45 protein-coding genes and 1 tRNA gene (2 of these 46 cut by a window edge) are annotated in these 57,671 nt (G+C 37.5%); 28 read left to right on the forward strand and 18 right to left on the reverse strand.

What is annotated here, in order from left to right; translation table 11 throughout:
- The 3 genes from MWU78_RS07415 to MWU78_RS07425 form a co-directional block, all read right to left on the reverse strand.
- Positions 1–590 carry the 5' portion of a metal-dependent hydrolase gene (locus MWU78_RS07415; protein WP_246996506.1) on the reverse strand. The gene continues 91 nt to the left of window position 1, outside the view, so 590 of the gene's 681 nt are visible here — the first part of the coding sequence; it begins with the start codon at positions 588–590; its stop codon lies beyond the left edge, outside the window.
- Positions 591–614: 24 nt separating this feature from the next.
- Positions 615–2,579, reverse strand: coding sequence for a histidine kinase dimerization/phosphoacceptor domain -containing protein (locus MWU78_RS07420; protein WP_246996508.1), 1,965 nt, complete (start codon positions 2,577–2,579; stop codon positions 615–617).
- Positions 2,580–3,140: 561 nt separating this feature from the next.
- On the reverse strand, positions 3,141–3,908 hold the full coding sequence (locus MWU78_RS07425; protein ID WP_246996510.1) for a LexA family transcriptional regulator: 768 nt from the start codon (positions 3,906–3,908) through the stop codon (positions 3,141–3,143).
- A 173-nt stretch (positions 3,909–4,081) separates the two neighbouring features.
- Between MWU78_RS07425 and MWU78_RS07430 the strand changes: the two genes are divergently transcribed.
- Both MWU78_RS07430 and MWU78_RS07435 read left to right on the forward strand, forming a co-directional pair.
- Positions 4,082–4,261: a hypothetical protein gene (locus tag MWU78_RS07430; protein ID WP_246996512.1), complete on the forward strand. Its 180-nt coding sequence runs from the start codon at positions 4,082–4,084 to the stop codon at positions 4,259–4,261.
- Between the two features lie 2 nt (positions 4,262–4,263).
- Entirely contained in the window at positions 4,264–4,977 is a 714-nt protein-coding gene (locus MWU78_RS07435; RefSeq protein WP_246996514.1) for a TIGR03915 family putative DNA repair protein, read from the forward strand.
- A gap of 122 nt (positions 4,978–5,099) precedes the next feature.
- On the opposite strand, the gene MWU78_RS07440 is transcribed toward MWU78_RS07435, so the two are convergent.
- Entirely contained in the window at positions 5,100–5,627 is a 528-nt protein-coding gene (locus MWU78_RS07440) for a hypothetical protein (protein WP_246996516.1), read from the reverse strand.
- A gap of 122 nt (positions 5,628–5,749) precedes the next feature.
- On the opposite strand from MWU78_RS07440, the gene uvrA reads away from it, so the two are divergent.
- The 5 genes from uvrA (at position 5,750) to MWU78_RS07465 (ending at position 15,295) form a co-directional block, all read left to right on the forward strand.
- On the forward strand, positions 5,750–8,584 hold the full coding sequence (gene uvrA, locus MWU78_RS07445) for an excinuclease ABC subunit UvrA (RefSeq protein WP_246996518.1): 2,835 nt from the start codon (positions 5,750–5,752) through the stop codon (positions 8,582–8,584).
- Positions 8,585–8,679: 95 nt separating this feature from the next.
- The gene (locus MWU78_RS07450; protein ID WP_246996519.1) at positions 8,680–9,366 is read left to right on the forward strand and encodes a TIGR00730 family Rossman fold protein; all 687 of its coding nucleotides are present in this window, start codon (positions 8,680–8,682) and stop codon (positions 9,364–9,366) included.
- Between the two features lie 33 nt (positions 9,367–9,399).
- Positions 9,400–12,225, forward strand: a complete 2,826-nt coding sequence (locus tag MWU78_RS07455) for a metalloprotease (RefSeq protein ID WP_246996521.1) — start codon at positions 9,400–9,402, stop codon at positions 12,223–12,225.
- A gap of 162 nt (positions 12,226–12,387) precedes the next feature.
- Complete coding sequence (locus MWU78_RS07460) at positions 12,388–14,799, forward strand: alpha-ketoacid dehydrogenase subunit alpha/beta (RefSeq protein ID WP_246996662.1); 2,412 nt, start codon at positions 12,388–12,390, stop codon at positions 14,797–14,799.
- A gap of 133 nt (positions 14,800–14,932) precedes the next feature.
- A complete protein-coding gene (locus tag MWU78_RS07465; RefSeq protein WP_246996523.1) occupies positions 14,933–15,295 on the forward strand; it encodes a DoxX family protein in 363 nt (120 codons plus the stop codon).
- A 169-nt stretch (positions 15,296–15,464) separates the two neighbouring features.
- Here the strand turns inward: MWU78_RS07465 and holA are convergent, their stop codons facing one another.
- Positions 15,465–16,463, reverse strand: coding sequence for a DNA polymerase III subunit delta (gene holA / locus MWU78_RS07470; RefSeq protein WP_246996525.1), 999 nt, complete (start codon positions 16,461–16,463; stop codon positions 15,465–15,467).
- Positions 16,464–16,489: 26 nt separating this feature from the next.
- On the opposite strand from holA, the gene MWU78_RS07475 reads away from it, so the two are divergent.
- The 3 genes from MWU78_RS07475 to MWU78_RS07485 all read left to right on the forward strand — a co-directional run bounded on the left by MWU78_RS07475 (position 16,490) and on the right by MWU78_RS07485 (position 19,047).
- A complete protein-coding gene (locus MWU78_RS07475; protein WP_246996527.1) occupies positions 16,490–16,936 on the forward strand; it encodes a type I restriction enzyme HsdR N-terminal domain-containing protein in 447 nt (148 codons plus the stop codon).
- Positions 16,937–17,100: 164 nt separating this feature from the next.
- Positions 17,101–18,105, forward strand: coding sequence for a glycosyltransferase (locus MWU78_RS07480; protein WP_246996529.1), 1,005 nt, complete (start codon positions 17,101–17,103; stop codon positions 18,103–18,105).
- A gap of 93 nt (positions 18,106–18,198) precedes the next feature.
- Complete coding sequence (locus MWU78_RS07485; protein ID WP_246996531.1) at positions 18,199–19,047, forward strand: OmpA family protein; 849 nt, start codon at positions 18,199–18,201, stop codon at positions 19,045–19,047.
- 84 nt (positions 19,048–19,131) lie between these two features.
- Here the strand turns inward: MWU78_RS07485 and MWU78_RS07490 are convergent, their stop codons facing one another.
- The gene (locus MWU78_RS07490) at positions 19,132–19,752 is read right to left on the reverse strand and encodes an L-threonylcarbamoyladenylate synthase (RefSeq protein ID WP_246996533.1); all 621 of its coding nucleotides are present in this window, start codon (positions 19,750–19,752) and stop codon (positions 19,132–19,134) included.
- Between the two features lie 46 nt (positions 19,753–19,798).
- On the opposite strand from MWU78_RS07490, the gene MWU78_RS07495 reads away from it, so the two are divergent.
- A complete protein-coding gene (locus MWU78_RS07495; protein ID WP_246996535.1) occupies positions 19,799–20,644 on the forward strand; it encodes an alpha/beta hydrolase in 846 nt (281 codons plus the stop codon).
- Between the two features lie 39 nt (positions 20,645–20,683).
- Here the strand turns inward: MWU78_RS07495 and MWU78_RS07500 are convergent, their stop codons facing one another.
- On the reverse strand, positions 20,684–23,005 hold the full coding sequence (locus tag MWU78_RS07500) for a UvrD-helicase domain-containing protein (protein ID WP_246996537.1): 2,322 nt from the start codon (positions 23,003–23,005) through the stop codon (positions 20,684–20,686).
- A 268-nt stretch (positions 23,006–23,273) separates the two neighbouring features.
- Here MWU78_RS07500 and MWU78_RS07505 point away from each other — a divergent pair, with 268 nt between their 5' ends.
- From MWU78_RS07505 to MWU78_RS07515, 3 genes are all read left to right on the forward strand, one after another.
- The gene (locus tag MWU78_RS07505; RefSeq protein ID WP_246996538.1) at positions 23,274–24,548 is read left to right on the forward strand and encodes an amidohydrolase; all 1,275 of its coding nucleotides are present in this window, start codon (positions 23,274–23,276) and stop codon (positions 24,546–24,548) included.
- A gap of 349 nt (positions 24,549–24,897) precedes the next feature.
- Positions 24,898–25,704, forward strand: a complete 807-nt coding sequence (locus tag MWU78_RS07510) for a hypothetical protein (protein WP_246996540.1) — start codon at positions 24,898–24,900, stop codon at positions 25,702–25,704.
- 154 nt (positions 25,705–25,858) lie between these two features.
- Positions 25,859–26,377, forward strand: coding sequence for a hypothetical protein (locus tag MWU78_RS07515; protein ID WP_246996542.1), 519 nt, complete (start codon positions 25,859–25,861; stop codon positions 26,375–26,377).
- Positions 26,378–26,388: 11 nt separating this feature from the next.
- Here the strand turns inward: MWU78_RS07515 and MWU78_RS07520 are convergent, their stop codons facing one another.
- The 5 genes from MWU78_RS07520 to MWU78_RS07540 are packed head-to-tail and all read right to left on the reverse strand — an operon-like array spanning position 26,389 to position 31,639.
- Positions 26,389–27,279: a patatin-like phospholipase family protein gene (locus MWU78_RS07520; protein ID WP_246996544.1), complete on the reverse strand. Its 891-nt coding sequence runs from the start codon at positions 27,277–27,279 to the stop codon at positions 26,389–26,391.
- Positions 27,276–28,187: a patatin-like phospholipase family protein gene (locus tag MWU78_RS07525; RefSeq protein ID WP_246996546.1), complete on the reverse strand. Its 912-nt coding sequence runs from the start codon at positions 28,185–28,187 to the stop codon at positions 27,276–27,278. The genes MWU78_RS07520 and MWU78_RS07525 overlap by 4 nt, the downstream gene beginning before the upstream one ends.
- Positions 28,184–30,271, reverse strand: coding sequence for a M1 family metallopeptidase (locus MWU78_RS07530; protein ID WP_246996548.1), 2,088 nt, complete (start codon positions 30,269–30,271; stop codon positions 28,184–28,186). Before MWU78_RS07530 ends, MWU78_RS07525 begins: the two co-directional genes overlap by 4 nt.
- 56 nt (positions 30,272–30,327) lie before the next feature.
- The gene (locus tag MWU78_RS07535) at positions 30,328–31,053 is read right to left on the reverse strand and encodes a hypothetical protein (RefSeq protein WP_246996550.1); all 726 of its coding nucleotides are present in this window, start codon (positions 31,051–31,053) and stop codon (positions 30,328–30,330) included.
- Positions 31,054–31,057: 4 nt separating this feature from the next.
- A complete protein-coding gene (locus tag MWU78_RS07540; protein ID WP_246996551.1) occupies positions 31,058–31,639 on the reverse strand; it encodes a sigma-70 family RNA polymerase sigma factor in 582 nt (193 codons plus the stop codon).
- Between the two features lie 335 nt (positions 31,640–31,974).
- Between MWU78_RS07540 and MWU78_RS07545 the strand changes: the two genes are divergently transcribed.
- From MWU78_RS07545 to recG, 7 genes are all read left to right on the forward strand, one after another.
- Positions 31,975–32,994: a hypothetical protein gene (locus MWU78_RS07545; RefSeq protein WP_246996553.1), complete on the forward strand. Its 1,020-nt coding sequence runs from the start codon at positions 31,975–31,977 to the stop codon at positions 32,992–32,994.
- A 166-nt stretch (positions 32,995–33,160) separates the two neighbouring features.
- Positions 33,161–33,727 carry a hypothetical protein gene (locus MWU78_RS07550; protein WP_246996555.1) on the forward strand — a complete coding sequence of 189 codons (567 nt, stop codon included), beginning with the start codon at positions 33,161–33,163 and terminating at the stop codon, positions 33,725–33,727.
- 114 nt (positions 33,728–33,841) lie between these two features.
- Positions 33,842–34,507 (forward strand): hypothetical protein, encoded by a 666-nt coding sequence (locus MWU78_RS07555; protein ID WP_246996557.1) that lies wholly within the window; start codon positions 33,842–33,844, stop codon positions 34,505–34,507.
- Positions 34,508–34,564: 57 nt separating this feature from the next.
- Positions 34,565–34,864, forward strand: coding sequence for a hypothetical protein (locus MWU78_RS07560; RefSeq protein ID WP_246996559.1), 300 nt, complete (start codon positions 34,565–34,567; stop codon positions 34,862–34,864).
- Between the two features lie 170 nt (positions 34,865–35,034).
- Complete coding sequence (locus tag MWU78_RS07565; RefSeq protein ID WP_246996561.1) at positions 35,035–36,987, forward strand: PKD domain-containing protein; 1,953 nt, start codon at positions 35,035–35,037, stop codon at positions 36,985–36,987.
- Positions 36,988–39,552: a CHAT domain-containing tetratricopeptide repeat protein gene (locus MWU78_RS07570; RefSeq protein ID WP_246996563.1), complete on the forward strand. Its 2,565-nt coding sequence runs from the start codon at positions 36,988–36,990 to the stop codon at positions 39,550–39,552.
- Between the two features lie 214 nt (positions 39,553–39,766).
- On the forward strand, positions 39,767–41,866 hold the full coding sequence (gene recG, locus MWU78_RS07575; protein WP_246996565.1) for an ATP-dependent DNA helicase RecG: 2,100 nt from the start codon (positions 39,767–39,769) through the stop codon (positions 41,864–41,866).
- A gap of 19 nt (positions 41,867–41,885) precedes the next feature.
- On the opposite strand, the gene MWU78_RS07580 is transcribed toward recG, so the two are convergent.
- Together MWU78_RS07580 and MWU78_RS07585 are read right to left on the reverse strand one after the other, a co-directional pair.
- Complete coding sequence (locus tag MWU78_RS07580) at positions 41,886–42,482, reverse strand: hypothetical protein (RefSeq protein WP_246996567.1); 597 nt, start codon at positions 42,480–42,482, stop codon at positions 41,886–41,888.
- A gap of 225 nt (positions 42,483–42,707) precedes the next feature.
- Positions 42,708–42,783, reverse strand: a tRNA-His gene (locus MWU78_RS07585).
- Between the two features lie 237 nt (positions 42,784–43,020).
- Here MWU78_RS07585 and MWU78_RS07590 point away from each other — a divergent pair.
- A complete protein-coding gene (locus tag MWU78_RS07590) occupies positions 43,021–45,105 on the forward strand; it encodes a tetratricopeptide repeat-containing sensor histidine kinase (protein ID WP_246996569.1) in 2,085 nt (694 codons plus the stop codon).
- Here MWU78_RS07590 and bshB1 read toward each other — a convergent pair.
- From bshB1 to ccsA, 4 genes are all read right to left on the reverse strand, one after another.
- Entirely contained in the window at positions 45,102–45,824 is a 723-nt protein-coding gene (gene bshB1, locus MWU78_RS07595) for a bacillithiol biosynthesis deacetylase BshB1 (RefSeq protein WP_246996571.1), read from the reverse strand. The genes MWU78_RS07590 and bshB1 overlap by 4 nt on opposite strands.
- A gap of 104 nt (positions 45,825–45,928) precedes the next feature.
- Complete coding sequence (locus tag MWU78_RS07600; protein WP_246996573.1) at positions 45,929–47,101, reverse strand: PLP-dependent aspartate aminotransferase family protein; 1,173 nt, start codon at positions 47,099–47,101, stop codon at positions 45,929–45,931.
- 53 nt (positions 47,102–47,154) lie between these two features.
- Positions 47,155–48,564, reverse strand: coding sequence for an MATE family efflux transporter (locus MWU78_RS07605; protein WP_246996664.1), 1,410 nt, complete (start codon positions 48,562–48,564; stop codon positions 47,155–47,157).
- 160 nt (positions 48,565–48,724) lie between these two features.
- Positions 48,725–51,901, reverse strand: coding sequence for a cytochrome c biogenesis protein CcsA (gene ccsA, locus MWU78_RS07610; RefSeq protein ID WP_246996575.1), 3,177 nt, complete (start codon positions 51,899–51,901; stop codon positions 48,725–48,727).
- Between the two features lie 501 nt (positions 51,902–52,402).
- Between ccsA and MWU78_RS07615 the strand changes: the two genes are divergently transcribed.
- From MWU78_RS07615 to MWU78_RS07640, 6 genes are all read left to right on the forward strand, one after another.
- A complete protein-coding gene (locus tag MWU78_RS07615; protein ID WP_246996577.1) occupies positions 52,403–53,167 on the forward strand; it encodes a DUF2520 domain-containing protein in 765 nt (254 codons plus the stop codon).
- Entirely contained in the window at positions 53,151–53,678 is a 528-nt protein-coding gene (locus MWU78_RS07620; protein ID WP_246996579.1) for an HAD-IIIA family hydrolase, read from the forward strand. The genes MWU78_RS07615 and MWU78_RS07620 overlap by 17 nt, the downstream gene beginning before the upstream one ends.
- A gap of 4 nt (positions 53,679–53,682) precedes the next feature.
- Positions 53,683–54,270, forward strand: a complete 588-nt coding sequence (locus MWU78_RS07625; RefSeq protein ID WP_246996581.1) for a Maf-like protein — start codon at positions 53,683–53,685, stop codon at positions 54,268–54,270.
- A gap of 35 nt (positions 54,271–54,305) precedes the next feature.
- On the forward strand, positions 54,306–55,256 hold the full coding sequence (locus MWU78_RS07630) for a septum formation inhibitor Maf (RefSeq protein WP_246996583.1): 951 nt from the start codon (positions 54,306–54,308) through the stop codon (positions 55,254–55,256).
- Between the two features lie 5 nt (positions 55,257–55,261).
- Positions 55,262–55,810 carry a mechanosensitive ion channel domain-containing protein gene (locus MWU78_RS07635; protein WP_246996585.1) on the forward strand — a complete coding sequence of 183 codons (549 nt, stop codon included), beginning with the start codon at positions 55,262–55,264 and terminating at the stop codon, positions 55,808–55,810.
- Positions 55,811–55,887: 77 nt separating this feature from the next.
- Positions 55,888–57,671: the 5' portion of a PIG-L family deacetylase gene (locus tag MWU78_RS07640; RefSeq protein WP_246996587.1), read on the forward strand. It continues 727 nt past the right edge of the window; only the first 1,784 of its 2,511 coding nucleotides appear in the window; it begins with the start codon at positions 55,888–55,890; its stop codon lies beyond the right edge, outside the window.

The following is a 57,671-nucleotide window of genomic DNA, read 5'->3' on the forward strand; positions in this document are numbered from 1 at the left end:
ATATACCCAAAGGTATCATAATGGTAGCCCAATATCTTAGGGCATTCAACAAAATCAGACGCTTTAATGGCGTCCTCAACCCCCATTGTAAAGTTGTCCCCAACGGGTAATACGGCAAGATCCAATTTAAAAGACATTGGAATAAGCTTCATGTCCATAGTCAATGCAGTATCTCCGGCGATATATATATGTTTATCTTCAGAAGATAAAACAAATCCTCCTGGTTGCCCCCCGTAAGATCCATCAGGAAAGGAAGAGGTATGAATGGCATTAACATATTTAAGGGTCCCAAAATCGAAATCCCAGCTCCCGCCATGATTCATAGGGTGAGCGGTAAGGCCCTTGCTCTCATAGTAAGTGGCAATCTCATAATTGCTTACCACTGTGGCATTGTTCATTTTTCCAATTTCCTCAACATCCAAGGTATGATCTTGATGGGCGTGGGTAACCAGGATGTAATCGGGTTTTAAATCTTTTATGTCAATTTTTCCAGAAGTTTTTTCATTCCCGGAAATAAATGGATCCACCAATATCCTTTTGCCTGCTGTTGTAATTAGCAAGGAAGCATGACCTAGAAAAGTAATTTGCATAAGTTGAACTGTTTTAATTCAAATTTATTTAAAATTGAACCAAAAACGAACTCCTTCTGATGTTTTATCAATATTTAATTTAGATTGTAGCTGATTTACCAATCGATTCATTAACCTTATTCCCATTGAGGAATTGGCCCTATCGTCTGTATCTTCGGGTAATCCTATGCCATTATCGGTATACTCAAAATACCCTTCTTGACTCCCTGTTTTCCTTAAATGGATATAAATTTTTCCATTTTCATCATCATCGGGGAAGGCATACTTAAATGAATTGGAAACCAATTCGTTTAAAATAAGTCCAAAGGGAATGGCCCTGTCAATATCCAACTCCACGCCTTCGGCATCTATGGCAATGTTTATATTATGGCCACCTTTTTTGTAAACCGATTGCACACTATTGATAAGACTTTCTATATACCCTTGCATTTCTATGACCGAGAGATCATCATTCTGATACAATTTTTGATGGATCAACGCCATGGCCTTAACCCTACTCTTCCCTTCTTCCAGGGCCTCTATGGCAGCCTTACTTCGGGTATTTTTTGTTTGAAGACTAAGTAAGCTGGAAACCATCTGCAGGTTATTTTTTACCCTATGGTGTATTTCTTTTAAAAGTGAATCCTTTTCCACCAAAGATGCCTCGATAATCCGCTTTTGCTCGGCTATCAATCTCTGGTTCTTAATACTTTTTAAATAAGCAAATACAAGGCCTGCAAATCCCAGAAGAGTAAAAATCAAGGAAATAAAAACAATGTTGATTCTTTCCTCTTTGGCCTGTAAATCGCTTCGGGATTGCTCCAAGTCCTTCTTCTGCTGCTCCATCATCTTTTTGGAGTACTCTATTTCCTGTCCTGCTACAGCCGCCAACTGTTGCTTTTTCATAGAGGATTCATTCCTATTTAACGAATCCCTTATCCGTACATTTCTCTTTAAATATTCAACTGAATTTTTAAAATCCCCTATTCGGTCATAGTATGATGCCAATAATCTATTCTTCCTAAGAATATTTTCAATTTTTATGGGATCTAATCCATTTAAAAGATACTCCTTAGCTTTTTCGTAATCTTCCTTCTGTAGATAGCAATCTGCTAATTCCAAGGTGTTCTCTACCATTTCGGAAGAGAATTTGCCCTTGTTGAACTCGTTTATAAGGGTAACGGAATTTTCCAAATATGGAATTGCAATATCATATTCCTTTAATAGGGCATGGCATTTACCTATATTGCCCTCAATGATTCCCTTTAATAAATTGCCATTACTTATTTCCTGTTCGGTTTTCTCCCTACTTATATCATTTAGATATACATCAATAAAGCCTTTGGCCTTCTTATAATACGTTAAGGCTGTAGGTATGGACATATCCAAAAGAAGATAGTTTCCAACGTTGCTCTGATATTGGGCCTGGCCATAATAGTCATCCTCACGAATGGTTTTTAACTTATCCTTAATATAGTCATCCATGGCCTTTCTGTGAAGTCCAAGGTTGGAATAGATATCATAAAAAATAACCTTGTCCGTAAGACCTAAATTCTTTTTCTCATTTCTAATTTCAAATTGGCGATCATAGAGTCCCAATTTAGCATAGTTGTTATCTATTAAATCCAATAGGATCTTTTTGGATTCCATATCCAAATTTTCAATTTTCTTATATAATTGATTTGCAATGGCAACACTTTTGCTAAAATCCCCAATATCATAATAGAGTTGGGATTGCATAAGCTCATATTTCTTAGTGCTTAATGTATCTTGAACTTTTTGTGCATTGTTGTGATATACATTTACAGTTGCCTGCCAGTCGTAGGCCGAATTTTCTGAATAGCGATTTGTAGTACCAAAGAAATAATCGAATCTTTCCTGCGCACCCTGTTTATTTTGAAACTCTTGAAAATGATCCGGCTTGGTAACTGAATCTTGGGCTGGTAGATACCAAAAACTCACTGAACAAATCAATAATGAAACAAATATTTTTTTAAAAGACTTCGCCATTGTTCAATTGTTGTCTAAAATTCTCTAATTAGTCTTTGGTATTTTTATTATTATTTATGGTCTTTGGTATAATGGTACACAATACTACAAACGTCAAATAGAGGTTAATGTTGTTCCCCGAATAGTCTCATAAAACATTAAATTTAGGGTCCTATCACCAACTCTAACCAATTTTAGGTTTATGTGGGCAAGTTAACCATTATTTCAGATTTCCTGTTTTTCCCCGGCAATATGTGGGATTCAAAAATAAAAAAGGCGATACAATATAATTGCACAGCCTTTTTATATATGTAATGATAAGATTTGGGACTCTTGATCAGATCAAAAATATGTTGAAGCAATGGAATTTTTAGAATTTTGTTGTGTAATACCTATATGTTGTTGTGAAAGTAATAAATTCTTGAAAATTGTGTATTTCATCGAAGATATTGTGCATTTCGTCGGATAAAATTAAGATAGGTAAAGCCCTACAATATATAGATCTAAATCCTATGAAACACTACAAAGAATATTAGATATAATTCTAGACAATTCCATTCCTGAGCCCTTCTTGAATAAAAATTAATCGTTGACCTTTTTTAATTGATTTTTCAACTCCTCCATAGATTCTTGAAGTTGTCTTAATAATCCTTTCTCGGAGGTGGCATCGACACCAAAAGTTATTTTACTACTAACCTGCCAAAGCTCTTGTATGTCCTCCGTACCTACAGAATAAGGAGGGTAATTTTCATTTAAAGAAATTAATGAAATAACCGATGGATTTGGAGATTTTTCTATTTTTTTCACCAACACTGCGTCCTGTAAGACCACAACGTAAATCTTATTGGGACTAATTTCCTGAAGTCCTTCCACCGCCTTGGCCAATACCCACTCCCCTGGTTTTAAATTGGGCAACATACTGTCCCCTTCAATCTGAAAACCGCGATAAGTTGCATTTCTAAACTCTGGCAAAGGAATATCAAATGCGGGAAGTTGTCTGTACCAACTGGTATCCTGAATATTTTGTGGATAACCGGCTGCCGCTTTTGCATTCACCAATACCATATTTTCGTTATCGGAGGAGTTTACGGTAACCACCTTTGGTATAACGCTGATATTTGTAACCGATAAATGCTTTTGGTTACTTTCTCCGAATAACCAAAGTGGATTGATCTTAAATTGCTTAAGAAGTTCCGCCACTACTTTTCCAGACAACTTTGTACGCCCCCTTTCAATATCCGCAGTGGTATTTGAAATACCAAGTAGTTTGGCAAAATCGGATTGGGTATATCCCAACTCCCTGCGTAGATCGGTAAAACGCTTTGTTACAATTTCCATATCCTCGTTCATTCTCCAGATTTTAAATTGATGAAGTTACCATAGGCATATTCAAATATGCTGAACAATTAACTTCCTATAGGCTCAAATATACGCAATTTGGAATATATCCAAAATATTTTTTGGACTATCTCCATAATTAGGAAATAATCCATATATTTGGAATAATTACAAATACAACAAAAATGACTCTGGAAGCTATACACCAAAAATTAAACAGACTAGCCCATTCCGGGATGGAGGATAACCACTATTCCAACAATCCGTCCAGTAAGGTTCATAACACCATCAGAAGTCATTCCGTAAAAAAGGAAAGAAGACGCTTAACAAAAGAATTTAGTGTGCAACTCAGTTTATTTGATTAATTATGGAAAATCCTAAAATTTTAATTTACGATGGCAGCTTCAACGGGTTTTTAACCACAGTTTTTAAAGTGTTTGAGGAGAAAATTGAAGTAACCAACATTCAAAGGAACACAGAGAACCAAAAAGGACTGTTTTCCGAGGCCATAACCGTTTTTACCCAGATGGATAAGGCAAGACGTGTTTGGAACAGTATACAAAACAAAAGCAATGCCGCTATAAAGGCAATATACTTCGCTTTTTTAAGTGAATCCAAAGGTGTTGAACTTCTTCTATACCAATACATCCGATCCATGTATGCCAATCCCAATGAAGACCCCTTAGACGACATAGCGGAAATTGTATTAAAAATTCAGCAACAATCAAGAATGGTGGCGAGGGAAAAACATAGAATTGAGGCCATGGCTAATTTTACAATATCAAAAGACCATATCCAATTTTCCGAAGTGGCTCCCAGTTTTGACGTACTGCCACTAATTTCAAAGCACTTTCGCACGAAATTCAAGGGTCAAGAATTTATGATTTATGACCGAAAAAGAAAGTATGCCATATACTATAACCTGTACACTGTTGAAATTATCTCCTTGGAGCTATCGGCATATCATAACAAGGAAGTTATATCGCAGACCACTTTAAAATATCTAATAAACCATAAATTACATTCACAATATACCAATAAACCACAGATGGCATATTTAAATGAAAGGGCTGCAGTATAACCAGTTATTTACCAAAATTTTCTACCTAATGAAATTCTAAATCTGCTTTCCGTGTTATAAAGTTTGATCCTTTGTAAAGGAAATCGGCTTAATTAAATTTTAGAACCCATTCCTAAGTTAGATCACTTGGTTTTTTCACCAACAAAATTATCACTCGGACTTTTAAAAAGCACATTGAATGTGGTTAAGCTTCCATATATACGGGTAATGTATTGTTGTAAATCTACCTTTTCCTGGTCGTCCAAATTATTACTGCTGTTTATTTTCTGTTCCATTACTCTAATTCGATCTCTAACCATAACAATTTTATGAAAAAAAGTATCCATTGGAATTTCTTTGTCCGACAAATTGGTATCCCCAGGTTTTAGAACCAGACTCCCACCCTTCCACTTATCTGCAATTGGGGTTATGGCACTGGCATCACTCCATCTTTTTAATATTGAGATCAGCGATTGTTCCACTTCGGAAAAACTTATGGTATCCACTTCATCCTCAACTGCCTCTATGACCTCAAAATCAGCATTCAAATCAATGGTTTCCAATCCATTATCCATAAAAGTGACCCAATAATGTTTGGAGGTAACATTGGTAACCACTCCTTTTCCATATTCGCCGTGGTTGATTCGTGAACCTATTCCTAAAAGTTGCATTTAAAAATATTTTAAAGTTAAGAACGCTAATTTATAGCTAAGGTTTTAATCTACAAAAAACTAAATAGCACCAACTTCATTTTTAGGCTTCAAAGTCGTAACTTCGCACATTGCTAATGAAAATGATTAAGTACGAAGAGAATATAGAGGTTAGAGGCGCTCGTGTGCACAACCTAAAAAATATAGATGTTACCATACCACGCGAAAAGCTGGTTGTTATTACCGGATTGTCTGGAAGCGGAAAATCATCCCTGGCCTTTGATACGATTTACGCAGAAGGCCAAAGGAGATATATTGAAACCTTCTCGGCATATGCCCGACAGTTTTTGGGTGGACTGGAACGACCCGATGTTGACAAAATCGACGGACTGTCGCCCGTAATTGCCATTGAGCAAAAAACCACTTCAAAATCGCCCAGATCAACAGTTGGAACTATTACCGAAATTTACGATTTCCTTAGACTTTTATTTGCTAGGGCAAGTGATGCCTACAGTTACAATACTGGGGAAAAGATGGTTAGTTATGATGATGGGCAAATAAAGGAATTGATCATATCCTCTTACGAAGGTAAAAAGATTAATGTACTGGCGCCTATCATAAAATCAAGGAAAGGGCACTATAGGGAACTTTTTGAACAGATTGCCAAACAAGGATTTGTTAAGGTAAGGATAGATGGGGAAATAAAGGATATTGTAAAAGGTATGAAAGTCGACCGTTACAAGACCCATGATATCGAGATTGTAATAGACCGACTGAAAATTGAGGAGAGTTCCGAGCTGGACAAACGGATATCTGAAACTATTAATACGGCCATGTACAGTGGCGAAAATGTATTGATGATTTTGGAGGAAGGAACCGAAGTGCCCCGCTATTTTAGTAGGGATTTAATGTGTCCCACAACCGGAATTTCATATCCTTCCCCTGAGCCCAATACTTTTTCCTTTAATTCACCAAAGGGCATGTGCCCGGATTGTAACGGGCTCGGGCATGTCTATGAAGTTAATGAAAATAAGATTTTTCCGAACAAAAAAATATCGATCAAAGCAGGCGGCATTGCCCCTTTGGGAGAGTATAAAAATTCTTGGGCCTTTAAACAGATTGAAACTATAGCCCAACGGTATAATTTTGAAATTACGGCCCCTATTTCCCAAATTCCGGATGAAGCCGTGCAAATATTGCTCTTTGGGGGCAAAGAAAGTTTTGAGGTAGATTCCAAAACCTTAGGGGTAAAACGACTGTACAAAATAGATTACGAAGGGATATCGAACTTTATTAAGAGTCAATTCCACGAGGCCAATTCTACTTCTATCAAACGATGGGCAAAAGAATATATGGACAAAATTGAATGTCCAAGCTGCGATGGAACCAGATTAAAAAAGGAGTCCTTATATTTTAGGATTGCCAACAAAAATATTGCCGACCTCTCTGGTCTGGATATTACGGATTTGGCCGATTTCTTTAACGGTCTGGAAAGAAAATTGGAAGGAAACCAATTAAAAATTGCCGAAGAAATTATTAAGGAAATAAAAACAAGGATTCAATTTTTATTGGATGTAGGCCTGGATTATCTTTCCTTAAATAGAAATAGTAAATCACTTTCTGGAGGGGAGGCACAGCGTATAAGGTTGGCCACACAAATTGGATCTCAACTTGTAGGTGTCCTATATATATTGGACGAACCTAGTATAGGTTTGCACCAACGGGATAACGAACGTTTAATAAAATCATTGGAATCACTTAGGGACCTTGGAAATTCGGTAATTGTTGTGGAACATGACCGCGACATGATAGAACGTGCAGACCATGTTATAGACATGGGGCCTAAAGCGGGGAAACACGGAGGGGAAATTATATCTGAAGGAATACCGGAGGCGCTAAAGAACCATCATACCCTGACTGCTGATTATATTACCGGAAAATTAAAAATTGAGGTTCCCAAAAAACGTAGGGAAGGGAATGGGAAAAGCCTTGTTTTGACTGGTTGTACCGGTAATAATTTAAAGAATGTCTCCGTAAGTTTTCCTTTGGGGAAAATGATTGGGGTCACTGGGGTTTCCGGAAGCGGAAAGTCTACCTTGATCAATGAGACCCTATATCCAATATTGAACGCCTTTTATTTTAATGGGGTTAAAAAACCAATGCCCTACAAAAAAATTAAGGGACTGGAGAATATAGACAAGGTAATAGACATTAATCAATCTCCCATAGGAAGAACACCAAGGTCCAATCCGGCCACCTATACTGGTGTTTTTAGCGAAATTAGATCGCTTTTTGCCAAGACACAGGAAGCTGCAATTAGGGGGTATAAACCTGGTCGTTTTAGCTTTAATGTAACTGGGGGACGTTGTGAAACCTGCCAAGGGGGAGGTCTAAGGGTTATTGAGATGAATTTTTTGCCCGATGTATATGTCGATTGTGAGACCTGCAACGGGAAACGTTTTAACAGGGAAACCTTAGAGATAAGATATAAGGGCAAATCCATTGCAGATGTACTGGAAATGACCATAAACGAATCTGTGGCGTTCTTTGAGAATATCCCCAAAATATATCGCAAATTAAAGACTATTCAAGACGTCGGCCTTGGATATATATCCTTGGGCCAACAGTCCACCACCCTTTCGGGAGGAGAAGCACAACGAATAAAATTAGCTACCGAATTATCTAAAAGAGACACAGGAAATACCTTTTATATATTGGACGAACCAACTACCGGCCTGCACTTTGAGGATATAAGGGTATTGATGATCGTTCTTAACAAACTTGTAAATAAAGGCAATACCGTTGTCGTAATCGAACACAATATCGATGTTATTAAAATGATGGACTACATTATAGACATTGGTTACGAAGGTGGGCGAAATGGTGGTATGGTAGTTGCAAAAGGTACTCCTGAAGAAGTGGCCCTGGATAAAAAGAGTTATACATCAATATTTCTGAGAAAAGAATTAGGTTTGTGAAATTAATGGTCAATTTAACATACTATTTTCTTAATAATAGCATTTTATATGCAACGCAAGTAATAGTCTAAAATGATTATGGGTAAAATTACAATATGAGAAAAGAACAACATCATAAAGGATGGAATGAGATAAAAACCAACGATTCTTGGGCCCTATTCAAAATTATGGGCGAATTTGTGAATGGATTTGAAAAAATGAGCGCTATTGGCCCATGTGTTTCCATCTTTGGGTCGGCACGTACTAAACCAGGAGACAAATATTACGAATTGGCGGTAAGTGTGGCCAAGAGCATTTCTGAGGCCGGTTATGGAATTATTACAGGTGGTGGCCCGGGAATTATGGAAGCCGGTAATCGAGGGGCACATTTGGCAGGAGGTACCTCTGTAGGATTGAATATTGATCTTCCCTTTGAGCAACATGACAATCCTTACATAGACGGTGATAAAAGTTTGGATTTTGATTATTTCTTTGTGCGCAAAGTTATGTTCGTAAAATATTCCCAAGGCTTTGTGGTATTGCCGGGCGGTTTTGGAACGTTGGATGAACTTTTTGAGGCCATAACCTTGATACAGACAAACAAAATAGAACAGTTCCCTATCATTTTGGTAGGTACCGAGTTTTGGAGTGGATTGATGGATTGGGTGAAAGATTCTATGCTCACCATGGGAAACATTAGTCCAAAAGATTTGGATTTGATCCAGATTGTTGACTCGGAAAAAGAAGTTGTAGACATAATTGACGCCTTTTACAAAGGCAATATTTTAAGTCCAAACTTTTAACTTTAAAGATTTTTGAAGCAGTTGGTATATATTATGAAACCTATTTTTTTCTTGATGATTTTGTTTGTCAGTGGTCTTTGTATAGCCCAACATACCAACAAAGTTATAGCAACATTAAATAAGGAAATTAATGAATTCACAATTCAACAGGAAATTGAGTATGTAAATAAATCCAAGGACACTTTAAAGCTTGTTTACCTTAATGATTGGGCTAATGCCTATGCCAATAAAAACACGGCATTGGCCAAAAGATTTGCTGAAGAATTTAAAAAAGGCCTACATCTTGCAAAAGATGAAGAGAGAGGCAATACTAAAATCGTAAGTACCGTTGATGACGACTATCGAGGATTGGATTGGGGGTATGCCCGTGGTAAGGATATTATTAAAATTGACCTTAATAGTCCCCTACTACCTGGGGCATCTACTAAAATATTTATTACTTATAAAGTAAAATTACCTTCCGACAAATTTACTACCTACGGGTATAATAATAAAGGAGGTTATTATCTTAAGGACTGGTATCTTACACCTGCAGTGTATGATGGGAGTTGGCATTTGTACTCCAATAAGAATTTGGAAGATCTTTATACGGATATGGCCAACACTTCCATAGAACTCATAATTCCCGAAAATTTAAATGCGGTCTCAAATTTTCATGAATTAAGTAAAAATATAGTAGGCAATCTTCAACATATTTATTTTCAGGGAACTCAACAAAAAAGTGGTGAAATAATAATAAGTCCATCCAAAAATTTTGTAAAACATGTAACTCCCGAACTTACAATTTTGACCGATCTGAGGTCTCCCAGGTACGACGAAATTTCTTCAGGAATTTCCATTAACAGGGTATCTAAATATATCTACGAAAACTTGGGCGACTTTCCACATAAACATTTACTGGTAAGTGAATTGGACTATAACAAGGATCCCCTATATGGTATAAATCAACTTCCTAGGTTTATACAGCCTTATGAAGAGCAGTTTCAATTTGAAATGAAATTTCTAAAAACCGCGCTCAATAGTTTTATTAAGGAAACCATGTTTCTTGATACAAGAAATGAAAAATGGGTTACCGATGCCATTTTGAACTATCTAATGATCGGTTTTGTTGAAGAATATTATCCAGATCAAAAATTGTTGGGCAAATTATCCAGCATTTGGGGTATTCGTAGTTTTCGTTTGGCGAAAATGAATTTTAACGAACAATATCCTTTGCTTCATATGCTATCGGCCAGAAGAAATGTTGATCAATCCTTGACCACACCTAACGATTCGCTTATAAAGTTCAACCAAAAAATTGCAAACAGGTACAAGGCAGGATTGGGTCTGGCCTATTTGGCGGATTATACAGGTAAGGAACATGTAGATCGCAGCGTGAAGGAGTTCTACATAAACTATAGGTTAAAACCATCTACTGCGGCAGATTTTAAGTTTATAGTCGTGGAAAACTCCGATAAGGATATCAATTGGTTTTTTGATGAATATGTGTCTACTACGAGTAAAATTGATTTCAAAATAAAAAAAGTCCAAAAACTGGAGGACTCCTTAGTTGTAACTTTAAAAAATAAAGAAGGCACCAATGTCCCTATTTCCCTTTTCGGAATAAAAAATGACACGGTTGTTTCCAGTTATTGGTTCAGGGATATAGCAGAACAACAGACTTTTACCATTCCAAGGAATGGTGAGGACCGTTTGGTTTTGAATTATGATCAGACCATACCAGAATTCAACCAGCGGGATAATTGGAAATCATTGAACGGTTTCTTTTCCAGTAACAAAAAATTAAAATTTCAATTTTTTAAGGATGCCGAGGATCCGTATTACAACCAGGTTTTTTATGTTCCTGTTTTGGGGTTCAATAAATACGATGGACTCTCCCCAGGTATGAGGTTGCACAACAAAACTTTATTGGAAAGGCCTTTTGTTTTTGATATAGCTCCTGCATATGCACCTAATGAAAAGACATTCGTGGGATACGGTAAATTTAATTTTCGTCAGTACCACGGAACCAGTGGGTTATACGTCACCAATTATTCCCTTAGGGGGTCTACATCCCATTTTCAGGAAAATTCGCGTTATAGCACATTAAGCCCATCTATAGGTTTTGGTTGGAAACCCAGTAATCTTTTACTGAATAAAAGAGAAGCACTAATTTTTAGATATATAAGTGTTTTTAGGGACATTGACCCTAGTCTACAAACTTTGGGTCTTGAAACGGACCCAGACTATAATGTTCTTAACGCTAAATATTACAACACCACGAACAATATAATTAACTACCTGTCCTGGTCCGTGGATGCGCAGTATTCCGATAAATTTACCAAGCTTGCCTACGAATTGGAATACCGTAAACTTTTTGAAAACAATAGGCAATTTAACTTACGTTTTTTCGCAGGTAAGTTTATAAGAAATGAAACCGCGGGGAGTACGGATTTTTTTAGTTTTGCCCTGGACCGACCTACGGATTACCTGTTTGATTATGAATACTTAGGTAGATCGGAAGGATCTGGAATCTACAGTCAACAAATTATAGTTGCGGAAGGTGGCTTTAAATCCAAATTGGAAAACCCTTTTGCCAATGATTGGATGGCAACCGTTAATACCAGTGTAAATATTTGGCGTTGGATTGAGCTATACGGAGATTTGGGTTTGGTTAAAAATAAAGGAACAAAAGAAAGGGTAGTTTACGATTCTGGCATACGATTAAATCTGTTAACGGATTATTTTGAACTTTATTTTCCCTTGTACTCCAACAATGGCTGGGAAATATCACAATCTCAATATGATCAAAAAATTAGATTTGTCATAACCTTTAGTCCTAGGACCTTAACCGGACTATTTACCAGAAAATGGTTTTAAATAATTAATAAATTCTTATAATAGAGTTAATTTTTTGTGATATTCTCAATATTTAAAAACACACTACAATTTTCTTTAAAGAATTATTAATTATTATCCTCTTCTATTGGTTGCAAAAACCATAATGATTTGATATTTTTGCGAGAAACCATTAATTCCGAAATGAATATAGATTCCGAAGCAAGCAACGATATTTCATTTGACGATTTTCAATTACAGATATTGAAAGACTATGAAATTGCCGTCACAAGCAGGGAATGTAGCTTGCTGGGAAGAAGGGAAGTTCTTACGGGAAAGGCAAAATTCGGAATTTTTGGCGATGGTAAGGAACTCCCTCAATTGGCTATGGCCAGATCTTTCAGGGATGGGGATTTCAGAAGTGGTTATTATAGGGATCAAACTTTTATGATGGCCCTGGATTTGCTTTCACCTAAGGAATTTTTTCATGGTTTATACGCTACTACCGATATAACAAAAGATCCCATGAGTGCGGGTCGGCAAATGGGAGGACATTTTACTACCTTCAGTTTAAATGAAGACGGAAGCTGGCGAGACCTTACTAAACAAAAAAACAGTAGTGCAGATATTTCTTGTACGGCCGGACAAATGCCAAGATTATTAGGCTTGGCACAAGCCTCCAAAATCTACAGGAACGTTAAAGTTCAAAATAGTTCAAAATTTTCGGATAATGGTAATGAAGTGGCATGGGGAACCATAGGTAATGCCAGTACCAGTGAAGGTGTCTTTTTTGAAACCATAAATGCTGCCGGTGTATTACAAGTACCTATGGTAATCAGCATTTGGGATGATAACTACGGTATTTCCGTTCATGCCAAACATCAGACTACCAAAGAAGATATATCCAAAATTTTAGTTGGTTTTCAACGGGACCAAAAGAATGCCGGCTATGAGATTTTGAAAGTAAAGGGCTGGGATTATACCGCCCTGATCCACGCTTATGAAAATGCCTCGGACATTGCCCGGGATGAACATGTTCCTGTGATTATCCATATTACCGAACTCACACAGCCTCAGGGTCATTCTACCTCAGGTTCGCATGAACGTTACAAAAGTGAGGAACGTTTGCAATGGGAAAAGGAAAATGATTGCAATAAGCGCTATAGGGAATGGATACTGGAGAATAAGATTGCTACCGAAGAGGATTTAAAAACTCTTGAAAAGAATATAAAAAGACTGGTACGCAGTGCACGTAAGGAGGCTTGGGAAGAGTTTTTGGCTCCCCATAAACAGCAGAAAAAAATATTGGTTAACTTATTGGATAATGCCGCCAACTCCAGCATTAATAAAAATTTTATAACCAAAATCAAGAACGATTTAATTGCGATTGAAGAACCCATAAAAAAGGATATGGCTTCCAAGGCTAGAAAGGCCCTGCGATATTTATTGGGGGAAAGCAGCAAAGAGAAAGATATTTTGGCCGCTTGGACCAATAATTTTTTAGAGGAATCCCAAGCCAAGTTCAGTACCTATCTTTACAACGAACAAAGCAACAATGCTTTGAGTGTTCCAGAAGTGAGACCTTCATATAATACAGAACCCGAAGAAGTAGATGGTAGAGTAATTCTTAGGGATAATTTTGATAAGCTTTTTGAAAAATATTCTCAAGCACTAATTTTTGGTGAGGACAGCGGGGCTATTGGAGACGTAAATCAGGGATTGGAAGGATTGCAAAAGAAATATGGGGAACTTCGGGTAGCCGATGTGGGAATTAGGGAGGCCAGTATAATTGGGCAAGGAATAGGAATGGCAATGAGAGGTTTGCGTCCCATTGCTGAAATTCAATATTTGGATTATATTTTTTATGCCCTATTTACCTTGACCGATGATTTGGCTACACTTTTATACAGGACCGTTGGCAAACAGAGAGCCCCATTGATCGTAAGGACCCGTGGTCACAGATTGGAAGGAATTTGGCATTCAGGGTCGCAAATGGGTGGATTAATTCACCTATTACGCGGCATGTATATTCTGGTTCCCAGAAATATGACCAAGGCGGCTGGGTTTTACAATACACTTATGAAAGGAAACGAACCTGCCCTATTGATCGAAAGTCTAAACGGATACCGACTAAAGGAACCTATGCCCAATAATTTAGGGGAATTATGTACGCCCATAGGTGTGGTTGAAGTGGTTAGGCCAGGAGAGGATATTACTTTATTATCCTATGGCTCTACACTTAGAATTGTAATGCAAGCGGCAAAAGAACTCAAAGAAGTAGGTATAGATGCAGAGGTAGTGGATGCCCAAAGTTTATTGCCTTTCGACCTACGCCAAGATTTATGTAAGAGTGTTAAAAAAACAAATAGATTGTTGGTTATAGATGAAGATGTACCTGGTGGCTGCTCTGCCTATTTAATACATGAAATTATTGAAAAACAAGGAGCTTACCAATATTTGGACAGTGCTCCCCAAACACTAACTGCAAAGCCACATAGACCGGCTTATGCCACTGATGGCGACTATTTTTCCAAACCAAATTTGGACGATATTTTTGAGAAAGTATATTCCATAATGCACGAATCCAACCCTATGGATTTTCCCAAGCTAAGATAGTATTGGATATTGGAGCCAATGTTTTTTACCTGCCCTTAAATGCAATTCTTTTTTACAATTTATAAAAATATAAGAAACTAATGGTTACTTTTAACCCGCTCTAAATCTATTAATTTATTTATACAATCCCCGAATGAAAGACCTAGGCCTACTACTTTTACGCGTTTCCTCCGCTGTTTTAATGATGACTCATGGACTCCCAAAATTTCAAAAACTTATTGGAGGTAATTTTGAATTTGGTGATCCCATTGGCATAGGTGCTGCACCTTCCCTATTTCTTGCCGTTTTAGGTGAATTTGTATTCCCTATTTTGGTTATTATAGGGTTTAAAACACGTTGGGCCACTGTACCCACTATAATTACCATGTTGGTAGCGACATTGATAGTACACGGTTCCGATCCATTTAATGTAAAGGAAAAGGCTATTTTATTTTTGATAACTTTTACTTCCATCCTATTACTTGGTCCGGGAAAATATAGCTTGGATAAAAAGTAAATCGGTCTACTTTTCAGAACTATAAAGGAGGTTTATGACGATCCCTGCCCTGTTTGTTTTCCCAGACATTGACTTGGATTGGTACGTGTGCCTTGGAATCAATAAAATTCAATGTCACCTTTGGCTTATTTCCGTTAACATCCGATGTGTCAATCGGTAATAATTTAGTTTAGAAAATTTTAAACAACAATTCTTTAAGGAGATCATCTTGGGTCATATTGGATCCCACACCTTTTCCCTTGACATCCAATTCCCTTAGATTGGAAATAATTTCACTGACCCGCCTCATGGGATAATTCTTGGCCGCTGCCTGGATTTCGGTTACGAAATAAGGTCTAATGCCCAAGGCGCTGGAAACACTTTTGGGAGAATGATCTTTTAGGCCATGATAGGTGAGCACTTGGATAAAAAAGGAATACATAAGGGTAATAGTTAAAACAAAAGGATTGTCCTTAGGGTTTTGGGCAAAATAACTAACAATTCTAGTCGCTTTCAGAACATCACGTTCCACTATGGCTTTTTTAAGTTCAAAATTGTTGTAGTCCTTGCTTATACCAATGTTGACCTCAATAGCTTCAGGGGTAATTTCAATTCCTTTTGGGATCACCAGCGACAATTTCTCAAGTTCTTTATCTATCTTACCTAAATCTGTCCCTAGAAATTCAACCAATAAATTGGCCGCCTTGAAAGTTATTCCATACCCTCTGGAATGCAGGGATTTTTTGATCCAATCCGCAACCTGATTTTCATAAAGCTTTTTACTTTCAAATATAATCCCGGATTTTTTGATGGATTTATATAATTTTTTACGCTTATCCAGCTTATTATATTTATAACATAATACCAATACCGTGGAAGGTTGTGGTTGATCGGAATAAGAAACTAAATTTTCTATGGAACGTGATAAATGTTGCGCCTCCTTTATAATAACCACTTGGCGTTCTGCCATCATGGGATACCTCTTTGCATTTCCAACGATATCCTCAATGGAAACTTCCTTGCCGTAAAGTATCACCTGATTAAATCCGCGCTCTTCCTCCGTAAGCACATTTTTTTCAATATACTCCGCAATCTTATCAATATAATAAGGTTCCTCCCCTGTTAGAAAATATATAGGTGCAATATTTCCATTTTTTATACTGCTTACAATTTGTTTTACCTCTTCCATCTAAAAAAAATCATCAAATTTGCACAATGCAACCTTTAAATTATCCCTCATATCCGTTTCGATTCAAAAATAGGGAAAATAAAATCTATATTTTTGATGTCATACGCAAAAAATTTGTGGTTCTACAGCCCGAAGAATGGGTACGCCAGCACGTAGTGCAGAATCTTATTTCAGACAAAAACTATCCTCAGGCCCATATTAACGTTGAAAAGCAACTACTGGTTAATAATTTAAAAAAAAGGTACGATGTGGTTGTCTTTAATCCTAACGGGAGTATCGAGATTCTGGTGGAATGCAAATCTCCGGATATTAAAATAACCCAACAAGTTTTTGACCAAATTGCCAGGTATAACCTACAGCTAAAGGCTAAATATTTAATGGTAACCAATGGGATGAATCATTTTTTTTGCAAAATGGATTTCGAAAATGAACAATATAGCTTTCTTAAGGATATTCCATCCTATAAATCCTAAAATGACGCTTTATAAAGATCATAGGGCCATCTTAAAAATAAAAGGGAGTGGCTTGTAGTTATTCATATATTCATAGTCATTTATAGAATATTTCTTTAAATTGCCAACTTAATCCCTTAACATCCAATTAGAATAATTGCCTTATTTGATTGGGCAATATAGAAATGTTGAAAATAGCAATTGTTATACTTAATTGGAACGGTGAAGCGCTTTTGGAAAAGTTTCTTCCATCTGTAACCACATTCTCCCAAGAGGCAGAGCTCTATGTTGCCGATAATGCATCCACAGATGGTTCTATTGCTTTTTTGAAAAAGAACTATCCGCAGATAAACATAATTCAGAATTTAAGCAATGGCGGATACGCCAAAGGGTATAATGATGCTTTGCCCAAAGTTAATGCCGATATATATTGCTTGTTGAATTCTGATGTGGAAGTTACCAAAGATTGGTTATTACCAATAATAAAAGAATTTAAGGAGAACCCTTCCGCTGCTATAATCCAACCAAAAATATTGGATTATAAGAATAAGACCCATTTTGAATACGCAGGGGCAGCTGGTGGATTTATAGATAAATATGGCTATCCTTTTTGTAGGGGACGAATTTTTAATGAATTGGAAGAGGATAATGGTCAATACAATGATGTTAAGGAAATATTTTGGGCTACAGGGGCATGTTTATTTATAAGGAGAGAAGTATTTGATGAACTTAAGGGTTTTGACGAGGATTATTTTGCCCATCAAGAAGAAATAGATTTATGTTGGAGGGCAAAGAACAAGGGACATGGAGTATTTTATGTTGGTGGCTCAATGGTGTATCATTTAGGAGGTTCAACACTAAGTAGCATGAATCCACAAAAGACTTTTCTTAACTTTAGAAACTCCCTTTATTCCATTGTAAAAAATCTTCCTTTCAAAAAAGCATTCCCAATAATACTCCTGCGATTGGTAATGGATGGTTTAGCTGGTATCAACTTTATTTTTCAGGGGAGATCCAAACACTGTTGGGCTATTTTGAGGGCGCATTTTAGTTTTTATAAAAATTTCATAAATATTTTCAAAAAGCGTGAAAAGGCCCATTTTATAAGGAATTATTACGCTACAAAATCTATAGTTTGGTCCCATTATGTAAATCATGTAAAAAAATTTAACATTTTAGTAAAAGATTAACTAAATTGGTCTCGCAAAATATTGCGTTTTATATAATTTTGCCTACATTAAATAATTCGAAACTTTTAAATTATTAATTCTATTATCATAACTATGAGAAAAATCATTTTAGGCTGTTTAGGTATTACCCTTTTGTTGTCTTCATGCGTGTCGCAGAAAAAATTTGCGGATATGGAGGCAAAAGCTAACGAAGCACAAGATTTATTAAATTCCGCGACAGTTAAACTAAACACCTGTTTGGAGGATAAAGCTGCTGCTACTTCGAAAATGCAAACTTTGGAAGATCAGAATGCCTTCCTAAAAGCCAATAACCAGGACTTAATCAACAATATGGGCAACCTTACGACCCTTACAAGTAAAGGTGCCGATAACTTGGAGAAATCCTTGGAAAGCTTAAAAGAAAAAGACCTTACTATAAGAAAGCTTAATGATGCAATTACAAGAAGGGATTCTGTAAATTTGTCTTTAGTTCAAAGTTTAAAAGGTGTTCTTGGAAACTTGGATGATGAGGATATCGAAATCAGTGTAGAAAAAGGTGTTGTATTTGTTTCTATTTCTGACAAACTTTTGTTTAGAAGTGGTAGCTTTAATGTAACCAATAGGGCCAAAGAAATTTTAGGCAAGGTTGCACAAGTTGTTAATAACAAACCAGATTTCGAATTTATGGTAGAAGGTCATACCGATACTGATCCTTACAATAGTGGAGTTTTATATGACAACTGGGATTTAAGTGTTAAACGTGCTACTTCTGTTGTACGTATCTTACAAAAAGATTACGGTGTTGATCCTAAGCGTATGACTGCTGCAGGTAGAGGAGAATACCTTCCAGTTTCACCATCGGATAAAGCTAAAAATAGAAGAACACGTATTGTTGTTCTTCCAAAAATTGATCAGTTCTACAGCATGATCGAAGAAGGAATGAAAGATCCTAAAATTAACTAGGTATCATTTCATATATAAAATTAAAAGCGACCAAATTGGTCGCTTTTTTTATGGAATTAATCGTAAATGCAAAACAATTTTCAACTAAAATATATCTATACTCCCCTTGCCTTCCCTAACAATTACGGGCTCGTCCTCTGAAAGGTCTATTACCGTAGAAGCAACATTATCCCCATATCCGCCATCTATAACAATATCTACAAGGTTTTTCCATTTTTCAAAGATCAGTTCAGGGTCGGTAGTATACTCTAACAGCTCATCCTCATCGCGAATGGAGGTAGAAACAATTGGATTACCCAAGGCTTCAACCAATGTCCTAGCTATGGAATTATCTGGAATACGTATCCCAACGGTTTTTTTCTTTTTAAATTCTTTAGGCAGATTATTATTCCCTGGAAGAATAAAAGTATAAGGTCCTGGCAAGGCCCGCTTAAGTATCTTAAAGGTCGAGGTATCAATTTGCCTAACATAATCGGAAAGATTACTAAGGTCGGCACAAATGAAGGACCAATTGGCCTTAGCCAATTTTACTCCCTTGATGCGTGCAATTTTTTCCAACGCCTTGGTATTGGTAATATCACAACCCAATCCGTAGACGGTATCTGTCGGATAGATAATTAAACCCCCTTTCCTCAATACATCCACTACCCTCTTAATTTCCTTGGGATTTGGATTTTCAGGATATATTTTAATTAATTCTGCCATATTAAAAGATCAAAATAAACGTTATCAATTTAAGAAATAATATTCTATGCACAAGTCAGCATATATTCTGCTTCTAAGCTTCGTTTTTATTATTACAAGCTCTTGTTCGGAAGTAACAATGACACCTGATATTACCTCATTAGAAGCAAAGAATATAATTAATTTGGAATACGGTTCCGAACCGCATCAAAAATATGACATTTATCTTCCACAATACAGGACCATGGGCACTAAAGTGCTGATTTTGATACATGGCGGTGGATGGAACGCTGGTGATAAATCTGAAATGGACGCTTTTAAGGATTTTATCAAAGATCAATTACCGGAAATAGCGGTGGTAAACATGAACTATAGGCTGGCAGATGCCGACAATGCTCCTTATCCCATGCAAATTGATGATATAGACCTTGTGGTAAGCCAATTAGGCAATAGGGCGCAGGAATTTCAAATATCCAACGAGATAGGATTTATTGGTGCCAGCGCCGGTGCCCACCTTTCCCTCTTATGGAGCTACTCGCACGACACCAATAAACAGGTTAAGATGGTGTGTAGTATTGTAGGTCCGACCAATCTGTTGGACGAGGCTTATTTAAACACCCCCAATCAAGAATTAAGGACCATTTTAGATCAATTTGGGAATGATCAAAATGTTTTGGAAGAGGTTAGCCCGTTATACCAGGTAAACTCCACTTCTCCCCCAACTATATTGTTTTATGGGGCTCAGGACCCATTAATTCCCAATTCCCAAGGAATTGGACTAAGGGATAGGTTAATGGAATTGAACGTAACACACCAATTTACCCTATACCCCAATGGCGTTCATGGTTGGGTAGGGTTAGATCTTTTGGATACTTCCATAAAATTAAAGGCTTTTATTCAAGAGAACTTATAGTTGTTCTTCATAATAAAAAGCCCACTGTTAACCTATTTATTAGAGCACTTCCAACTTGGCAAACCTGAGCAAAAGTTTCTTTATGTCTCCCTTGTCAAATTTAATTTCGGCTTTTTTATCATTGCCGACCCCTTCGATCTTTATTACTTGTCCCCTACCAAATCTGGTATGATTTACTAGTGAGCCCTCCGTTAAATTGGGGTCTACCGAGTTGGTATTTCCAACTGGGGTACTAAGTTCCGGTTTTAGTTTGCGTAACTTCCGTAATTGATTTTCATTGGGCTTTATGCCACTTGGTGGTGTGCCATGTGTAGGCTTGTTCTGCCTTAATTTAGTTTTATCAACATCACCAAAAATATCAACATCTATTAATGGGGTATATCTGGACCTCAGTATAGGGGTAAGATTTTCCACATATTTTTCATCAATTTCCTCAATAAATCTACTGGGTTCCGCATCTACCAGCTTGCCCCAACGATATCTATTCTGGGTATATGTTAAATATGCCTGTTTTTCCGCCCGCGTCAATGCAACATAAAACAAACGCCTTTCCTCTTCCAATTCACTTCTGGTATTCATACTCATAGCTGATGGGAAAAGATCTTCCTCCATACCAACAATGAATACATAAGGAAATTCCAATCCTTTGGCCAGGTGAATTGTCATTAAAGCTACTCGGTCATCATCACCTGTATCCTTATCAAGGTCTGTTGCCAGGGCTACATCTTCCAAAAATTCACCTATATCCCCTTTGGCATCTGCCAATTCCTTTTGCCCTTCAACAAAATCCTTAATTCCGTTCAACAGCTCCTCTATGTTCTCCATCTTCCCAATTCCCTCCGGAGTGCCATCTTTTTTGAATTCCAACAATACTCCCGATTTTTTGGCTACATGTTCTGCCAAAGTAAAAGCATCGGCACTTTCATTCATGATCTGAAAGCTCTTGATCATGGCTACAAAGTCGCCCAATTTTCTTTTAGTACCCGAATTTATCTTTAGATCTATTCTGTCCAGGTTGTCCATAACCTCAAAAATAGATCGGTTGTAGTGATTTGCGGCAACGGTAAGCTTATCCAAAGTGCTCTGTCCTATACCACGTGCAGGAAAATTTATAATACGTTTAAGCGCCTCTTCATCTTTAGGATTAATGACCAATCTCAAATAAGACAGAACGTCTTTTATTTCCTTTCGCTGATAGAAGGAAAGTCCCCCATAAATACGATATGGTATATCACGTTTTCTTAGCGCATCCTCAATAGCCCTAGATTGGGAGTTGGTCCTATACAATACCGCGAAATTACCATTGGGCATCTGGTTTTGCATTTTCTCTTCAAAAATAGTTCCAGATACAAACCGTCCTTCTTCGGCATCCGTTGTACTCCGGTGGACTTTGATCAAAGGTCCTTCGTCATTGGAAGTCCATACTACTTTTTCCAATTGATTTGTATTCTTGGCAATAATGGAGTTTGCGGCATTCACAATATTCCTGGTGGACCTATAATTCTGTTCCAGGCGATACATACCTACATTGTCATAATCCTTTTGGAAGTTAAGAATATTGCTAATGTTTGCTCCCCTAAAGGAATATATACTCTGGGCATCGTCCCCTACCACACAGATATTCTGAAACCTGTCCGACAGCGCTTTTACAATCAAATACTGGGAATGGTTGGTATCTTGGTACTCATCTACCAGGATATATCTAAACCTGTCCTGATATTTGGCCAAAACTTCAGGAAAACGTGTCAACAACTCATTGGTCCTCAACAATAAATCATCAAAATCCATTGCCCCGGCCTTAAAACACCTATCCACATAGTTCTGATAAATTTCACCCATTCTGGGACGCTTGGCCATGGCATCTGCCTCTACCAAATCCGAATTATTATAATATGCCTTAACGGTAATTAGACTGTTCTTATAGGATGAAATTCTATTTTGTACCTGCTTATACTTATAAATATCCTTATCCAATCCCATCTCCTTTATAATCGCAGAAAGTAGACGTTGTGAATCTTGGGTGTCATAAATAGTAAAATTGGCAGGATAACCCAACTTATCGCCATCGAACCTTAAAAGCTTGGCAAAAACGGAATGAAAAGTTCCCATCCACAGATTTTTGGCTTCGGATGTACCAACAATATCGGCAATACGCTTCTTCATTTCCCTAGCTGCCTTATTGGTAAAAGTCAAAGACAAAATATTAAAGGAATCTACTCCTAGGCTCATCAAATAGGCAATACGATAGGTCAATACCCTAGTTTTTCCAGAACCTGCCCCCGCAATCACCATTAGAGGGCCATCCTTGTGTAAAACAGGAGCCTTCTGAGCCTCATTTAATTCATTGATATACTTCTCCAAAACGTGTGTTGATATTAGGGTCCTTACAATCGGTGAATTTAACCATAATTAGCCTTATCAAAAAATCAACTTTAATATTTATGATGAATAGATCCTCCAAATAGTTCTATTTTGAATATATTTATCCTTAAATCCTCATTTAAAGAAAAGAAGTTTTTTATGTAGTAATTCCTGAGAGCCATCAGAACTACAAAATTTTTGAATACTTTGATTTAAGGTTATGACAAATAGTCCTAGGCTTATAAAATTTTAAAACCCATTTGGTACTATGAAATATTATTTAATTCTCCCCTTACTTTTATGGTCTATAAATTCCGCTGCCCAAAAATATAATCTTGATAAAGAATTTAAAGGTATTGAACAAAAGGTAATAGATTGGAGGAGAGATTTCCATCAAAATCCAGAGTTATCGAACAGGGAGTTCAAAACAGCTGAAAAAATAGCGGCACATTTAAAATCTTTGGGGATAGAGGTCCAAACTGGAGTTGCCAAAACTGGGGTCGTAGGTATCCTAAAAGGAAATAAAAAGGGTAAGGTAATTGCTTTGAGAGCGGATATTGATGCACTACCTGTTACAGAAAGAAACGATCTTTCCTTTAAATCCACAGCAACCTCTGAATTTCTTGGGCAAGAGACAGGTGTTATGCATGCCTGCGGGCATGATACCCATACAGCCATCCTTATGGGGGTGGCAGAAATACTCGCTAAAAATAAAGATAAAATTAAAGGAACGGTTAAGTTCATTTTTCAACCTGCCGAAGAAGGACCTCCTCCTGGCGAGGAGGGCGGTGCCCTATTAATGGTCAAGGAAGGGGTACTTAAAAACCCCGACGTGGATGCGATTTTTGGACTACATATAAACTCGGCCACCCCTGTAGGTGTAATTCGCTATAAATCTGAGGGTCTAATGGCTGCCGTACAGCGATTCGTTATTCAGGTTGAGGGCAAGCAAACCCATGGATCTCAACCTTGGAAGGGTATAGACCCTATCCTCATCAGTGCCAAAATTATAGATGGGCTGCAGACCATAATTAGCAGAGAAGTTGACCTTACCAATGAAGCAGCGGTAATTAGTGTGGGCAAGATTACAAGTGGGGTGCGTTTTAATATAATTCCTGAAAATGCTGAAATGATTGGCACTATTCGAACTTTGGACTATGACATGCAAAAACTTATTACAGAGCGCATGAAGGAAATGGTACCTGCAATTGCTAAAGTATACGGGGGTACGGCGACCATTGAAATCAAAAGCAATACGGACATAACTTACAATGACCCCAACTTGGTAGCGAAAATGCTTCCTACCCTAAAAAGGGTTGCTGGCATGGACAATGTACAATTACAAAAAGCAGTTACTGGAGGTGAGGATTTCTCGTATTTTCAAAATGAGGTGCCAGGATTTTTCTTTTTTTTAGGCGGAATGACCCCAGGAAGCACTAAATCATTTCCTCATCATACGCCTGACTTCACTATAGATGAAAGTGGAATGTTACTTGGAGTTAGGGCCCTCACAGAAATGAGTTTGGACTTCCTGAACCAGTAAACATATGAGGATGATTATCAGAATAACATCCTACAATAGTTGAAAATAAAGTCACCTTTACAAACATCCCCGTAATTCACCATGGATGATATTCAGGTTAATGTTGATGTCAGTGAATTAAACAGATCCTTCTCTTCTACATATACGCTTATAATAAGGTGACGGTACCATTTTTAGGTCTTCAAGATTTGTATAGCTGCCCTTATTTGTGAGGACAAGAATATATGGGAAATAAGAGGGTGACCAATTAATTTTAATATTAAATTTGCCCGCGAAATCAAATTTCACAATCTTGCAGAAAATCAATTAATTCAAAAATACCAAACATTCAAATAAACAAATTTTATCCATGAGAAGAAAAATTTTTACGACCCTAATTTTATTAATGTCCATTTCCATTTCCCAGGCACAAAGCAAAAAAGACCTTATTCGGGAAGTGGATAATCTAAGGGCTCAATTCAGGGAAGCTGAAACGGCACTTTCGGAATCGAGGCGGGAGGAAAGGATTGCGTCTGCTAAAGTGGAATCATACGAAGCACAGGTTAATGAACTTAAGGAAACCAATGCCAACCTATTAAAAAACTTGAATAGTTTTACAGAAGCATCCAACAAGAGATCTGATCATATTAACAGCACGCTTGAAAGTTTAGTTAAAAAGGAAGCGCAATTAAGGGTGATCAATGATGAATTGAGCAGCCGTGATTCTATTACCCTAGCTGTATTTACTCAATTTAAACAAACTTTGGGTAGTGATCCCAAGATAACAGTGAGTAATGGAGCCGTTGCAGTGGTGATGGACAACAGTTATTTATTTGGGGAAAATGCCAAGAACTTTAAAGTACAGGACAAGGCGGAAGCAATTATTGCAAAAATTGGAAGCGTTTTAAAAGCCAATCCTACCATGGATATTCAAATTGTCAGTAACAGCAATTTAGTGGAATCCAAGGATAATAAGTCGAACAACTGGGAGATTGGCACACAGCAGGCTGCTGCGATAGCCAGGATTTTGGAAAGTAAATACCAAATAGAGCCCAAACGAATCATTGCCACCGGTAAATCGGAATTAGGGCTTTACAGCATTGAAACGGCCACAGAGATTATTGTGCAACCAAAATTTTACGAGTTCTATAAATTGGTTAAAGAGAATATGAAATAGACTTAACAATCTGAAAAGCGCTACCAAGCGCTTTTTTTTGCTTAGTCCCCAAATGTTCAATAGATAAATGTATCGTGAAAAAGTTATTACCATCCATAATTTTTAGAGGAATAAGCCGTTTAACATTCTACAAACCAAAAAACACCAATACAAAATGACTGGAGAGGAAATTTTTCAACTTTTCGCCTATTTATTACCAGCAATAGTAACCGGAGTGGTTGCCTTTTATTTTTTTAGATTGCACACCAGAAACGAAGAAGGAAGAAGGCGGTACCTATTGCACAAAGACACTCAAAAAAATACACTTCCCATTAGACTTCAGGCCTATGAAAGATTAGCCTTGTTTTTGGAACGAATTGCCATTCCAAGTTTAGTGGTACGGGTAGGTCCAAAAAATAATAACAAAAACGATTACGAAAATTTATTGATCAAGAGTATTGAAAATGAATTTGAGCATAATTTATCCCAACAGATCTATATGACCGAAGAATGTTGGAATATAATTAAGGCTGCAAAAAGCGCTACTATCCAAATGATAAGGAAAGCGGGTATGAGCGAGTCCGATACGGCAGATAAACTACGTGAAGACATTTTAAATGAAACCATGGAAAAGCAATCACCGTCCGCAACTGCTTTGGCCTATGTTAAAAAGGAAATTGGGGAACTTTGGTAAATGAAATTTGGTTAGGTAACACTGGAAAACTTTTCCTCTGCATATCTATAACCCTGATGCCACCATTGGGACATAAGTTTTTTATTAAAAATCAAGGAGTTTTCCGTAAGTTTAATTGGGGTGTAATATAAGTTTAATTGCACTCCTTTATGTTTTGCGGCCAATACCCCTTCCGAAATATCGTGGTATTCTATTTGGTCCAAGACAAACCCGTAAATACTCAACATTAAGGAAAATGGATTTTTACCGAGGACCTTATTATGATCCATATTATCGGATTCCAAAATAATGGCATCAATCTCCGTTGCTCCCCTTCTTATTGCTTCCCTAATTGGAACTACGCAGCCCAAGCCCCCGTCGCCATATTCAAATCCGTCCCTTTTAACCAAGGACATAAAGGGGATATAGTTACAAGAAATCCAAATCCAATCACAGAATTCATCATAGGAAAAATCCTTTATGGATTTATATTCTATCCTGTTTTTGGAAAGGTTGGAAACGGTCACCACCACGTCTTTCCCGCCATTTTTTATATCCAGGAATTCTTTTACCGTAAAATTCTTTCTTATGGTACGCCTTAAGGCCTTACTTTCCCCAAAAGTACGTTTGCTCTTCACAAATTGGAGAAAAGTGTTCAAAAAATTAATGGTCACATATTCTCGATCCCCCTTTTTTCGTACTACAAAGGGATTAAGACTAAAAATTGAGCGCTGATTAACATTGGTGTAAATAGTATAAAGCTTGCCAATATTATTTAAGGCCAGTTGTGGAATTAAAAGACTACCTGTAGAGGTGCCAACCAATATATCATATTCCCGTTTTTCAACTTCCATAAGGTATTGGGCCACTCCACCAGCAAAGGCACCCTTGCTACCGCCCCCACTTATTACCAGTGCTTTCATAGAATTGCAGTTTCTATTTGGTTGGTTTCCGAATTTTTATGTTTGGCAAAATTAAATCCACTTTCCCACCAAACGGTCATTTTTTCCCTTTCAAATATAAGGGAGTTGGTGGTGAGAACGGTAGGTGTGTAGTAGAAATTGATGATAGCATTATTGTGGTTGGCCACATATTTTCCTATCCTGATATTTTGTTGCTCTATTCTATCCAGCATAAAAGCGAACATACTTGTAAGTAATGAAAACACATTTTTGGAAGGCATTCTGTTTAATTGTGTAACCTCGGTTTGCAATATTATGGCGTCTACAACCCTAGCTCCTCTTCTAATGGCTTCCTCAATGGGTACCATGCTACCAAGTCCCCCATCTGCATATTCACATCCATTTTTCTTGACCAAGGTCATAAATGGGGTGTAATTGCAGGATACCCAGATCCATTCACAAAACTCCTCATAGGTGCAATTTTTAATGGATTTATATTCAACCTGGTTTAAAGATAAATTGGACACGGTTACTACAATATCCAAGGGTCCCATTTTCAAATGTTCAAATTCCTCTATGGAAATGGTATTTCTGATCAATGCCAATAGTTTATGACTTTCCCCAAAGGTCTTACTCCCCTTGAAAAAATTTTTCATCACATTTACATGATGGATCCCAATGGTGTCTATTCCATATTTCTTTTTTATCACAAAGGGGCAATTACTAAAAATATCATCTTGACTTACAGAAGTATATACCTCTCTAATTTTTTCTATTTTTTGAAGTGCAAGATGGGATATTAAAAGGCTACCTGTGGAAGTACCCAAGAATAAATCGTACTTGTGGTTCATTTCTTGCATCAAGTATTGGGCTACGCCACCAGCAAATGCACCTTTACTACCACCACCAGAAATAACCAAAGCTCTCATTCCGAAATCAGTTTGTTGCTAATATAACGCAATTCCCTCTCATTTAATTTCACTTTCAATCTGTCAATGCGTTCCCGGTATTCCTTTTTTTCCAAAAGCTGGTCCAATAATGTGCGTGAATACTTTCTAAATTGCCATGTATGGTGCTGGGTTCCATTTATTAAATCCAACAAATTCTTATCTAAAAAACCGATCAATTCCTCCAAAAACTGAAATGCTACCTGCCGCACTTCATAAGTGTACACTGGGGAAGTATATCCACTAAGTTCCACGTAATAATCATTGGTGTTATTTGGTTCATAATCTTTGGTGAGCAAAGCCAAGGTAAGCCACAATAATCGAATGTTCCTATTTGAATAGCCTATTATGCTTTTGGTACTGTCCAAATAATTGGCCCTATCGCTCGGATAATTTATCCATAGCTTGTACAGCATTGTCTCTTTGGTAATATAACTTTCATCTTCCAAAAGGGATTCAAATTCTGATTTCAGGTTCAAGGGGATTTGTCCTACTGAAATTGCTATGGCTTGACGGACCATAACATTATTGCTCCCTAGGGCTTCAATTAAAAAATCTTCGGACAGGGATTTGAAATAGGTTTTGATGATTTGAGATTTTAATTGATCGGATTTTGTGCTTCCCCAATACCTTTTTATTATGGATTCGTTGTCAATACTACTTGTCATTACTTCCCTTTGCAGACCAAAGAAATTCTTTAAATCCTCCGATTCACGAACCAAGCTTGTTTTGGCCTCGCCAAAAGGAAATTCCTTATTCACTAACCATCGATTCCGGAACGCACTCAAATCAGTATTACTAACCAACTCCATTTCATTAATAAAGTCATCCACAGTTGCATTTTTATATCCATACTTTTTTAAATATTGCTGGATTCCCTTTCTAAAATTTTCCTCCCCCAATTGTTCTCTCAACATATGCAATGCCCATGCTCCCTTTTCATAAAAAGTAAGGCTACTGGCTTTTGGATCAATAAGGGCTTCTCCCTTGCCTTTATTGGTCAATTCCTGTAATTGGATTGCCGATTCGTATAATTTCCAATAATAATATTCTTTACCAAATAGTTCTTTCTCGGCCAAAAGGGCGTAATAGGTGGCAAAACCTTCATGGAGCCAATGACTGGAGCCATCAACTTCGGTCACCAAATCACCAAACCACTGGTGTGCCATTTCATGTGCATTTACATTCACATAATTTCTATCCTTAAAGGCAATGGAATCCATTACATAGGTGTCCGAAAAAATTGTAGTACCGGTATTTTCCATACCCGCATAAAGAAAATCGCGGACAGGAATCTCCTTATAATTTTGCCAAGGATAGTCAACCCCAATTTCCTTTTCCAAGAAGTCAAATATCTCTTTGGTAAATCTGTAAGTGGGTTCTACCAAAGAGCTATCACTAGGGTAATGATATAGGTCTATGGGTACTCCCCTATTGGACAAAATCTGTTTTTTATGGTAGTCACCTATTGAAAAAGCAAGTAAATAACTGCTCATAGGTTTAACCATATTAAAACTCCATTTTTTTAATCCATCCAGGTCTTTGGTCCCTATTAGGTCGCCATTCGCAATTACCTCATAGTTCTTATCAAAGGTAAGGTTCAAATCAAATTCTACCTTTTCGGTCATATCATCAAAACTAGGAAGCCAGTGACTTGTATATTTGCCCTGGCCTTGGGTCCAGATCTGCTCATTACCCGATATATCATCGGACCACCCCAAAAAATAAACAGTTTGTTTGGGATTTGCAACGTATTTTATTTCCAGGGAATAAGATCTATTGGCTTTAAATGTTTTATGAACGATAATACTTTTACCGCTATTGGTGGTCTTAACCTTTTTATTGTTGAGCCGAGTCTCTATTAATTGTAGATTTTGAGCATCCAAAAAAACCGAATCCACTTTTTGTAGGGCCTTTAATTCGTAGGTTACAGTTCCGGTAATGGTTTCTAGCTTTGGATCAATACTTATATCGACCTTAGCTCGAAGGAAATCTACCTTGTCCTGATGCTGGGCAGAAAGCATGACAGTTATCAGAGAAAGAAAAACGAAAAGGGGATACTTCATGCTACAAATATAATGCCCTTGGTATTGTCATGTTCAATTTAATTAGTGAATATGTTCTATAATTTATCAAGCAAATCCTGTGCCTTATTGTATTCATCGGCAGTTGGTGGAATTTCAACCAAAACTAGCATACATGCATCATATTTTTTCTGTTTTAAAAGTCCCAATGCCTTATACCACAGCGCTTCATTTATATAAACAGAGGTGCCAGAGGCAACTTCGTCCAAGTCTTTATAGGCATTCCCATAGTCTCCGGTTTCTACTTGGGCAATTCCTCGGTACAACAACAATTCCTGATTCTTGGAATCATTACGCAATAGTTCGCTCAAATAATCTGTAGCCTCGTAAAAAGACTTGCTGTTAAAGGCATTCTCGGCCTTCTTGGCCAAAGGATCTCCATCACCTCTCTGAACCAAAGAAATATTGGGCTGGGCAGCAAAATCATTATACCGTGGCTGATTATTATTCATTAGAAAATAACCACCAATGGAAATCAAAAGTAAAATTGCAGCTGCATACTTCCAAATTTCAGTCTTGAAGCTTGTTTGCGCTTTCTTGTTAAAATGCTGGTTCCCAAATGTTTTAAGGCTTTGTTCAAGAGCTGTAAGATCCTCTAAGTCACTAAATTTCTCAGATAAGTAGGTGGAAGTTTCCTTATAAGCTTCAAAAGATGCCTTAAAAGATTCATCATTGACTATACGGGCCTCGAAGTCCTTTCGGGCCTTAGAGTCAAGGGTCCCGTCGAGATATGCTTCGTAAAATTCTAAATCCAGTTCGTTCATGATATTAGGCTTTTAGGTTTTTATATTCCGACGATTCCTGCACCATCCGAGTCAATTCGCCAATACACAATGATTTCTTTTTTCGTGCATAGGCATAAGTAACTCCTAATTTTTGAGCTACTTCCTCCATAGATTTTATTTCGAAAGTAGTTTTTAAAAGGTCTTTGCAGGCGTCTCCTAATTTTTGAAACATGCGATCGAACACCAATTTCTTTTGTTGTTCAATCTCAAAATCATCAGCTAGGTGCACTGCATCGTCATTAATAGATAAAACCTCTTCGTTTATTGTTACCTCTTTTAAAGAACTTTTTTTGATTTCGTTCAGCCAGCGCCGTTTACACAGCAAGAAAAAATAGGCGTCGAACGGACAGCTCAATCGCAATCCTTTATGTTTGGCCTGATTGTAAATGGCAACCAATACCTCTTGTACAACATCTTTGGCGGCATCTTCATTACCGCTATTTTTTTTTATATATCCGACCACTTTTGGGACAAAACGGTCATAGATGCTTTTTATCACCAAAGGACTGTTCATTAATAAACCTTCTATATACTTCTGATCCGGATGGACATTTGATTCTGCCATTCACTAAAAATTTTCCCTAAAGTAAGAAAACTATAAGTTCTTTTTTACAAAACAATCTAGTCTATGAATATCAACTCCACTAAGGCTCTTGATATCGTGAAAACTCTTCTTTCATGATTTCTAGGCGTCCTATTTTAAGTTAATGACCCAAGTTATTCAAGAAAACAATTGGCAATAGCAGCAAGTAAACAACTGGTGCTTATTAAAAGAACAATCCGTATCCCTTAAAACCTAAAAAAATTAAAATTTTAAAAATAATAGGGTAACAAAATTCAAGAGGTTTTGATATAAGGGAGAACGAACAAATAAATCCTTTTCAATTAAAAATAAAAATCATGAAAAATGCAATACAAATTTTAGGACTTTTTTTAATGACGACGGCCATGCTAACAAGTTGCCAAAAAGAAACAAATGGAGATAGCGACTTTGGAGACAACATAGTCGAGAGGGCTACTCCCCAAGAATTTACAAATTTAAAGGCTTCCGCCATTGAAAATCTAAAACAAACCTTTCAAATCGATGTTGATGGTTCAGGGACTTTCACTACCCAAAATGGTGTAGAGATAACCGTGAATAAATCCTGTTTGGCCAACAATGGCAATTCGGTAGCAGGGATGGTTGATATAGAAGTAATAGAACTATTTGATAGAGGAACAATGCTCGCCACCAATAAAACTACTATGGGCCTGACCGCTACCGGTGGCAAAGCCTTGCTGGTAACAGGTGGGGAATTCTTTATTGAAGCTACACAGAATGGGCAAGTTTTACAACTTATTTGTCCTATGCAGGTAATCGTTCCAACTGCACTTACCGGTGGCGACGATACCGATATGACTTTATGGGACGGTATTATAGGAATGGAATGTGAAATTGAAACCGGATGTGATGATGTTACTTGGGTTGAGCAAAAACGCGATGGACAGAACCAAGGTTTAGACATTGGTGAAGGTGCAGCAGGACAATCATCTTATATGGCCTTCTTTAACAACTTTGGATGGACCAACGTTGACCGTTTTTGGAGTGACCCTAGACCAAAAACCAACTTATTGGCAGAAGTACCGGAAGGTTTTAATAATGAAAACTGTGCGCTGTACCTATCCTATAATGGTGAAGCAGGCTCTCTTGCCAACTTGGACGCTTATGATCCTGAGACCGGTTTATTTTCAGAGCATACCGGAATTATTCCTATTGGTCTTGAATGCCATGTCATCTTTGTAAGTGAAGAAAACGGTAGTTGGTTATATGCTATCAACCCTATTACAATTGTAGCCGATGGCACTATTGTTATCACAGAAAGCGAATTGGCCACCACAACTGAGAGCCAGCTAATCTCAATGATAAACGCTTTGCCATAGTATTAGGTAGTTATCATGGAAGGAGGGCACCTTTGAAGCCCATCCCTCTATTAGTAGGATTCAAAAAGATACTTGAATAAAATTAAAAAACAGGGTAACAAAAATAAGATCCTCTTGATATAAGAATGTAAATCAATAAACAATAGAAATTTTAAAATAACCCATTATGAAAAAATTGATGATAATATTAATTCTCGGAATTGTTTCCTGTACTCCAGACGATGGTGACCCCACAGTGTTTTGTGATAATTCCACTTCAGAATTCCAAACACTTTATCAAAATATGATCAGTGCCGGGCATACAGACAATGTGACGTACGACACCGAAATACACGAATATACATTTATGCTATCTACAACCAAGGAAGTATGCGAAATTGGGTACCAAAGTCAGACTGGCATAGCCGCGACACCTTATGTTATAGAAATTGTGGACAATACTACAGCAAATACCATTTACACAGGGTCCCACACCTTCACTGCTACTGGTACTTCATATGTAACACCTACGGTAGCTATCAATTTACAAGCGGGAATTTCATATACCGTAAAGCGAATTCAAACCAACTGGGGAGCCAATATCGGTAATACTATTGGACGATTGGCAACAACAAACACCATGAGCTTTCCTTACACCAATGGTATAATGACCATTACAGGTTCAAATTTTCATCAAAACGGTGGACCGGCCATCGACTTTGGTGTCCCATATATTGATATAATCTTTAAATAAACTTTTAAAAAACTGGTTTTTGAAAAAAAAATATAAAACAGAGGTAACAAAACTATTGCTCTGTTGATATAAGGGTGTAAAACATTAAATAAACAAATATTAAAACAATCAATTATGAAAAATTCTAGAAAATTATTCGGAATAGTGGCAATGGCAGTTATAACATTGGCCAGTTGTTCAAGGGAAGAAGGCGATCAAACCGACGAACAAGGAATACCGTTCCAAGCGGCCACACCTCAGGCATTTGCAGGCCTGAAATCGGATGCTTTGGCGGAATTAACCCAGAATTTTCAGTTTGATGCCTCAGAAACGGGAGTTTTCACAACTGAAAATGGAACTCAGATCAGCATTAATGGTGCTTGTTTAACAAAAAACGGGAACGCTGTTACTGGGGAGGTAGCTGTATACATCGTAGAACTTTATGATAGAGGAAATATGTTGTTGACCAACAAAACCACCATGGGCAGAATGAATGACGGGGGGAAAGCGATTATGATTTCTGGTGGCGAATTTTATATCAATGCCACACAAGGTGGTGATCAGTTGGTCTTAGGCTGTAATATGCAAGTAATTATTCCGGTTGATTTAACAGGAGGTGCTGATAACGCAATGTCATTATGGAAGGGAACAATAGGAGAAGATTGTGATAATACTGTTGGATGTGACGACATTATTTGGGATGAAATTCGTGATGATGAAGGAAATATGCCAGGTATCGAAATTGGTAAAGGAATTGCCCAAGGTGACGCCTATTATACCTTCTTCCAAGAATTCGGATAGACCAATGTTGACCGCTTTGCTGGTGACCCTAGACCAAAAACAGGCCTTTTAGTTGACGTGCCAGAAGGATTTAACGATGAAAATAGTGCTGTCTATATCTCCTACGATGGCGAACCAAATGCCCTTGCATTTTTGGACAAATATGATGAAGATCTTGAATTGTTTACCGAGCATTATGGTCAAATACCAATCGGTTTGGAGGCTCATGTCATCTTTGTAAGTGAAGACAACGGAAATTGGTTATATGCTATTAAGGCAGTAACTATTATAGCCGACGGAACAATAAGCTTTAATTTATCGGATACTGCTACGGCATCAGATGCCCAACTAAGGGCCCTAATAAACGATCTTCCATAATATAAGGTCTATCTTATTTATATTTGAATTTAACTTCAGGACTGGTGGCTGGAATACCGGCAACCAGTCTTTGATTGTTAAAACCTTCAAAAGAATTTTTACTTATACCAAAGAGCCACTCAAAACGTTAGCTACTAGGGAGTTTTAATCGTAAACCCAATTTCGCTAAAATGCAAAAACAACTTACATTAATTGTCCTGACCTTATTCGGATTTGCTATCCAGGCTCAAGAGCTGATTGTCAACGATACGGTCATGCGTTATGCCAATATTGGTTATGATGCCAATGGCAATGAGGTATCCTTTCTTTCGGATACCCCGCCACTACAACAAATAGCAGGAGCGCCAAAGGCCTTTTACAGTTATTATTGGGAATTTGGGGATGGGACCTATAGCACAGAGAAAGACCCTAAACACACCTACAAAAACACTGGAAGCTATGAGGCAAAACTTTGGGCTACCAACAATTACGACACTGGAAAACCGCCTGCGACTCGACCCAAAAAAGTCGTAATTAACGAAATAACAAATACAGCGGACGATGTAGCCAGTATGACCGACGATTTCGTGCTTAAACGTAATCGCGAGCCGATGATCAACGAAGAAATGGTTATGATAGTCAGCTACAAGAACACCAACAACTATACTTCCTCAGGTAATATTCATCTATTCTATAACGAAATGGCATTCAAGAATGATAACTTTTTAGAACCACAAATTAGGATGCATCATGGTGAAAGTTTGATTCCTACGGATATAATTGTCAATAATACGAATAGTAATCCTACCCAAACATTCTTGGCATCCATTGAAAATGAACTGATTTCTTATAATACTAAGCCACAAGATTCCACAAAAAAAACCAACCTACCGCTAAGTATGGATGAAGCCAAATTAGCTTATCGCTCCCAAAAATCGATTTCATTTGACAACATGCAACCGGGTGAAGAGCGAAATATCTTTTTAACCATGCGCACAGCACCTGAGATGATAAAAGATACCAGTGCTATTATTTCCGTTCGAGGTATTTATGTACCAGATAATAATTACAGTGACCATACCGTGAAAGATATGGAAATGGAAATCGTGACTTCCCACGACCCCAATAAAATGTCTTCCAATGGTGTATTGATGAACTATCGTTTGGTACGTTTTAAGACATTGAAATATAAGATCAAATTCCAGAATAACGGTGAAGGGCCGGCACGGACGATTCGTCTGGAAACGGATATTCCTGAAATGCTGGATATGTCTACCCTAAAATTGGAGGACCAATATCCCGCTTGTCCTATTTGCCCTAAAGAACCGGTGCGTTACAGCTGTTTGGATACCACCTTTCTAAAAAATAAGGCCATTTTTACCTTTAAGAATATCTACCTCCCAGGAACAGAACAGAAAAATGTTCAGGAAAAGGATTCCACCAAAGGTTATGTAAACTATAGTATCCGTTTTGCAAAGGACTTCCATAAGAAGAAGACCAAGAGCCGTACGGCAATCATTTTTGATAAAAACGAACCCATCATTACCAACTACGCCACAACACGTTTTACTCCTGGGATTTCCATAGGGGTAAAAGCTGGGTACAATTATTATCCGAATATTGAAAATGCAAAGAGCTATTTTCTGAGTGCTGTGGTTTCTCCCTACAAGCCATATCGCTTGTATGGACAGGCGGAATTCAGTAATAGTTTCAACACAAGTACAAATGCTAGCAGCGTGGACCAAATTGTAGACGACCCTAGAAACGGAGGAAAAGGGTTACAGCGAACAATAAAAACGACAGAAGAAAAAAATGTAAATTGGGAGGTACCTATTTTGCTTCGATATAATCTCAATAATTACATCGGTATTGGTACGGGTATTCAGGCAAATATAAATGTGAGCACTAGGGCCAATAATAGCGTAACTGTTGAAAATTACGAAGGCGATACGGATCAGTTTCTAATTGATTCCAATACCGATTCAAATTCAACGAAGGAATCCTTTACCAACTTGGGAACGGGTATTTTATTCGATGTCACCGCAGGCTTTTCCCGCCTAGGCCCAAGTTTCGGTGCGCGCTATATATTGAACAATAAAACCGATTTTAGCTATTGGCAACTCTATGCTTTATGGCGATTATAATTGAATAACCTGAATAAAATAATCGTATTGGTTTTCTGGGCACTCCCCTTCTGGAGTTCCGCCCAACTTTCTGCGGATGAACTTTACAAGATGTTGGACAGTCTTGTCGCCAGGCCAACAGTTGAAAATATCCAGCGACTTGAAAATTCCGCACATACCTTCAGTTCAACGGTCAACGCACGAAATGAACAACTTACCTTGGTCATTGTACGATGTAATCTTGGCTATTATTTGGAAAAAAATGGTGACTTGGCCAAAAGCATGGAAAATTATGAAGATGCCTATCAGCGTTTCGAGTCCAACCATTTGTCAGATTACGATATTTTTGAAAATGCAGTAGTTCCATTGGCTGCTTTATATACTAGACAGGGTGATTATTTATTAGCGGAAGAACTACTAAGGAAATGTGCTGCCCATGCGAAAAACACCGCAAATAATTCCCTATTGTTCAATACAGTATTATCGTTATCCGCCCTTTATAATTCTACTTCCAGATATGAAATATCGTACATTTTGATAAAAGAAACATTGAAGAAAAAAGATATTCCATTGCATACTGGTGCAGCTTTGAAAAATAACCTTGCCACTGCTTACTTTCGAATTGGAGACTTTGAAAAAGCAAAACAGCTGCTATCCGAAATAATGGTCTCAACTGGATTAAATCATGTTAATGCCTATAAAAGTCTCGCATTTATAGCACTTAAGGAAGGCCAAGTTGAAATAGCCTTGGATTACTTTGAAAAAGCAAAAACAGCACTTTTAACCAATGAAAATGCATCTTCTCGTGAATGGGTAAACTTACAGGTAGAAGAGGCCGAATTACTGCTGGAAATTGGAAACATACCTGAGGCACAAAACATATTGCAAAACGCTATGTCAGTTCTACTTCCCTCCCATTCCGGAAATGCATTGCCCGACAAATCAATATTATATCCCGATCGAAATTTTCTGCGAATTTTTGATGTCTATGCCTCAACTACAACGTCTTTGGTGGATGCATTAGGTGCATATGACCTAGCCAATTATGTGACTAATTTGCTGCAACAGGAATATATATCCCAAGAAACTAAAATGATACACCGGGCAGTAGTGAAACATCGCACGGAAAAATGCATCGATCTATTGTGGAAGCGCTATTCCGATACCAATGAACAGGTTTGGGCCCAAAGAGCCTTTACATATGCTGAACAAGGCAAGGCTTCGGTATTAATGGAAAGAAATATATTGAATAAGGAAAATGATGAAAATTCCTATGAGAATACTTTTGAGTTAAAAAAACTCTTAAGAAAACGGGATAAGCTAACCGACCAATTGCTACGTGCACAATTCAAAAACTTGGATGACCAAGTACTGGAAACTTTCAGTTCAGAATTGGCAGACGTAGCCCGACAGATAAAGATTTCTCAGTCCAATTTGCCTAATCCGCTTCGACCAGAAATAAATCTAACCGATCTGCAACAGAGGTTAAAAACTGATGATGCAGTACTACAATCCTATTTCTTGGGTACAAGAAGAAACTATCAATTCATAATTAATGATTCCGGCATACAAATGCTTCGCCTTCCCGATACCGAGGAATTGACCCCTCTAATTTTAGAATTTGTCCATCTTTTTGATGGTCCGGAGGCCATTAATAATGATGTATTGAATTTTACAAAAATAGCTCATAGGATGTTCGAGGTTTTACAATTAAAGAAAGGTCTATATAAAAAGCATCTGGTGCTAATTCCCGACGGCCTCCTTAATTTTCTTCCCTTTGAATCGCTATTGACCGAACCTACAAATGGGATGTCGTTTTCCAAAATGCCTTTTTTAGCGGTATCCCAAAAAGTAGCATATGCCGTTAATGCGAAGCGTTATCTGGATTCAGAAAATAACTCAAAAATAAAATCCATTTTAGGAATTTTTCCCATTTTCAAAGGAAGTTCTGACGAATTATCATATTCTGAAGATGAGGCAAAAGCCCTTCAGGATAATATGTCTGCAGAATTGATTCTAGAGTCTCAGGCCACCAAAACCAATTTTATAGAGAAGGCAAAAAAGCATGTCCTGATTCATTTATCTACCCATGCTGCCAGTGGCAATTTTGTAGTTCCTGCCCACGTACAATTTTATGATGATTTGCTGTACCTGCCTGAACTGCATAGTTTGGATATGTACGGCAAGACGATTATATTAAGTGCATGTGAAACGGGGATTGGAAAACTCCAAAAAGGAGAAGGTGCCATCAGCATCGCCCGTGGTTTTCAGTATGCTGGTGCATCATCTGTGCTATTTTCAATATGGAAAGTAAACGACCAAAGTACCGCCTCGGTAATGTCCCGATTTTATGAATCATTTAAAGAAACAGGGTCTGTATTCGAATCCAATCATATAGCAAAGCTGTCTTACCTAAAGGACATTACTGTTACAAATACTAAAAAATCGCCGTACTATTGGAATGGTTTCGCATATTACGGAGCCATTGCTTCATCTGAAAAATCCAATAACTCTTTATGGTGGTGGGGTGGTCTAATTCTGTTTCTGGGGTTTTTGATATTTCTACTGAGCAATAGAAAGAAATAGAATAAAATTTTTTCTGATACTCCTATTTGAAGGAAGTAGATGACTTCATTCTTCTCCTTTTCTAAAGAGGTTGATAATAATAATCACACACTTGCAGTTGTATTAAGGAACCCTTATTTTAGTCTATTGAAAAAAACAACATCAGATTTAGTCGTCCATAATTAACTAACAATAGTTATTTATAGTACTTCCAATAAAAATCAAATGTATCCCGATGAATTCCAATGTACTACAGACGCCTATTGCATACCTAAAAGGCGTTGGTCCCAACCGTGCAGAAACCTTACAGTCGGAGCTAGGTATACAAACTTACCAGGACCTAATAAATCTATTCCCCAATCGCTATATAGATAAAACACAATATTATAAAATTAACCAGCTACAAAGAACCAGTTCGGATGTCCAGATCATCGGGAAGATTGTAAACATTAAAACGGTTGAACAAAAAAGAGGAAAGCGGTTGGTAGCCAAATTTATGGATGATACGGGCGAAATGGAACTTGTTTGGTTTCGTGGTCAAAAATGGATCAGGGAAAATCTGAAACTAAACACGCCCTATGTTATTTTCGGAAAAGTTAATTGGTTCAATGGTACCTATTCCATGCCCCATCCAGAAATGGAACTATTGGTAGAACATGAAAAAGGTCTGAAAATAAGTATGCAACCAGTTTACCCTTCAACTGAAAAACTGGCCAACAAGGGCATTACCAATAGGGTAACCAACAAACTTCTTCAGCAGTTATTCATAGAAACCAAGGGCAGGTTCGCGGAAACCTTATCCCCTGGCCTAATAAGTGAGTTGAAGCTTGTCTCTAAAAGTGAAGCACTTTTTAATATTCATTTTCCAAGAAATCAAGAGCTGTTGGCCAAGGCACAGTTTCGACTTAAGTTTGAGGAATTGTTTTACATACAATTGCAGCTCATATCCAAGAATTTGTTACATAAGCAAAAAATAAAAGGGTATAATTTTGATCAGGTTGGAACGCTTTTCAAAACATTTTATGAGCATCACCTGCCATTTGAACTTACCAATGCCCAGAAAAGGGTAATTAAGGAGATTAGGGCCGATTTGGGGAGTAATGCCCAAATGAATAGATTACTTCAGGGAGATGTGGGTTCTGGTAAAACCATTGTGGCTTTAATGACAATGCTATTGGCCATAGATAATGGTTACCAGGCATGTTTAATGGCCCCAACGGAAATATTGGCCAACCAACACTTTATGGGTATAAAGGACTTGCTCGGAGATATTGGGGTCAACCTGGCCCTACTTACTGGATCCGTAAAAAAATCGGCCCGCAAGATAATCCATGAGCAATTGGAAAATGGAGAGCTCAATATTTTAATAGGTACCCATGCCCTGTTGGAGGATAAGGTGGCGTATAAAAATTTAGGCTTGGCCATTGTGGATGAGCAACATAGATTTGGTGTAGCACAGCGCGCCAAGTTATGGCATAAGAACGACATTCCTCCCCACATTTTGGTAATGACCGCCACCCCTATTCCAAGGACTTTGGCCATGAGTCTATACGGAGATCTGGACATTTCCACCATTGATGAACTCCCCCCCGGCAGAAAACCCATAAAAACCGTCCACAGATATGATTCCAACCGCTTAAAAGTATTTCAATTTATAAGGGATGAAATCAAAAAAGGACGGCAGGTCTACGTGGTCTATCCTTTAATCCAGGAATCGGAAGCTCTGGATTATAAAGACCTAATGGACGGTTACGAGAGTATAGCAAGAGATTTTCCTATGCCCGAATTTCAAATTTCCATAGTACATGGCAAAATGAAACCTGCTGACAAAGACTATGAAATGGAGCGATTTGTTAAGGGGGAAACACATATTATGGTAGCCACAACAGTAATAGAGGTTGGTGTTAATGTTCCCAATGCTTCCGTTATGATCATTGAAAGCGCAGAGCGGTTTGGGTTATCGCAGCTCCACCAATTAAGGGGCCGTGTAGGTCGTGGAGCCGATCAAAGTTTTTGTATTCTAATGACAGGACATAAGTTGTCTTCTGATTCAAAAACTAGATTGGAAACCATGGTGGGTACCAATGATGGATTTCAAATTGCCGAAGTGGATTTAAAGCTTAGGGGACCTGGCGATTTAATGGGAACCCAACAAAGTGGTGTTCTTAACCTAAAGATCGCGGATATTATTAAAGACAACGATATTCTAAAAACGGCTAGATTTCATGCCCTTAAAATTTTAAAAGAAGATATTAGCTTGCAGAAGCATCCTATAATACTGAATGCCTATACACAATTGGTGAAATATAAAAATATTTGGAACTATATTAGTTAAACACCGTTGTCGTGATTGGTTAATTGGATGTATTACGGTTTTTTGGAGGCTTGCACTCCTTGCAGAAATCAGAAAGTGCAAGAAGTTCACTTTTAACGGCTTCATGTTCCTTACTTAATACTGCTTCTTTCTTTCCAAAATTCGTTTCTAAATAGACCCTTGAACTAATTTTATTTCGTTCAGTAACCATTTTATCAAAATAGGGTTGGAAAAAGGTAGCATCGGAAAAGGTTTTTTTGTTTTCAAATAGTTCCTTTCTAATCTTTCTAGCATAGAGCTCAGAGAGATCAAAGTCAAATTTAACAAGAGCAATCAATCTTTCTGCCTCTAAACTATCTGCTGCCATAATTACTGCTGCATCCTTTTGAAAGGTACAACTCACTTTGGAGTTGAAGTTCTTCGTGAACATGAATTCTATATTGGACATTTGAAAGGCAAAGTCCAGCATAACACCAGATTGAACAAACACCTTATCAATATCCTCACTAATTACCGTTTTTGACCCCTGAAAATCTTCAATTATAAATGTATGACCAGGAGACCAATCTATCCTATTCTCCTGTGAGTATAGCCAAGTGGTTAGAACTAAAAAAAGTAATACTAATCTATAGGACATAAAAATTATTCAATTATCCATAACTAATCATTTACAACAATTAATCATAAATGTTTATTTCGTAAATATAATAAATCAGAGGTGTTTTGGAGACCCATATATTTAAACTCCAACTTTTGAGATTGATTCCAAAAAACCAGATATTCCACTTGATCCCTAAATACCACACTACATTGGATTAAAAGCACAAAAAAACCCTATCATTTCTGACAGGGTATTGTTTTTGGGTGGAAGACCGGGTTCGAACCGGCGACCCTCGGTACCACAAACCGATGCTCTAACCAGCTGAGCTACAACCACCATTTGTAAACGGTGGCAAAGATAAATCTTTAGTTCTATCGTACAAAATAAATTTCAGCTTATTTTATAACAAAATGTAAAATGCTCAATTGTAGAATTATAGCTTTTACCTATACCCCTTTTATCGACAAAATACACGGTAAATGGGATAAAACACACAATAATTGGCGTTTTCACAACATTTATTAGCTTATTTTTTATTTGAAAGATATTTTTATCACCAGATAAATTAGGATAAATGTCTTTTAAAGCATTAAATATAAGTTCACGCGAGATTAAAGTAAAATTAACCGTGTTCTGGATTCTCCTTTTCCTTTGCGGAGTCAACTCTGCCCAGGAAACCTCTACTGGGGAATTGAGACAAAAAATAACTACTTTACGCAGTCAGAAGAAACAGATTAATAAGGATACCATTTACATTGGATTATTGATCGATCTTGGGGCTAAACTAAGATTCTTAAATCCTGATAGTCTCTTATTGCTTTCCAGCGAAGCACAAAAATTAAGTAGTAACATAGAATATTCCAAAGGAGTTGGTGGTGCCTTATTCAACCTTGGAACCTACTATTCGGATATAGGTGAACACACCATTGCAATAGATAATTATGAAATGGCCTTGGTCAATGCCAAAAAGGATAATAATTATAATTTAACCATTAGAATTGGCAATGAATTGGCCAATGAAAACGTCTATAGTGGTAATTATTCTACCGCTTTGTTGGGCTATTTGGATAATATAAAACTTGCTCAGGCCCATGACAATAGGAAAATGGAGTCGATCCTATATGAAAATGTAGCCGATTTATATGCTACTCAAAAAGATTATGAACAAGCCCTTTATTTTTACAATAAGGTGGAAAAAATTAATAATCTAATGGGGGATGATATAAACTCTGCCCAAACCATGAGCAATGTAGCCTCCATTTATGCAGAAACAGGAGACTTTCAAAATGCCTTGTTTAAACTTAACCGGAGTATTAATATTTTTGAAAAAAGTGAGTCTTGGGATTGGCTTGCCTTCGCCTATGAAGTAAAGGGTAAAGTGTATTTAAAACAGAAGCAATATACAAGGGCCTTATACTGGTATGATAAAAGTAGTGCACTTCATGAAAACCTACAGGACGACCGTGGAATAATTGACCTGTACAATGGCATGGCAGAAGCCCATTTTGGACTGGAAAAAGACAGTATTTCACACAATTATGCATTAATGGCCTTTGAAATTTCCTCCACGATAAAATCAATGGAGGGTATTAAAAAATGTTCAAATACACTTTATAAAGTATATAAGAACCAGGAGAATTACGCTGCGGCCCTAAAATATCACGAAATTTTTAGACATATATCGGATACCTTGTCCAGGGATGAGAACAAGATGAGTATGACGATGTTGAAAACAGAAATCAGCCATAAGAATCAGCAAGAAGCATTGGTAATAAAAAATGAAAAAGCCTTGGCCAAACAGCGCCTCTACATTTATGTAGCAATATTATTTGTTATAATTATGGGGGCAATAGCCTTTTTAGTTATTAGGGGACAAAAAATCTTAAAAAAGCTGAATAAGGAACTCGAAAGTCAAAAACAGGATCTAGAACAAAGAGAGGCTGAGTTATGGGAGACCAATAACACTAAAAACAAACTTTTTTCCATAATTGCACATGATCTTCGTGGTCCTATTGGAGCTTTGGAAGGCTTATTGAAATTACTTAACAGTGGAGATATAAAAGAATCGGAATTCAAGGAGTTTATTCCCAAATTAAAGAACGATGTAAACAGTATTTCCTTTACCTTGAACAACCTTCTTACTTGGGGACAATCGCAAATGCGGGAAGCCACCACAGACCCTACCAATGTAGACCTAAACTCTCTAGTTGAGAACAATATTAATCTACTCAGTGAATTGGCTTTTACCAAAATGATTACAATGGACAATTTAATAGTAAATAAGGCGATAATTTGGTCCGATGAAAATCAAATCGATATTGTTATTAGAAATCTTTTGAGCAATGCCCTGAAATTTACTCCCAACAACGGGCATATTACAATTGGCTATGTAGATAGGCATGAATTTTTAGAGGTTTTTGTGAAGGATACCGGTATTGGTATAGACGAGTCCGTTCAGGATCAAATACTTTTAAAAAATTCCAATATTACCACTTATGGTACCAACAATGAAAAAGGAACAGGTCTAGGTCTGTCCCTTTGTAGTGAAATGGTCATCAAAAACGGGGGTAACCTTTGGATAAAGAGTGAACTTAATATGGGCTCTACGTTTTACTTTACCGTTCCCAAGGGTAAAAAACATTTTCAAAAATCGGCCTAAATAAGACTGTCAAGGCTCTTAATAGCAACGAATCTCTCTGTTGTAAAACCTTCAGCATTAGATACACCTACCATCCTACCCAAGTCCCGTGATCTATAAACAACACTATCAACAAAGTTTTTACTACTGATGGGTGTTTCCGGCTCCTTACTTTTCGGGTCGTAAAATTGAGAACTATAGGCCATAATGGCTTTAACCTTTGTGTCTATGAATTCCGTGACATCCACCACAAAATCAGGTTCAATATTTTTCCATTGTATATAATGATAAACGAATTTTGGTCTCCAAGCATCTTGCCATAGTTCTTCTCCGTCAATCTTAGTATCTATTTTAATAAGTCCGCTTAAAAAACAAGCATCACTTACCAGTTTGCTACCTTTGGCATGATCAATATGCCTATCTTCAATAGCGTTGCACAATACCGTTTCAGGCCTATACTTCCTAATCATTTTTATGATTTCCAACTGATGCTTCTTGTCGTTGGAGAAAAATCCGTCAGCAAATTCCATATTTTCACGGATCACCACCCCTAAAATATGAGCAGCCACTGCCGCTTCCTTATCCCTAATTTCGGCGGAACCGCGTGTGCCCAATTCGCCACGGGTCAAATCTACTATTCCTACTTTTTTGCCATTGGCCACTTCCTTTGCAATAGTTGCCCCTGCCCCCAATTCGGCATCATCAGGATGCGCACCAAATACTAATATGTCTAATTTCATTTAATGTATGTCTACTATGTTCTTGAAAGCTTTCAAATTATCTCCCGGAAAACTTCTCTTTTATCAATTGTTTGTTGCCTCTGAATATTATGGTGTATGTGAAACTAAACGGCCAATTCCCTTTCCTTCCTTACTATTTCCAAAGCCTGCTCAATATCGGCAATTAAATCCTCTGTTTCTTCAATTCCAACAGAAAAACGGATTAAACCATCCGCAATTCCTTGTCGTTTTCGCTCTTCTGCGCTCAAAAGGGAATGGGAAGTCAAGGTTGGTGAAAGCACAGTGCTTTCTACTCCAGCCAAACTCATGGCAGGTTTTATCAATTTTAAGGACTTTTGAAATTTAGAGGCGTTAAAATCGGTATTTAACTCAAATGACAGCATGCCTCCAAAGCCGTTCATTTGTTTCCTGGCAATGTCGTGGTCCGGATGTGAGGGCAAACCAGGATAATATACGGCCGAAATATCTTTATGACCATACAGATAATCTGCCATACGTTGTGCATTCCCGTTTTGGGCCTTTACCCTTATCCCCATGGTCTTTATACTTCTTTCCAGTAACCAAACCGTGTAATCACTAAGGCTACCCCCAAAATTTTTAGCCAAATGAAAGATACGCTTCATATACTCTTCCGTAGAAGTCACAGCACCTGCACATATATCGGAGTGTCCACCCATATATTTTGTAGCACTGTGGATTACTATATCTATACCAAAATCAATGGGATTTTGATTTACAGGGCTGGCAAAAGTGTTATCGATCATGGATACTATACCATGTTTTTTTGAAAGGTCGGCCACTGCCTTTAAATCTGTAATGTTCAATAATGGATTGGATGGGGTCTCAATATAAATTACCTTGGTGTTTTCCTGAATTTTAGATTCAAAGTCATCAGATTTAAAACCATCGGTAAAAGAGTAAGATATCCCAAACTTTTCAAATTCCTCAACCACGAGATTATAAGTGCCACCATAAATAATCTTTTGCAGTACTATATGATCGCCTGCTTTCAGAAATGCCAATAATGAGGTGCTTATTGCGGCCATTCCGCTGCCAAAAATCAACGCGGCCTCTGCATGTTCCAAAGCAGCGATCTTTTTAGCCAAGGCTACTTGATTGGGAGTATTGAAATATCTGGGGTAACGTTTAACGTCTATATCTTCAAAGGCATATGCGGTACCCATATACAATGGGGAAATGGCCCCCTTAAATTCCTTGTCCTCCAACTGACCAACATGGGTACAGATGGTATTAAGGCCCTTATTTTGCTTTTTCATTCTATCGTTTTAAATTGATAATGAATAATGGTGCATAAAGTTACAAAAATAGGTCATACTTGAATTTCTTTCCATTTTCCTTGTTTAAACAATATATAGCTTATGATAGTCAGTAAAATTTCTGCCACAGCAATGGCAATAAAAACTCCGATCGCCCCATAATTAAAGGTTATAGCTATGAGATAGGCCATGGGAAGTTGAAATATCCAAAATATCAAAAAGTTTATTTTGGTAGGAGTCCTAGTATCTCCAGCACCATTAAATGCCTGTGTTAATACCATACCATACGCATAGAACACATATCCTGCAGCAATTATTTGTAGACATAATGTTCCATATTCAACTACCTTAGGAGTAGTATTAAAGAACATAATTATGTCTCTCGCAAAGAAGAGGTATATCAATGATACTAAAAACATAAAAATGGCATTATACTTTCCTGTTTTCCAAACGGATATTTCAGCTCTGTTTGGTTGTTTTGCGCCTAAATTTTGACCCACTAAGGTGGCGGCGGCATTACTCATACCCCACGAGGGCATAAGGGAAAACATTATTACCCTGATGGCTATGGTATAGCCCGCAAGGACTTCACTTCCAAATTCAGAGATTATTCGCATTAGAAAAATCCAGCTGGAGGTGCCAATCAAGAATTGTGCTATTCCCCCAAGTGAGACATTTATGAGGTTTGTCATCACCTTAAATTTAATAACTATATCGGTTATCTGTAATTTTATACGGCTCCAACCAAAAAACAGAATTGCCAATTGAAATAGTACAGCAGAACCTCTTCCTATGTTGGTGGCAATTGCTGCGCCCATAACCCCATATTCAGGAATTGGTCCCCATCCAAAAATAAAAATAGGATCAAGTATAATATTAAGTCCGTTGGAAAGAACTAGAGTCCACATGGCAATAGAGGCATCACCTGCACCCCTGAAAATGGCATTTATTAAGAATAAAAGTAAAATGGTAATGTTGCCTCCCAACATTAAGCTGGTATACCCTTTACCTTCCGCAATTACTTCCTGGCTTCCCCCCATTAGTCCAAGGATTTCTTCTGCATAGTAAGCCCCAATTATACCGGTGATAAGTGCAACCGCGATACCCAATAAAATTGCCTGAACGGCAGATTCCCTAGCACCTTCAATATTTTTTTCCCCTACCCTCCTCGCCACAATGGCTGTTGCGGCCATACTTAGTCCTATGGCCATGGCATATATCAATGTAATTACTGATTCCGTAAGACCTATTGTAGCTACGGCATTGACACTAACCATTGCTACAAATGCAATATCGACCAAGGCAAAAATTGACTCCATCAACATTTCCAATATCATTGGAATAGACAGCATAAAAATTGCCTTTCGAATACTGCCAGAAGTAAATTCGAATTCCTTGCCGGTTACGGCAATTACAAAATGCTTATATAATTTAGGTAGCGTTAGTTTATTAGAATTTCCCATCATTAAAGAAAATTATGTTAAACGAAGAAAATAAACGTACTCAATGATTTGTGAAATCTAATTTTAGATTTAACAAATCATTGATTTCACATCTATAAAAAACATAATTCCTTTACTTCATAATGCCACCAATATGCATTATTTTTTAAATTTTATAAAATTACTTGGCATAGTATTTTTTGTTTCGCCAATAGCTTATACCTCCTATTACCGCTACACCTAAAACCGTATAATATATAAAGGTTGGGGTAATAACCTGTGCCCCGCTGGCATAACTGTGCAGACCAACCAAATAGAAATTAACTCCGAAATAAGTCATCATTATACTGCCAAAAGCAACGACGCTCAACAAATTGAACAACCATTTGCCGCGTAAACCTGGAATTAATCTTGTGTGGATTACAAAAGCATAGATCATTATGGAAATCAAGGCCCAAGTTTCCTTTGGATCCCATCCCCAATAGCGGCCCCAACTTTCATTGGCCCATTGCCCGCCCAAGAAATTACCAATTGTCAGCATAACCAAACCTACCGTTAAGGATAACTCATTAATTATGGTGAGCTCCTTAATGTTATGTTCCATTTTTTTCTTATTCTTTTCGGTTGTCATAATAATCAAGAGCAGACTCACCAACCCCAAGATCATTCCCACAGTTAAGGGGCCATAACTACCAACGATTACCGCCACATGTATCATCAACCAATAACTATCCAGCACCGGCACAAGATTGGCTATGGAGGGGTCTACCCAACTCTGATGGGCAATCCATAACAACATAGCGGTCACAAAAGTAGCTGCCGCCACCGTCATATCGCTCTTCTTACTGAATAGGAGCCCCATGCCAAGAGTGGCCCAGGAAACGTATAGGATACTTTCATAGGCATCGCTCCATGGCGCATGTCCGGAAATATACCATCGCATCACCAATCCAAGGGTGTGCAGAATAAAAAACACATAAATCAATGTCTTTATGCCAGCAATACTAAATCGAAGTGCTTTCCTGTCCTTAATAATTTGAAATACAAGGAGAACAAACATCAACAAACCTACCAGGGCGTAATACTTATAAAGCTTATTGTATATGTCTGCCTTATTGTAGAAAACTTCCGCTTTAATTTTGTTTTCTGAAGGCAATATTTCGCTACCGTGATTTTCTTGATTCTTTTTAAACGCGGCCAACAATTTATCGGCTTCGGAATAGTCTCCGGTGTTCACTGCTTTTTCCAAGCTCATTAAGTAGAAGGGTACTGCATTTTTTATGAAATTGGCATACAAGGAATCCGATACCTGATATTGCCCTCCCCTATATTCCACAGCTGAGATCCATTTGTTATTTTCATCATTCAGCAATGGAAAAATTTTAACTATTTCACCTCCCAGAGCCCTATTCAATAGTACCAAACGTTCATCCAAACTCTTAAAGTCCTTTTGGAATTGGTTTGGGGTGTTGGTTGCATAGGCTTCCTGAAGATAGGCCGTTAATTTGTATTGACCTTTTTCATCAAAAAAATCGGTAGCCTTGGCAAATTTCTTACCGTGTTCGAGGCCTATAATCTTGCGAATACTGTCGTTTTGCCCTTTTTTATCAAGGGCAATAAATTCTGCATAGTACCAGGCAGTTGGATTCAACATCATGGATAGAAATACTTGGTCAGAATTAAAATCCGTATATTTCTCCTTGAGACTAAGCTTTCTCAATAGTTCGGAGGAAAACGTATTTATGGGTTTCATACGCCCTCCAGCATCTTGAATCACTAACTTTCCAAACTTTGCAGCATGCTCCTTTGAAGGGGTTATAGCATGTAATAATGAATCTACCTGTTTGGCTGTAGGGGTATTGTCATGCGCATGACTATCTGCCTCCACATTGTCCTGTGCCATCATATTTAAACTAGTACCAAGAACAAACAACACTGCCAACTTAGTTCTTTTATTCTTTAGCTTTTCCAGAGAAGCACCTAAATCTTTAAACCTCGTCTTGCCGAAAAACATTATACCCATAAGCCCGGCATATAATAGGAAATAGCCTATATAAGTTATCCATGTACCCCAAAAATCGTGGTTTACGGATAAAACGGTACCTTTTTCATCCGGGTGAAAACTAGCTTGAAAAAAACGATACCCCTTATGGTCCAAAATATGGTTCATGTATATGTCATAATCAAAAGGACGGTCGTCCTCTATAGTAACCTTACTCATAAAGGAAGCGTAGCTATTCTCCGTTCCTGGATGCTTTTCTGCTATAAAATCATTCAGTTTAATACCAAAAGGTAATGTATACACCTTGGAGCCGTAGGATAGATTGAAGTCTAACCCTCCCACATTAAACTCTCCTGAAAAATTGGATATGCCCTTAGCTCCCAATAATTTTTTACGTACTGTTTCCCCGTTGGCCGTAATATCCACTATTAATGCATCTTGATCATTTTGCGTTTTTTCGTTTTCCGGAATTGCAATAACACCATAAGAGCCCTTGATAATTGGTTCAGGAATTACGAATTGCATTCCTGCAGTGGTATATAAAGATCTTAATTGAAAAGTTTGAAGACTATCCTTTACCAAAGTGCCTTGAAACTGGTCGGCCATTCTCAAAAATTGACCTTCGAAGGGTGATTTTATTTGATACTCACCTTCCGATTCAATAATATTTATGGCCCCCTCGGTCATCTTGTTCAAGGAAAATAGCACATTATGAATACTGGTAACCTCTCCACTTTCCAAATAATGGTCATGGCGCTCACCATCACCAGCTTCAACAATTTTCAGGTATTCCTTTCCGCTCCCATCTTCGATCAATCCTTCTTTGGCCCCATCAATAAATCCCGCATAGGATATGGTGAAGGGCTGTCCATTAAAATCGGAATTCCAAGGTAAATTGGATTTTATGGCTTCAGAGGTTACCAAAATATCATCTTCCAAAATTTTACGTTTGGGCTCGTTGTTTATTTCCCCGTCTACAAAAACGGTCAGGTAAGTTTTATCAGAATAAAAAACGTTTTCCGTGCTTCCTTCACGAATAGGCATCATGCCTTCAAAACTTATGTATCTGGTGACAAAGGCACCTAGAATGATCAAAATCCATGAAAGATGTAACATTAATACCGCCCATTTTTCCTTTCTTAATAACTTATATCGTGAAATATTACCCACAAAGTTGATAACAAAAAATACCATAATAGCCTCGAACCATGTGGCATTGTATATCCAGATTCTTGCGGTTTCGGTGCTATACCAGCTTTCAATAAAAGTACCGAAGGCCATGGCAGTAGCAAAAACAATAAATAAGACGGCGGTTAAACGGGTGGAAAAGAATATCTTTTTAAGAAGTTCAATCATTATGGTAAGAAAGGTTTGATTTAAACATGCAAAAATACATTTTTATAAGGGTTTAAATATTAAATCTTTTGTTAATTGAGTATTTGTATTTATATAAATTGAAGAATTTTCAGTCCTACTTTAGGGCTTAGTTCCCCTAGGGCATTTTAACATTGGGCCAATGGGAAACGACATTACATTTTTGCCTATTATTTTAAATAAAATTTATTGATAAAGGCTTCCAAACATACCTTCTGTTTTAAATTGGATGCATTATTGGGTAATTGTGTTACTAATTATATTGAATGATTTACTTATTGGACGGAGTGTTAGGATTAACATTATGTTCTGCATTGGGAACTTAGGGTCTTAACGGAATGAACTTGAACTAAACCAATAATGTTGCCAATCTTGGTAAATAAATTGAATTTAAGGTCCTCAGTTGGATTTTTAAAAAGTATATCCTTCAAAAAACTTATCGTCCATAACCCTTAAATTTTGATATAATATTTACTTTTGACTATGATATCAATTGTAATATTGGGAACTGGCAATGTCGCCAAGCATTTATTCGATGTCTTTTGGGGTAATAAAGAAATAAATGTGCTACAAGTCCTTGGCCGTAATAAGCATAAACTTTCCTATTTTAAAGATAAGGTCGACACGAGTACGGATTTTTCAAAAATATTAGATGCCGATATATTCCTCATAGCGGTAAGTGATGATTCGGTAGCCGAAGTTGCACAATTTCTGAATGGTAAAAACGGTTTAGTAGCGCATACTTCTGGTAGTGTACCTATTGCTGCTCTTGGCAATAAATCAAGAAGAGGGGTATTCTATCCCCTTCAAAGTTTTAGTGAAGGAAAACCAATAGATTTTAAAACTGTACCCATCTGTATAGAAGCCGAAAATGAAGTGGACTTGAAACAATTGCAAAAATTGGCTCAACAGGTCTCTTTACAGATTCATGAAATATCTTCAGAACAAAGAAAATCTATTCATTTGGCGGCTGTTTTTGCCAATAATTTCACCAACCATCTTTTTACCATTGCCAGTGAAATTTGTGCTGACAATGATTTGCCTTTTAGCATATTAACCCCTTTGATAAAGGAAACTGTAGAAAAAATGGGTTGTTTGGCCCCATTCGATGCTCAAACCGGACCGGCCAAAAGAAATGATATAAGGACGATGGAATCCCATTTAAATCAACTTAAAAATAAAAATTATCAGGATATTTACAGCTTGTTAAGCAAATCGATAAAAGAAAAATATGGACAGAAGCTATAAGGAACTGCTACAAGACATCACCACCTTTGTATTTGACGTAGACGGGGTATTCACGGATGGCAAAATTATTATTACAACGGAAGGGGAAATGCTAAGAACAATGAACGTTCAGGACGGTTATGCCGTAAAAGTGGCTATTCAACAGGGTTATAATGTATGTATTATTTCTGGCGGAACCAACGAAGGGGTAAGATTGCGTTTAAGGGGATTGGGAGTTACCGATATTCATATGGGCGCCCACCATAAAATAGATCCTTTTGATGAATATTTGGATATTTACAATATAAACCCACAGCATGTACTTTATATGGGCGATGATATCCCTGATATTCCCCCAATGAGACTGGCGGGCATACCCTGTTGCCCCCAAAATGCCGTTCCGGAAGTAAAGGCAATGTCCAAATACATCTCCCATAAACACGGTGGTGAAGGTTGTGTTAGGGATGTTATTGAACAGGTACTGAAAGTTAGAGGGCATTGGGCCGAGAATTTCAGCGCCAAGAACGATTAACGCCATGCCTCAAACCAGACTGAACGAATACCAGGTAATATTGGCTTCGGCTTCTCCTAGAAGACAAGAGTTCCTGAGGGAAATGGGAATAGATTTTAATGTACATATAATTGACATTGAGGAAACCTATCCCAACCATTTAGAGGGTGCCGAAATTTCAGATTATCTGGCTGAATTGAAGGCCGGTGGTTATAAAAATAAGTTAGGAAATAAGGATATCCTCATAACATCCGATACCGTGGTATGGCATAAGAATAAATCCTTGGCTAAACCAGCAGACAAAGATGATGCCTTTAGGATGTTGAAGACACTATCCAATGATTGGCATGACGTAATTACCTCAGTTTGCTTTACCACCAAGGACCACCAAAGAACCGTAAATAACTGTACCCGGGTAAAGTTTCGGGAATTGACCGAAGAAGAAATTTGGTACTATATAAAGAACTATAATCCCTTTGATAAGGCAGGAGGTTATGGCATACAGGATTGGATTGGACTTATTGGAATTGAAAAAATTGAGGGTTCCTATACCAATGTAGTAGGTTTGCCCACCCAATTGGTGTACAAAACGTTAATGGCCATGGTAGGCTAGCTTATTTTGAATAATTTTATGAAAATTCAATTGTTATGCAACGTCTTTTTAAATTCCAGTTTTTACCCGTACTATTTTTATTGGTTGTTTTTCATTCCTGTAAGGAAAATTCAAAGAATAACAAGAACGTTTCGCTTATAGCAAACGACGCAAAAATGTCCAATACCGCAACGATAAAAAATCAGTTGTCGGAAGAATTTAAAAGTTATTGGTATGCCGGAAAAGCGGAAATAACTTCCTATAAATTGGAACAGGCCCGCTATGGTGAACTAAGGGACGGGAATGCCGTCTTAATATATGTAACAGAACCTTTTTTGGCAAGTAAGCAAGTAAAGGCCGATAATTCAAATCCGGATAATGTATCTGTATTAAAGTTGAATAGCACCAAAAAATTCTTAACCGGAATCTACCCCTACTCTATCATGAACAGTAGTTTTTATCCGGTAGCGGACAACCAACATGCCATTAAACTCACCTCTTCGGTACAGGAATGGTGTGGTCAGGTATTTACCCAGTTGAACAATAGGGAGAAATTTGAGGTAAACTCCTTTTCTTATTTTGAGAGCGATGGGGACCAAACCTTAACGTTGGACAAAACGGATTTAGAGAACGAAATTTGGAATAAAATAAGGATAAATCCCAACAATCTACCTCAAGGTAACATATCTATTATACCTTCATTGGAATATTTACGTCTGGCGCACAAAGAATTAAAGTCCTATACTGCCAATGCGGAATTAAGTACCGAAGGAAATCTCCAAACTTATAAAATTACCTATCCGGAATTGGATAGGACATTGGCCATTACCTTTGAAAAATCCTTCCCGTATGGAATAGAATATTGGTCCGAAACTTACAAAAGTGGATTTGGCCCCGATTCCCAAACACTTACTACGAAGGCAACTAAAATAAAAACATTAAACCGGGCTTATTGGCAGGAAAACAGAAATAGTGATGTATTTTTGCGCGACAGTTTAGGATTATAATATTTATGGAAGCATTTTTTTTAGATTACCAAGATGAACTGGTGGGCACGGGCATATCTTTGTTGGTTTTTCTGATATTAAAGTATCTAGGAGCAAAAGCTATAAGGAAAGTTGGGAAAATTAGTGATATAAACAAGGTTCGTACACGTTTGATCATCAAATACTCCACCGCCGGCCTAACCTCTTTTGGAATAGTTGCATTAATTTTGATATGGGGAGTGGAGATGAAGGATATCGGCCTAGTTTTTTCCTCGGCTTTTGCCGTAATAGGTGTCGCCCTTTTTGCACAGTGGTCCATATTGAGCAATATAACAGCCGGGGTTATCCTGTTTTTTTCATTTCCTTTTAGGATTGGGGATAAAATAAAAATAATGGACAAAGAGGTCGAATTGCCTGAAGAGGTTTATTTAATAGAGGATATCAGGGCTTTTCACGTCCATCTCAGAAAGGCCAATGGCGAATTATTGACCTACCCCAACAACATGATGCTTCAGAAGGCAATTGTTCTAGCGGAAACCTACGAAGATTCCTTGGAAAATAGTGATGCCTTATAAGGTGTTAAAGAAGTTGTAAATATTACCATCTCGGATTATATATTTCTATATTTGAGGACCAACTAAAACAAATTTATATGCGCCTCTATTGGGTATTCTTTTTAGGAATACTGCTTACCTGTAAACCTTTATTCTCGCAAGCACCTAGAAAAAATACTTCTTCGGATATTTTTCATGCCATTCAAAAATTAAATTTTTTAGGTACTGCCCTCTACATAGCCGCACATCCTGATGATGAAAATACCAGACTCATTTCCTTTCTATCCAATGAGGTAAAGGCCAAAACTGCTTATTTATCATTAACACGAGGTGATGGCGGACAAAACTTAATCGGTTCCGAATTAAGGGAATTGTTGGGTGTTTTACGGACACAGGAATTATTGGCTGCCAGGCGCATTGATGGCGGGGAACAATTTTTTTCAAGGGCAAATGATTTTGGTTACTCCAAGCACCCTAACGAAACCCTTAAAATATGGAACAAGGAGGCTGTATTGAGCGATGTTATATGGATTATACGTAATTATAAACCAGACGTCATCATTAATAGATTTGACCATAGATCTCCAGGATCTACCCATGGCCATCACACCTCCTCTGCCATGCTGAGTTATGAGGCTTTTGATTTGGCCAATAATCCCAATATTTATCCGGAACAACTAACGATCACTGATGTTTGGCAACCTAAAAGACTTTTTTTCAATACATCTTGGTGGTTTTATGGCAGTGAGGACAAATTTCAAAAAGCGGACAAATCCAAAATGATAGATTTAGATGTTGGGGTTTATTATCCTTTAAGGGGTGTTTCCAATAACGAAATTGCATCGCTAGCCAGTAGTCAGCACTTGTGCCAAGGCTTTGGAAGGCTTACCACGCGTGGTAGTGAGAATGAGTATATAGAATTATTAAAGGGAGACCTTCCCAAGGACAAATCCAATATTTTCGACGGAATAAATACCACTTGGTCTAGAGTTGAGGGAGGTGAAGAGGTTGGTAGAATTTTACTTGAGATAGAGCGGAATTTTGATTTTACCCAACCTTCAAAACATTTATCCAAGCTTATTGAAGCATATAAGGCCTTAATGAAGATAAATGACGAGCATTGGAAGGCTATCAAGAAAAAGGAGCTGGAAGACATTATCCAGTCGGTTTGTGGTCTCTATTTGGAAGCCACCACTACAGAATCACATACTTATCCAGGAAGCCACATACTGGTAAATTTAGAAGCTTTAAACAGAAGCGCGGCCAATATTAACCTTAAAACGGTATCCATTACCAATGACAATCCGTTAGTCCAAAACATAATTCTAAAGGAAAATAAAAAGGAATTAATAAAAATTGACCTGGAAGTTACGGCCAATACAAGCTACACCAGTCCTTATTGGTTAAACAGCAAGGGCACACTTGGGATGTATAAGGTAACGGACCAAAATTTAATTGGCAAACCTGAGACTCCCAAGGCCTTTGAGGTTACCATTGAAATGGAATTCAACGGTTTTCCCATTAAAATTAAGAAACCTGTAGTATACAAATATTCCAAACCTGAAAAAGGAGAAATATACCAGCCTTTTGAAATTTTGCCCGAGGCTACTGCTGGCTTTAAGGACAAGGTCGTCATCTTTGCTACTTCCGAGCCTAAAGAAATACCGGTGACTATTAAAGCCTTAAAAAACAACGTAAAAGGGGAGTTACAAATATGTTTTGGCAAAGGCTGGAAGGTGGATCAAGAAATTAAGTCATTCGAAATAGAGAAAAACGGAGATCAGCAAACGTTGCATTTTTTAGTAACTCCGCCATCATATGAAGATGAAAATTACATTTCGCCCATAATTAAAATAAATGGAAAGGAAATTTCCAAAGAGCT

The organism is Arenibacter sp. F26102, assembly GCF_023015865.1.
GTDB lineage: Bacteria > Bacteroidota > Bacteroidia > Flavobacteriales > Flavobacteriaceae > Arenibacter.

Excerpts from the sequence above, each read along its gene's own strand:
- MWU78_RS07465 (WP_246996523.1), top strand. The coding sequence starts at position 14,933 with ATGAAAGACCTAGGCCTACTACTTTTACGCGTTTCCTCCGCTGTTTTA.
- MWU78_RS07540 (WP_246996551.1), bottom strand. The coding sequence starts at position 31,639 with ATGGCAGAATCAAATGTCCATCCGGATCAGAAGTATATAGAAGGTTTA.
- MWU78_RS07475 (WP_246996527.1), top strand. The coding sequence starts at position 16,490 with ATGCAACCTTTAAATTATCCCTCATATCCGTTTCGATTCAAAAATAGG.
- MWU78_RS07550 (WP_246996555.1), top strand. The coding sequence starts at position 33,161 with ATGAAAAAATTGATGATAATATTAATTCTCGGAATTGTTTCCTGTACT.
- MWU78_RS07480 (WP_246996529.1), top strand. The coding sequence starts at position 17,101 with ATGTTGAAAATAGCAATTGTTATACTTAATTGGAACGGTGAAGCGCTT.
- ccsA (WP_246996575.1), bottom strand. The coding sequence starts at position 51,901 with ATGATTGAACTTCTTAAAAAGATATTCTTTTCCACCCGTTTAACCGCC.
- MWU78_RS07565 (WP_246996561.1), top strand. The coding sequence starts at position 35,035 with ATGCAAAAACAACTTACATTAATTGTCCTGACCTTATTCGGATTTGCT.
- MWU78_RS07495 (WP_246996535.1), top strand. The coding sequence starts at position 19,799 with ATGCACAAGTCAGCATATATTCTGCTTCTAAGCTTCGTTTTTATTATT.
- MWU78_RS07490 (WP_246996533.1), bottom strand. The coding sequence starts at position 19,752 with ATGGCAGAATTAATTAAAATATATCCTGAAAATCCAAATCCCAAGGAA.
- MWU78_RS07525 (WP_246996546.1), bottom strand. The coding sequence starts at position 28,187 with ATGAGAGCTTTGGTTATTTCTGGTGGTGGTAGTAAAGGTGCATTTGCT.
- MWU78_RS07450 (WP_246996519.1), top strand. The coding sequence starts at position 8,680 with ATGAGAAAAGAACAACATCATAAAGGATGGAATGAGATAAAAACCAAC.
- MWU78_RS07460 (WP_246996662.1), top strand. The coding sequence starts at position 12,388 with ATGAATATAGATTCCGAAGCAAGCAACGATATTTCATTTGACGATTTT.
- MWU78_RS07635 (WP_246996585.1), top strand. The coding sequence starts at position 55,262 with ATGGAAGCATTTTTTTTAGATTACCAAGATGAACTGGTGGGCACGGGC.
- MWU78_RS07510 (WP_246996540.1), top strand. The coding sequence starts at position 24,898 with ATGAGAAGAAAAATTTTTACGACCCTAATTTTATTAATGTCCATTTCC.
- MWU78_RS07455 (WP_246996521.1), top strand. The coding sequence starts at position 9,400 with ATGAAACCTATTTTTTTCTTGATGATTTTGTTTGTCAGTGGTCTTTGT.
- MWU78_RS07520 (WP_246996544.1), bottom strand. The coding sequence starts at position 27,279 with ATGAAAGCACTGGTAATAAGTGGGGGCGGTAGCAAGGGTGCCTTTGCT.
- MWU78_RS07425 (WP_246996510.1), bottom strand. The coding sequence starts at position 3,908 with ATGAACGAGGATATGGAAATTGTAACAAAGCGTTTTACCGATCTACGC.
- MWU78_RS07530 (WP_246996548.1), bottom strand. The coding sequence starts at position 30,271 with ATGAAGTATCCCCTTTTCGTTTTTCTTTCTCTGATAACTGTCATGCTT.
- holA (WP_246996525.1), bottom strand. The coding sequence starts at position 16,463 with ATGGAAGAGGTAAAACAAATTGTAAGCAGTATAAAAAATGGAAATATT.
- uvrA (WP_246996518.1), top strand. The coding sequence starts at position 5,750 with ATGATTAAGTACGAAGAGAATATAGAGGTTAGAGGCGCTCGTGTGCAC.
- MWU78_RS07590 (WP_246996569.1), top strand. The coding sequence starts at position 43,021 with ATGTCTTTTAAAGCATTAAATATAAGTTCACGCGAGATTAAAGTAAAA.
- MWU78_RS07435 (WP_246996514.1), top strand. The coding sequence starts at position 4,264 with ATGGAAAATCCTAAAATTTTAATTTACGATGGCAGCTTCAACGGGTTT.
- recG (WP_246996565.1), top strand. The coding sequence starts at position 39,767 with ATGAATTCCAATGTACTACAGACGCCTATTGCATACCTAAAAGGCGTT.
- MWU78_RS07430 (WP_246996512.1), top strand. The coding sequence starts at position 4,082 with ATGACTCTGGAAGCTATACACCAAAAATTAAACAGACTAGCCCATTCC.
- MWU78_RS07515 (WP_246996542.1), top strand. The coding sequence starts at position 25,859 with ATGACTGGAGAGGAAATTTTTCAACTTTTCGCCTATTTATTACCAGCA.
- MWU78_RS07605 (WP_246996664.1), bottom strand. The coding sequence starts at position 48,564 with ATGGGAAATTCTAATAAACTAACGCTACCTAAATTATATAAGCATTTT.
- MWU78_RS07420 (WP_246996508.1), bottom strand. The coding sequence starts at position 2,579 with ATGGCGAAGTCTTTTAAAAAAATATTTGTTTCATTATTGATTTGTTCA.
- MWU78_RS07555 (WP_246996557.1), top strand. The coding sequence starts at position 33,842 with ATGAAAAATTCTAGAAAATTATTCGGAATAGTGGCAATGGCAGTTATA.
- bshB1 (WP_246996571.1), bottom strand. The coding sequence starts at position 45,824 with ATGAAATTAGACATATTAGTATTTGGTGCGCATCCTGATGATGCCGAA.
- MWU78_RS07620 (WP_246996579.1), top strand. The coding sequence starts at position 53,151 with ATGGACAGAAGCTATAAGGAACTGCTACAAGACATCACCACCTTTGTA.
- MWU78_RS07625 (WP_246996581.1), top strand. The coding sequence starts at position 53,683 with ATGCCTCAAACCAGACTGAACGAATACCAGGTAATATTGGCTTCGGCT.
- MWU78_RS07535 (WP_246996550.1), bottom strand. The coding sequence starts at position 31,053 with ATGAACGAACTGGATTTAGAATTTTACGAAGCATATCTCGACGGGACC.
- MWU78_RS07440 (WP_246996516.1), bottom strand. The coding sequence starts at position 5,627 with ATGCAACTTTTAGGAATAGGTTCACGAATCAACCACGGCGAATATGGA.
- MWU78_RS07615 (WP_246996577.1), top strand. The coding sequence starts at position 52,403 with ATGATATCAATTGTAATATTGGGAACTGGCAATGTCGCCAAGCATTTA.
- MWU78_RS07545 (WP_246996553.1), top strand. The coding sequence starts at position 31,975 with ATGAAAAATGCAATACAAATTTTAGGACTTTTTTTAATGACGACGGCC.
- MWU78_RS07505 (WP_246996538.1), top strand. The coding sequence starts at position 23,274 with ATGAAATATTATTTAATTCTCCCCTTACTTTTATGGTCTATAAATTCC.
- MWU78_RS07580 (WP_246996567.1), bottom strand. The coding sequence starts at position 42,482 with ATGTCCTATAGATTAGTATTACTTTTTTTAGTTCTAACCACTTGGCTA.
- MWU78_RS07600 (WP_246996573.1), bottom strand. The coding sequence starts at position 47,101 with ATGAAAAAGCAAAATAAGGGCCTTAATACCATCTGTACCCATGTTGGT.
- MWU78_RS07630 (WP_246996583.1), top strand. The coding sequence starts at position 54,306 with ATGCAACGTCTTTTTAAATTCCAGTTTTTACCCGTACTATTTTTATTG.
- MWU78_RS07485 (WP_246996531.1), top strand. The coding sequence starts at position 18,199 with ATGAGAAAAATCATTTTAGGCTGTTTAGGTATTACCCTTTTGTTGTCT.